The sequence below is a fragment of the uncultured Winogradskyella sp. genome (genome assembly GCF_947495255.1).
Lineage (GTDB): Bacteria > Bacteroidota > Bacteroidia > Flavobacteriales > Flavobacteriaceae > Winogradskyella.
Genome location: NZ_CANLYI010000001.1, coordinates 519,042 through 576,712, shown reverse-complemented (window position 1 = coordinate 576,712; position 57,671 = coordinate 519,042). Strand labels below are relative to the sequence as shown.

Annotated in this window: 48 protein-coding genes (2 of these 48 cut by a window edge); 24 read left to right on the top strand and 24 right to left on the bottom strand. The window is 32.9% G+C overall.

Annotation, left to right across the window (positions count from 1 at the left end):
- A protein-coding gene (locus Q0807_RS02490) for a choice-of-anchor D domain-containing protein (RefSeq protein ID WP_299105971.1) crosses the window boundary here: on the bottom strand, positions 1 to 638 show its start. The gene continues 4,408 nt to the left of window position 1, outside the view; the window shows 638 of its 5,046 coding nt (coding positions 1-638); its start codon is at positions 636 to 638; its stop codon lies off the left edge, out of view.
- Positions 639 to 918: 280 nt separating this feature from the next.
- Between Q0807_RS02490 and Q0807_RS02485 the strand changes: the two genes are divergently transcribed.
- The gene (locus Q0807_RS02485) at positions 919 to 1,392 is read left to right on the top strand and encodes a regulatory protein RecX (protein ID WP_299105969.1); all 474 of its coding nucleotides are present in this window, start codon (positions 919 to 921) and stop codon (positions 1,390 to 1,392) included.
- Between the two features lie 55 nt (positions 1,393 to 1,447).
- On the opposite strand, the gene Q0807_RS02480 is transcribed toward Q0807_RS02485, so the two are convergent.
- From Q0807_RS02480 to Q0807_RS02455, 6 genes are all read right to left on the bottom strand, one after another.
- Positions 1,448 to 1,930 carry a DUF6646 family protein gene (locus tag Q0807_RS02480; protein WP_299105967.1) on the bottom strand — a complete coding sequence of 161 codons (483 nt, stop codon included), beginning with the start codon at positions 1,928 to 1,930 and terminating at the stop codon, positions 1,448 to 1,450.
- Between the two features lie 223 nt (positions 1,931 to 2,153).
- Positions 2,154 to 2,462: a DUF3784 domain-containing protein gene (locus tag Q0807_RS02475; protein WP_299105964.1), complete on the bottom strand. Its 309-nt coding sequence runs from the start codon at positions 2,460 to 2,462 to the stop codon at positions 2,154 to 2,156.
- A gap of 15 nt (positions 2,463 to 2,477) precedes the next feature.
- Entirely contained in the window at positions 2,478 to 2,951 is a 474-nt protein-coding gene (locus tag Q0807_RS02470; protein WP_299105962.1) for a hypothetical protein, read from the bottom strand.
- A 90-nt stretch (positions 2,952 to 3,041) separates the two neighbouring features.
- A complete protein-coding gene (locus Q0807_RS02465; protein ID WP_299105959.1) occupies positions 3,042 to 4,655 on the bottom strand; it encodes a flotillin family protein in 1,614 nt (537 codons plus the stop codon).
- Between the two features lie 25 nt (positions 4,656 to 4,680).
- On the bottom strand, positions 4,681 to 5,301 hold the full coding sequence (locus tag Q0807_RS02460) for a hypothetical protein (protein WP_299105958.1): 621 nt from the start codon (positions 5,299 to 5,301) through the stop codon (positions 4,681 to 4,683).
- Between the two features lie 546 nt (positions 5,302 to 5,847).
- Positions 5,848 to 7,677 (bottom strand): TonB-dependent siderophore receptor, encoded by a 1,830-nt coding sequence (locus Q0807_RS02455; protein WP_299105956.1) that lies wholly within the window; start codon positions 7,675 to 7,677, stop codon positions 5,848 to 5,850.
- A gap of 97 nt (positions 7,678 to 7,774) precedes the next feature.
- On the opposite strand from Q0807_RS02455, the gene Q0807_RS02450 reads away from it, so the two are divergent.
- Entirely contained in the window at positions 7,775 to 9,271 is a 1,497-nt protein-coding gene (locus Q0807_RS02450; protein ID WP_299105954.1) for a PLP-dependent aminotransferase family protein, read from the top strand.
- Here the strand turns inward: Q0807_RS02450 and Q0807_RS02445 are convergent.
- The 4 genes from Q0807_RS02445 to Q0807_RS02430 all read right to left on the bottom strand — a co-directional run bounded on the left by Q0807_RS02445 (position 9,261) and on the right by Q0807_RS02430 (position 14,796).
- Positions 9,261 to 9,677, bottom strand: a complete 417-nt coding sequence (locus Q0807_RS02445) for a DUF2007 domain-containing protein (protein ID WP_299105953.1) — start codon at positions 9,675 to 9,677, stop codon at positions 9,261 to 9,263. The genes Q0807_RS02450 and Q0807_RS02445 overlap by 11 nt on opposite strands.
- A gap of 57 nt (positions 9,678 to 9,734) precedes the next feature.
- Complete coding sequence (locus Q0807_RS02440) at positions 9,735 to 10,280, bottom strand: hypothetical protein (protein WP_299105952.1); 546 nt, start codon at positions 10,278 to 10,280, stop codon at positions 9,735 to 9,737.
- A 53-nt stretch (positions 10,281 to 10,333) separates the two neighbouring features.
- Positions 10,334 to 11,551 carry a DNA polymerase IV gene (gene dinB, locus Q0807_RS02435; RefSeq protein ID WP_299105951.1) on the bottom strand — a complete coding sequence of 406 codons (1,218 nt, stop codon included), beginning with the start codon at positions 11,549 to 11,551 and terminating at the stop codon, positions 10,334 to 10,336.
- Positions 11,552 to 11,775: 224 nt separating this feature from the next.
- Positions 11,776 to 14,796: a DNA polymerase III subunit alpha gene (locus Q0807_RS02430; protein WP_299105949.1), complete on the bottom strand. Its 3,021-nt coding sequence runs from the start codon at positions 14,794 to 14,796 to the stop codon at positions 11,776 to 11,778.
- 98 nt (positions 14,797 to 14,894) lie between these two features.
- Here Q0807_RS02430 and Q0807_RS02425 point away from each other — a divergent pair, with 98 nt between their 5' ends.
- Positions 14,895 to 15,662: a LexA family transcriptional regulator gene (locus Q0807_RS02425; protein ID WP_299105947.1), complete on the top strand. Its 768-nt coding sequence runs from the start codon at positions 14,895 to 14,897 to the stop codon at positions 15,660 to 15,662.
- Between the two features lie 75 nt (positions 15,663 to 15,737).
- Here the strand turns inward: Q0807_RS02425 and Q0807_RS02420 are convergent, their stop codons facing one another.
- The 7 genes from Q0807_RS02420 to Q0807_RS02390 form a co-directional block, all read right to left on the bottom strand.
- Positions 15,738 to 16,013: a F0F1 ATP synthase subunit epsilon gene (locus Q0807_RS02420; protein ID WP_115815700.1), complete on the bottom strand. Its 276-nt coding sequence runs from the start codon at positions 16,011 to 16,013 to the stop codon at positions 15,738 to 15,740.
- A 23-nt stretch (positions 16,014 to 16,036) separates the two neighbouring features.
- Positions 16,037 to 17,545, bottom strand: coding sequence for a F0F1 ATP synthase subunit beta (gene atpD, locus Q0807_RS02415; RefSeq protein WP_299105941.1), 1,509 nt, complete (start codon positions 17,543 to 17,545; stop codon positions 16,037 to 16,039).
- A gap of 169 nt (positions 17,546 to 17,714) precedes the next feature.
- Positions 17,715 to 19,208 (bottom strand): G-D-S-L family lipolytic protein, encoded by a 1,494-nt coding sequence (locus Q0807_RS02410; RefSeq protein ID WP_299105939.1) that lies wholly within the window; start codon positions 19,206 to 19,208, stop codon positions 17,715 to 17,717.
- A gap of 11 nt (positions 19,209 to 19,219) precedes the next feature.
- A complete protein-coding gene (locus Q0807_RS02405; RefSeq protein WP_299105937.1) occupies positions 19,220 to 21,952 on the bottom strand; it encodes a TonB-dependent receptor in 2,733 nt (910 codons plus the stop codon).
- Between the two features lie 173 nt (positions 21,953 to 22,125).
- Entirely contained in the window at positions 22,126 to 23,973 is a 1,848-nt protein-coding gene (gene glmS, locus Q0807_RS02400) for a glutamine--fructose-6-phosphate transaminase (isomerizing) (RefSeq protein ID WP_299105932.1), read from the bottom strand.
- A gap of 14 nt (positions 23,974 to 23,987) precedes the next feature.
- Positions 23,988 to 25,682, bottom strand: a complete 1,695-nt coding sequence (locus Q0807_RS02395) for a DUF4270 domain-containing protein (protein WP_299105931.1) — start codon at positions 25,680 to 25,682, stop codon at positions 23,988 to 23,990.
- A gap of 8 nt (positions 25,683 to 25,690) precedes the next feature.
- Positions 25,691 to 26,503, bottom strand: coding sequence for a glycogen/starch synthase (locus Q0807_RS02390; protein ID WP_299105930.1), 813 nt, complete (start codon positions 26,501 to 26,503; stop codon positions 25,691 to 25,693).
- A 110-nt stretch (positions 26,504 to 26,613) separates the two neighbouring features.
- Here Q0807_RS02390 and panC point away from each other — a divergent pair, with 110 nt between their 5' ends.
- The 11 genes from panC to Q0807_RS02335 all read left to right on the top strand — a co-directional run bounded on the left by panC (position 26,614) and on the right by Q0807_RS02335 (position 38,462).
- Positions 26,614 to 27,465 (top strand): pantoate--beta-alanine ligase, encoded by an 852-nt coding sequence (gene panC, locus Q0807_RS02385; protein WP_299105929.1) that lies wholly within the window; start codon positions 26,614 to 26,616, stop codon positions 27,463 to 27,465.
- Between the two features lie 13 nt (positions 27,466 to 27,478).
- The gene (gene panD, locus Q0807_RS02380; protein WP_299105928.1) at positions 27,479 to 27,829 is read left to right on the top strand and encodes an aspartate 1-decarboxylase; all 351 of its coding nucleotides are present in this window, start codon (positions 27,479 to 27,481) and stop codon (positions 27,827 to 27,829) included.
- Positions 27,830 to 27,833: 4 nt separating this feature from the next.
- Positions 27,834 to 28,793 carry a lysylphosphatidylglycerol synthase transmembrane domain-containing protein gene (locus Q0807_RS02375; protein WP_299105927.1) on the top strand — a complete coding sequence of 320 codons (960 nt, stop codon included), beginning with the start codon at positions 27,834 to 27,836 and terminating at the stop codon, positions 28,791 to 28,793.
- 38 nt (positions 28,794 to 28,831) lie between these two features.
- Positions 28,832 to 29,980, top strand: a complete 1,149-nt coding sequence (locus Q0807_RS02370; protein ID WP_299105926.1) for an alpha/beta hydrolase-fold protein — start codon at positions 28,832 to 28,834, stop codon at positions 29,978 to 29,980.
- Between the two features lie 78 nt (positions 29,981 to 30,058).
- Entirely contained in the window at positions 30,059 to 31,255 is a 1,197-nt protein-coding gene (locus Q0807_RS02365; protein ID WP_299105925.1) for an alpha/beta hydrolase-fold protein, read from the top strand.
- Between the two features lie 201 nt (positions 31,256 to 31,456).
- Positions 31,457 to 32,815, top strand: coding sequence for a DNA repair protein RadA (gene radA, locus Q0807_RS02360; protein WP_299105924.1), 1,359 nt, complete (start codon positions 31,457 to 31,459; stop codon positions 32,813 to 32,815).
- 43 nt (positions 32,816 to 32,858) lie between these two features.
- Complete coding sequence (locus Q0807_RS02355; RefSeq protein WP_299105923.1) at positions 32,859 to 33,239, top strand: hypothetical protein; 381 nt, start codon at positions 32,859 to 32,861, stop codon at positions 33,237 to 33,239.
- A gap of 88 nt (positions 33,240 to 33,327) precedes the next feature.
- Entirely contained in the window at positions 33,328 to 36,729 is a 3,402-nt protein-coding gene (ileS, locus tag Q0807_RS02350; RefSeq protein WP_299105922.1) for an isoleucine--tRNA ligase, read from the top strand.
- 6 nt (positions 36,730 to 36,735) lie between these two features.
- Positions 36,736 to 37,116 carry a TraR/DksA C4-type zinc finger protein gene (locus tag Q0807_RS02345; RefSeq protein WP_299105920.1) on the top strand — a complete coding sequence of 127 codons (381 nt, stop codon included), beginning with the start codon at positions 36,736 to 36,738 and terminating at the stop codon, positions 37,114 to 37,116.
- A 44-nt stretch (positions 37,117 to 37,160) separates the two neighbouring features.
- Positions 37,161 to 37,817 carry a hypothetical protein gene (locus Q0807_RS02340; protein ID WP_299105918.1) on the top strand — a complete coding sequence of 219 codons (657 nt, stop codon included), beginning with the start codon at positions 37,161 to 37,163 and terminating at the stop codon, positions 37,815 to 37,817.
- 30 nt (positions 37,818 to 37,847) lie between these two features.
- Positions 37,848 to 38,462: a lipoprotein signal peptidase gene (locus Q0807_RS02335; RefSeq protein WP_299105915.1), complete on the top strand. Its 615-nt coding sequence runs from the start codon at positions 37,848 to 37,850 to the stop codon at positions 38,460 to 38,462.
- A gap of 3 nt (positions 38,463 to 38,465) precedes the next feature.
- On the opposite strand, the gene Q0807_RS02330 is transcribed toward Q0807_RS02335, so the two are convergent.
- The 6 genes from Q0807_RS02330 to Q0807_RS02305 form a co-directional block, all read right to left on the bottom strand.
- On the bottom strand, positions 38,466 to 38,876 hold the full coding sequence (locus tag Q0807_RS02330) for a response regulator (protein WP_299105914.1): 411 nt from the start codon (positions 38,874 to 38,876) through the stop codon (positions 38,466 to 38,468).
- A gap of 5 nt (positions 38,877 to 38,881) precedes the next feature.
- Positions 38,882 to 40,009: a PAS domain-containing sensor histidine kinase gene (locus tag Q0807_RS02325; protein ID WP_299105912.1), complete on the bottom strand. Its 1,128-nt coding sequence runs from the start codon at positions 40,007 to 40,009 to the stop codon at positions 38,882 to 38,884.
- A 115-nt stretch (positions 40,010 to 40,124) separates the two neighbouring features.
- Entirely contained in the window at positions 40,125 to 40,688 is a 564-nt protein-coding gene (locus tag Q0807_RS02320; protein WP_299105910.1) for a 5-formyltetrahydrofolate cyclo-ligase, read from the bottom strand.
- A complete protein-coding gene (locus tag Q0807_RS02315; protein WP_299106110.1) occupies positions 40,688 to 41,653 on the bottom strand; it encodes a succinylglutamate desuccinylase/aspartoacylase family protein in 966 nt (321 codons plus the stop codon). Before Q0807_RS02315 ends, Q0807_RS02320 begins: the two co-directional genes overlap by 1 nt.
- A 25-nt stretch (positions 41,654 to 41,678) precedes the next feature.
- Complete coding sequence (rimK, locus tag Q0807_RS02310; protein ID WP_299105908.1) at positions 41,679 to 42,554, bottom strand: 30S ribosomal protein S6--L-glutamate ligase; 876 nt, start codon at positions 42,552 to 42,554, stop codon at positions 41,679 to 41,681.
- Entirely contained in the window at positions 42,551 to 42,979 is a 429-nt protein-coding gene (locus Q0807_RS02305) for a RimK/LysX family protein (RefSeq protein WP_299105906.1), read from the bottom strand. Before Q0807_RS02305 ends, rimK begins: the two co-directional genes overlap by 4 nt.
- Before the next feature lie 88 nt (positions 42,980 to 43,067).
- On the opposite strand from Q0807_RS02305, the gene uvrC reads away from it, so the two are divergent.
- The 10 genes from uvrC to Q0807_RS02255 form a co-directional block, all read left to right on the top strand.
- Positions 43,068 to 44,861, top strand: coding sequence for an excinuclease ABC subunit UvrC (uvrC, locus tag Q0807_RS02300; RefSeq protein ID WP_299105903.1), 1,794 nt, complete (start codon positions 43,068 to 43,070; stop codon positions 44,859 to 44,861).
- Positions 44,862 to 44,915: 54 nt separating this feature from the next.
- On the top strand, positions 44,916 to 47,153 hold the full coding sequence (locus tag Q0807_RS02295) for a patatin-like phospholipase family protein (RefSeq protein WP_299105901.1): 2,238 nt from the start codon (positions 44,916 to 44,918) through the stop codon (positions 47,151 to 47,153).
- 203 nt (positions 47,154 to 47,356) lie between these two features.
- Positions 47,357 to 48,517 (top strand): homogentisate 1,2-dioxygenase, encoded by a 1,161-nt coding sequence (locus tag Q0807_RS02290; RefSeq protein ID WP_299105899.1) that lies wholly within the window; start codon positions 47,357 to 47,359, stop codon positions 48,515 to 48,517.
- A gap of 78 nt (positions 48,518 to 48,595) precedes the next feature.
- On the top strand, positions 48,596 to 49,753 hold the full coding sequence (gene hppD / locus Q0807_RS02285) for a 4-hydroxyphenylpyruvate dioxygenase (protein ID WP_299105897.1): 1,158 nt from the start codon (positions 48,596 to 48,598) through the stop codon (positions 49,751 to 49,753).
- A gap of 102 nt (positions 49,754 to 49,855) precedes the next feature.
- Positions 49,856 to 50,632 (top strand): DUF3108 domain-containing protein, encoded by a 777-nt coding sequence (locus Q0807_RS02280; RefSeq protein ID WP_299105895.1) that lies wholly within the window; start codon positions 49,856 to 49,858, stop codon positions 50,630 to 50,632.
- Positions 50,633 to 50,645: 13 nt separating this feature from the next.
- Positions 50,646 to 51,578 (top strand): tryptophan 2,3-dioxygenase family protein, encoded by a 933-nt coding sequence (locus Q0807_RS02275; protein WP_299105892.1) that lies wholly within the window; start codon positions 50,646 to 50,648, stop codon positions 51,576 to 51,578.
- Positions 51,579 to 51,590: 12 nt separating this feature from the next.
- Complete coding sequence (locus tag Q0807_RS02270; RefSeq protein ID WP_299105890.1) at positions 51,591 to 52,898, top strand: peptidoglycan DD-metalloendopeptidase family protein; 1,308 nt, start codon at positions 51,591 to 51,593, stop codon at positions 52,896 to 52,898.
- An 8-nt stretch (positions 52,899 to 52,906) separates the two neighbouring features.
- Complete coding sequence (gene pgi / locus Q0807_RS02265; protein WP_299105889.1) at positions 52,907 to 54,553, top strand: glucose-6-phosphate isomerase; 1,647 nt, start codon at positions 52,907 to 52,909, stop codon at positions 54,551 to 54,553.
- 161 nt (positions 54,554 to 54,714) lie between these two features.
- The gene (locus tag Q0807_RS02260) at positions 54,715 to 57,249 is read left to right on the top strand and encodes a carboxypeptidase-like regulatory domain-containing protein (protein ID WP_299105887.1); all 2,535 of its coding nucleotides are present in this window, start codon (positions 54,715 to 54,717) and stop codon (positions 57,247 to 57,249) included.
- 12 nt (positions 57,250 to 57,261) lie between these two features.
- A protein-coding gene (locus Q0807_RS02255) for a choice-of-anchor J domain-containing protein (RefSeq protein ID WP_299105884.1) crosses the window boundary here: on the top strand, positions 57,262 to 57,671 show its 5' end (the start). 1,234 nt of this gene lie beyond the right edge of the window; the window shows 410 of its 1,644 coding nt (coding positions 1-410); its start codon is at positions 57,262 to 57,264; its stop codon lies off the right edge, out of view.

The following is a 57,671-nucleotide window of genomic DNA, read 5'->3' as shown; positions in this document are numbered from 1 at the left end:
GGTGTTCCTAAAATTTCTGCATCATCAACAATCCAGTATTCGTTACCGGAATTATTATTCATAATCAACCTCACTCTTAGATTTGAAGAATTAGGTAAATCATTGATAGTTATTGTACTATAACCGTCAGATGTCCTATTGCCACCTCCTGATGGAGTGAATATTGTAGCAGAATTATCACCGTCAAAAGTTGTAGATGCGGTTCCTGTACCTGAATCAAATGACCACCTAGCGTTTGAATTACCTTCTATTTCTAATTCATCAGACCAAGTTGCTCCACCATCTGTGCTTACACCAACAAAAACTTCATCAGAACCATCAGCTCCATTTCCGGAAGTTCCGGAGAAAGAAGCTAAACGAAATGTGAAATAAATTGATGTATATCCTGAGGCGTCTACACTAGAAAATAAAACTGTAGAAGTTCCGTCGCTTTCTTCAATGGCCTGAGAGCCACTAACAAAATTATCATCTCCAGTAGGAAAAGGTCCATTACCTGTAGCAATAGAGCCACCTGTATAAGTCATTGTTGGCGTAGCAGGTACGGATTCAAAATCTTGAATTCCTATGGTTGTTTGCCCAAAACTGAAGTTTAAAGCAAGACAAATAAATATAAATGGTAAAAAGTAGTTTTTAATCATAAGGGATAATAAAAATGAATTAATAGCCTTCAAAGTTACTTCAAATACCTTGCAGGTCAGTGTCTTGTAAGATACATTTTTATTAACAAATGGTTAATAATTCGGGTCGATTATCCGTGAAAAACAAGTTTATTCGACCAAGTGCAATGTTCAGTAATTTAGAGTTTATTACATCCCTAACGTTTTACGTATTGGCTTGGTTTGTTAAGGCTTTTTCGCATCAGGTTGACAAGCGTAATAAATCCGTTAATTATAAATAATCTATTGTATTTTTGATCTAATGGATACACACAAAACTTATACTGTTGAAGAAGCTAAAAGAAGGCTAGAAAGTTATTGTGCTTATCAAGAGCGTTGCCATAAAGAAGTACGAAATAAGCTTTGGGAAATGCGTATGATTCCGGAAGCTATAGATGTTGTTTTGGTGCATTTAATTGAGCATAATTTCCTTAACGAAGAGCGTTTTGCAAAGACGTTTGTGAGTGGTAAATTCAGAATTAAAAAATGGGGAAAAATCCGTTTGGTAAGAGAATTAAAATCTAGAGATATTTCTAAATATAGTATTGATGTGGCTTTAAAAGAAATTGACTTAGATGATTATTACCAGACTTTAGATGCGTTAACGTTAAAGCGAATTGATCAGGTTAAAGAAAAGGACAAATACAAAAAGAAAAAGAAAGTAGCCGATTACCTGTTTTATCGTGGATGGGAATCGCATTTGGTTTACGAGAAACTGAATGAGTATATTAAATAAAAAAGCCTTTCTGTTATATTACAAAAAGGCTTTTTTATATGAGTTTATTAGGTTCTTACAAATTGAAGGTCATACCAAGATTTAAAGTAAATTGGTTATGAATATCAATTGAGTCTTTATCATATTTAGCTAAAGGAAAGTTAGCTTCTGTAAAAACACCAAAACCTGGCGAAAAGAAATAACGTGCACCAACATGTCCACCAAAGTTTTTAAGGCTTAGGTTTAAACCTGGATAAAAGTCAAAGTTTTCGTCAAGGTTAATAACGTTACCTAGGTTAGCGTTAAAACGCGCTTTTAAATCGAAACGATCACCAAAATCTAAATCTTCAATCCAACTAGAACCACCTAAAGCATAAGAAGACGATACACCAACAGAGATATTTTCACCTAAACCGTGATCGAAACTTACATTAATCCCAGTAGCATAATCTTGAATATTAGCACCAACTTGAAATTTCTGGTCTCCTTTACCTTCAAAGGCTTGTGCGTTACCAAAACTAAAAGCTAATAAAGCGACAATTAATACAATATTTTTCATTTTTTTCATTTTAAAAATCTGGGCAAATATACAAAGAGAATTCAATATAGGTTAGAACTTTAGGTAAAACGATTGGTATTGGTAATGGCTTTTTGTTTTTCCAGTCAATCCACTTTTGCCCTCTAAAGCGTCGCATTATGAAATCCAGATTGCGAAATGATAAAATCATAACAAATGAAATTTACGAGCTGTTAAAATTAACTGTATCTCATATGTTAATATACTATTTGTCTAATTTAAATTTATCAGAGTTTGAAGCCATAAGTATATACGGAACACCAATTGTTAAAGCACCAAAGAAGACATAGTCTTCTAATTTGGGTATCTCTAACCAATGGCTTAAGCCTAAACCTATAAGCATTATTAAAGCCATACCAAACATGGCATTTCTAAATACAGCAGCAATACCTTCTATATCGTAGTTTTTTTGTTTTTCTTTAGACATGGTGTTGTAACCTGCAATTAAAAAATACATTTTTCCGTATTTAATAAGTGTGCCTAAAACAATAAAAAGAATACTGATAAATAACATGAGTTCTGGTTTTAATTATAACCATTTGGTATCTCTAGATGTTGCATCTAAAACATCAACTTCTAAAGCTGAAGCAATTTGTTTGGCAACCTCAAAAGCGTCTTTTGTATTATCTGCGACAAATGCTTCAATTTTCTGATTGGTATTATAGAATAAATTGACTTTTATAACTGTATTAGTAACCTTTGTACTAGCGGAAGATACCCAAACTCTAGAAGACGTTGTTGTTTTAAAAACGGAAACATATTCTATATCTGGTAAATCTAGCCATTTGCCAAAGCTTAAACTTAATATGTTGATGGTTTTACGATAGGTTTTTGTGGTTAGATTAATTTCAATACCATTTGTTTGAAAAAAATAAAGACTCGCAGCAATAAAGATAAATCCTATTCCGCTTGTAAAAATGCTAAAAGCACCAATAATAAAAAGTCCAGAACCATACACTTTTTGTAGTGTAGATACTGGACTTATGTAGTTTATTTTATTCAATTTAAAGATGTTTCATTTTGTCAGTTCGAGCATTTAGAATACGCTCAACCAAACATTTCTAAAGTGTACTAATTTTTATAAATATTAGTCTTAAGACTTTTCAATATTAGGTTCTTTAACTTCAACTATAACATCTTCAATAGCAGTTGCATCAGTTTCAATTTTAGCTTCTTCTGCTTCAATTTCTTTTTTGTCTTTTCCTTTTAAATACTCTGGTAAATCCATACCAGCCATATTAAACATTTCTTGTAAAGGTGGTACTGATTTGTACATACCAGATAAGAAATTAGCAGTAGAAGATTTTCCATCTTCACCACTACTGCCATTATCCCAAACCGTTACTTTATCAATTTTAATATTCTTAATTGCTTCTGATTGAATTCTTACCAATTCTGGTAATTTGTCTGCAATTAATAATAATACAGCGTCTCTACTGTTGTTACCAGCCGCTTTTACAATTTGTTCCATACCAGCAGCTTGTTTGGTTAAGATTTCAAACTGTCCTTGTGCTTCTGCTTGTGCTTTAAACAAAATAGCATCTGCTTCACCTTTAGCTTGTCTTCTTGTGCGTTCTGCTTCGGCCTCTGCATCAATTTCAGCTTTTTGTTTATCAATTTCGGCTGGTACAACTATATCTGCTAATTGTGTTGAGCGTACACGTTCTGCTCTGGCAACTTCTGCTTCTCTTTCTGCAGCATAAGCTTCTTCTAAAGCTTTAGCGGCTTGTACTTTTTCAGAGGTAATAGCTCGTTTTTCTGCTTCTGCTTCTTTTTCTCTTCTTAACGCATCTGATTCTGCAATCGATATTTTTGCTGTATTCTCTCCATCAATAGCACGTGCATTTGCTTCAGAGGTTTTAATTCTTTCGTCTTTTAAAGATTCTGCTTCACCAATTTTTGCCAATGCTATAGCACTTGCAGTTTGTACTCTTTCATTTTGGTTTGCATTTGCTTCACCAATTTTTGCTTTAGCATGTAATTCTGCAACTTGGGTTCTTTCATCTTGTTCTGCATTAGCTTCACCAATTGAACCATCTCTAGTTTTCTCTGCAACCGATTTACGTGCTGCGTTAATAGCATGTGCTGCAGCTTCCTTACCAAGGGCTTCAATATAACCAGACTCATCAACGATATCTGTAATGTTTACGTTAATTAGTTTTAAACCTACTTTCTTTAATTCGGTTTCTACAGACTGCGAAATGTTAGTTAAAAATTTATCTCTATCGTTGTTAATTTCCTCAATATCCATTGAAGCAACTACCAAACGTAATTGGCCAAAAATAATTTCTTGGGCTAATTCTTGGATTTCATTTTGTCCTAATCCTAATAAACGTTCGGCAGCATTTTGCATAATACCTGGTTCTGTAGATACACCAATTGTAAAACGCGATGGTACGTTAACACGAATATTTTGTTTAGATAAGGCGTTTACCAAATTTACTTCGATAGAAATAGGTGTTAATTCTAAGAATTCATAATCTTGAATCACAGGAATAATAAAAGCAGCGCCACCATGGATACATTTAGCAGATTGTCCGCCTCCAACTTTTCCGTAGACCACTAAAATTCTATCTGATGGACAACGTTTGTAGCGTTTTATTAAAATAATTAAAGTCAGTACAATAAATAAGACCACAAAAATGGCGACCATAGGAAGCCCTAGGCTCTCGACATTAAAATTTTCTTGGATGGTTAGTAAATTCATAGTTTTTAAATTTGAAGGTTTGTTTTTAGTTAGATATTTTCTTTTGAGTGTTGTTACTCAATAGTTCGGTTTGTGCTTTTGAAGGCTCAATAGGTTTACGTGTTTGGTCTACAATGAGGATTCCGTTAGAAGTGACATCAACGACTTTTATAATGGTCCCAGTTTTTAATGGTGTTAAGGAATCGGTTAAAGCATCTAATTCTCTCATAGAACCTTGCACACTAACACTTACTTTTCCCATTTTAGAGCGGTCTTCTCCGATTGTTAAATACACTTCACCAACAGCATCTAGCGCATTTTTGTAATTTAAAGTACCACTATCTGAGAGCTTACTAATAAAAAAGAAGAGTGCTGCCATAATCACCATCATTAGTAAACCGCAAATCACGGAAACTAGAATGGTCGCTGGTGTTGAAAGTCCAGAATCTATACATGCAATGCCACTCCAACCAAAAATGGTAAAAAAGCCAACAAGGTTTTTAAAGGAAATAAACTGAAATCCTGCTTCAACGTCACCATCAATATCATCAGCATCGCCTCCTGTAAAAGCCATAATCATAACCACAGAAAAAACAAGAGAACCAATAATAGCCGTTAACCAATATATTTGGGATAGCAATTCTAAATTTGAAAACCAATTTGCCATAATTTCTAGGGTTTTATTTGAGTTAATAAATATACAACCATAATAAGTTTTAAAGCTTATTATTTTGAAAGTAAATTAGACACAAAATTGCCACCAAGTTAGACGTAATTAGTCATGGTTTCTTTGAAATCTTTTTTTGGATTTTAATTTATCCAAATTAGTAATGTCAATGGTATGTGATGGTTATTTGTAGAATGGTTATTTAAAATCTTTGAAGCTTTAAAAAAGATTCGAGAATTAAACCACTTTCAATATATCAGTAGCAAATGAAAGAATTTTGTTACAATTTTTTTGAAAAATAATTTTTCACACTCGATTTGTCATTCTTGCGAAAGACACGAATCTATGCTTATTAGATTTCTACAAGAACAAAAAAGACTTTCAGAATTTTTGTATAGAAATCCAAATTTGTTAACACCTCTAAAGTCCCCTTGAGGGGATTTTAGAGGTGTTTTTTTATATTATAGGCTATTCTACAAGGTCTAAAAAAGACCTTGCAGGATTATGACGATGAGAATTTAGTTTCAATTTATGAGATTCCTGTTTTTACAGGAATTTGTAACGCATACCAAACAACACATTACTTGGAGGCATTGGAGTAAAGCCAGATTCAATATAATCAGCATCAAAAATATTACTTGCTGTGATTGATAATTCAACTTGTTTTAAGCTCATTACTATAGAGGCATCCCAGACGTTGTACGTTTGTCCTGTGGTACGTTCAGCGTATTTGTAAACGATATTCTGGCTCACATTTTCGAATAGTTTAGTACTCAATCTTGTTGTGTAATGATGTTTTAAGGTGTTTAGAGAATAACGCGATAATTCTTCGTTTTGGTCTAAAATATTATCATCTAAATACGAATAGCCTATCGCTAAGGTTTGGTTAAAATTGTTGAGCTTAAAATTATAAGCAGCATCAAATTCAAACCCTTTGGTGTTCACTTCTGTAATGTTGGTCGCAGTAAAATTTTCGGTTGTATTTGGTCTAATGTAATCTATTAGATTATCTGCATCTCTATTAAAAACAGCTAAAGTGGCTCTAAATTTCGGTGTGATGTATTTAATTCCGAGTTCTTGTGCAAAAGCTTCTTCTGGTTCTAAATCTGGATTCCCGTTGGTGCTTGGGTCACTGTAATATAAATCTGTGTAGGTCGGAATTCTGTATGTAAAACCAATATTTCCATAGGCTTTTAGGTTATTGGTAATATCAAAACCAACATCTAATCCAGGAAAACCATTAAATTTAAAATCTGAGAAATACGTCATAGCAACACCAGGTGTAATGTCTAATCGGTTATCTATAAACTGAAATCTGTGTTCTAAAAATAGTGTTGTCATAAAACGATTACGATGGCCTAAATTATTACTTCGTAAATAGGTTTTAGACATATCGATTCCGAAACCAGTTTCACCGAACTCTGATTTATAAGACGCATTGGCTTCAGCTCCAATTTTATTAGAAATATGAAAGTTTCTATAAAAGCCAGGTTCATAACGTCTTAAAAGAAACATATCTTGATTACGTTTCCAGTAGATTCTTGGTTGAATTTTGAATCTTTTAGATTGAAATTTAGTAGTGAATGCTAATAAACTGTTTTGAGTTTCTTCGTATTCATTAAAAGTAGCATTGGTGGTGTAGAAATTTTCAGCACCGAATTTTTTATCGAAAAACGTTGCAATCATTTCAATAGGTTGTGTTTTTTTGTTGAAAACACTTTTTAAGAAATAGTTTGAATTTTCATAATCTGAATTATTTCGATAGCCATCAGACGTCATTTTTCCAGCATGAAAAATATGTGTTGAGTTTTCTAATTCTGACCCAACAGTTACAGAACCATTAAGCTGCCCAAAAGAACCAGCTTCTAAATTTGCAGAAACGGAATTACTTAAGTTAGATTTAGTGACTATATTAATGGCACCTGTAAATGCATTTTGTCCAAAAACTCTAGCAGCAGGCCCTTTTATAATTTCTATGCGCTTTATTACTTCTAGTGGTAACGACGCATTCATGGTATGATGTCCTGTTTGGGCATCGTCCATTTTTATACCATCAATTAATAAAAGTGTTTGGTCAAAACCACCACCTCTAATAAATAAATCTGCCTGACTTCCGCCAGTTCCACGTCTTCTAATATCAACACCAGCAACTTGTTGTAATAAATCTGCAATGGTAGTCGCTGAACTATTTTTAATATCTGTCGCAGTAATAATATTTATGGATCTAGAATTTTCTTTGAAGGGTAAATCAATTCGAGATGAAATAATAACGACTTCACTTAATGAATCGGTTTTAATTACAGGTAGTTCTTCTTGAGCGTTTAGAGTAAAAACGCTAAATGATAATAATGTAAAAAGTAAGATTGAATTTTTCATCTATTTGAGTTTTGCAATGGTTGTTATTGCATCATTTAATTTTATTGTGCAAAAGTCGTAACTTTCCGGACGATTAAACTAGTCCAGTTTTAAAACAATGAATAGTCCGGTTAGCGATATATTAAAACAACTTATTACATTCGACAAAACTATTGTGAAACCTGTTTATATACAAGTAGCACAGCAAGTTATAAATGCGATACAACGTGGTTATTTAGAAAAAGGCAGCAAATTGCCAGGAACACGTGTTATAAGTGAGTTGTTAAACATTCACAGAAATACTGCAGTTGCTATTTACGACGAATTGGCATCGCAAGGTTGGGTAGATATTGTGGCTAATAAGGGCACGTTTGTTTTAATACCAGAGGTGTCAGACACAAAAATTAAAGCTTCGACTCAGCAAATTCATCAAGCTTATACGTATCCAAAAGTGGCTGGTTTTCCTTTTGAACAGTCGTTTAATTTAGCTTCAACAACTGAAGAAACATCTGCAACATATGCTATAAGTGATGGTAAACCCGATTTACGATTACATCCTGTTTATCAATTTTCAAGATGGTATAGCGCAGCCATGAAACGGAAACCATTAATTAATAAATGGAATAGAACAAGTGCATTAATACCATCGGTTTTTAGTACACAACTCTGTAATTATTTAAATGCAACTCGCGGATTTCATATAAAACCAAATAATTTAGTCAATACACGAAGTACAGAAATGAGTCTGTATATAGTCTCACGGTTATTAATTAAACAGGATGATTTGGTGTTGGTTGGGCAGTTGAGTAATTATGCAGCTAACATGATTTTTCAACAAGCAGGTGCAACCATTCGAACGATTCCTGTTGATAGTGAAGGTTTAGATATAGACTACATAAAAAAGCATTTTGTAAAAGGAAGTATACGCTGTGTGTATGTTTGTGCTAATAGAGATTATCCTACAACGGTAACGTTGAGTGCAAAACGACGATTGCAATTATTACAATTGGCAAAAATGCATGGATTTGCTATTATAGAAGATGACTACGATTACGATTTTCAGTATGATGGTTCAGCTATGTTACCTATGGCAAGTGCAGACGTTAGTGGTATGGTTATTTATTTAGGCAAATTAGGTCAGTCGTTATTTCCAAGTTTTCACACAGGTTTTGTGGTTGCACCAGAAAATTTAATTTCGGAAGCTAAAAACTACTTGCAATTACTAGATAAACAAGGGGATTTAATACAAGAGCAAATGCTTGCCGAATTGATTTCTGAAGGTGAAATATACCGACTTAAGAAAAAAAACATTGTCACTTACAAACAGCGCCGTGATCGTTTGTGCCATTATTTAGGCTCTTATTTTGAAGATGTCATTACTTGGGAAACACCCTCTGGTGGTTTAGCAATCTGGTTGCGATTTGTTGTGTCTATTTCGTTAGTAAAACTTGCCGAAGAAGCTGAAAAATTAGATTTGTTTCTGCCTAAAACTATTTTATATCAAGATAAAAACACCTGTGCTATTCGTTTTGGTTTTGGACATTTAAACGAAGAAGAACTCGAAATTGTGATTAGGAAGTTGAAAAGTGCTTATACAAAGGTCATTAATCTTTAATAGGAAATTCAGTATTACAATCCTCACATTTGTATTGGTAGCGCGCGCTAAAGGGTAGTGTGAAGAACAAGAGGCCAATTAAAAAAGACATCAAGGATTTAAAACTATTAATGGTGGTGTACATTTCAATATGTTCGCCTTTACAATTGGGACAAACAATAGGATGCCCGTCATTATCTACAGAATAGGCTTTAATTGATTTTAAGATTGCTCGCGCTTTTTCTTCATCTTTAGCAAGTACTTTTAATTTTACGCCTCCAATTGCTTGGCTCACCAAAGGGTCAGTGTCTATGGTAAGATTATCTCTTAAAAAAACGTCGATACCATCTGCTTCTAACCGTCCTTTTGCGATTTGTGCTTCTGTAGAATAGGGGAATCTGGCTATGGTGATGAATGTTTCTTTCATTTGGTAAAGATAGTAAGACTTAGCAGGTTTATAAAACCTGGCAAGTTTAGAATAGAATCATTCAATACTACCTTTTGCCATTTTGGTTTTCCACTTGTCTTTATCAACCCATTTAAAGTTGTTGGGTTCTGTAGCATCTAACAAATCGATGTTTAATTGTTCTGAAAGTTCATAACCTATGAGGAAGGCTTCTTTGTAATTATCTTCTTCATATAACTCAAAATGTTTGTTGTTGTCGTACCACAGATTCACTTCAAAAATATAATCGCCTCCTATTATTGGTTGATGAAATACTGATACGTATTCATAATTTTTAATGGTTTGCCAAGAACCTATTTTTAAAGGACCAATATTATAGGTTGGTCTAAATTTTGAGTTTTCTATATCAATATGAATACTTTTTGTTAAGGTAAATCCAATACCTATTGATACGAAAAAAATACATGGCTTAATTCTATGTAGAAATATTATTAATCCTTTTTCAGTAAACTCTATTTGGTATAATGCAAGTAATATTAATAGTGTGGTTATAGTAAAAAATAATGCAGCAATAGGTATCTGCCAAATAGGTCTGGGACTTTCTGAAATGATATTGGGTTTCATATTTTCAAATATAAAATAAAGATTTTGAGAGTTTTTAAGTCTTATACAATAATTTATCGTCGTCGATTTGGTAACAAAGGAGGCGGTTCGCCATTAAAAGGATTAAAACGACTTATAGTTTTTGCTTCCATACCAGCAGCACTCATTACAGCTCTGTCTCCATAACGTTCGCGCATTTTGTCCATAGCGTTGGTTAGGTTGAGGTGCATTTCATTGTCTTCAAATAGATTTATTTGATGGCCTCCTTCTACCAAATGACTAAATTTTACACCAATCAGTCGTACTAAAAGCCTACGATGATACAGTTTTTTGAATAAACCCAATACCACAGGAATAAGCATATGGTCCATGGCACTGTAAGGAATACGTTGCTGTTGTGTGTACGTTTGAAAATCTGAATACCGAATCTTAAAGGTCACGCAAGCCGTTAATTTATGACCACGACGTAACTGATACGCCAAATTTTCTGCCATAGCAACTACCATACCTTTAAGTTTAGCAACATCTGTAGTGTCTTGATTAAAAGTACGCTCTGTTGAAATAGATTTACGCTCGTGGTATTGCACTACAGGCGAGTTGTCTATGCCATTTGCTTTTTTCCAAATGACAAGGCCATTTTTACCCAATACTTTATGCATTAATTGTATAGGCATTTCTTGTATAGTATGAATGCGTTTTACACCCAAATCGCACAACGCTTTATAAGTGACATTACCAACCATCGGAATCTTTTTAACCGAAAGTGGTGCTAAAAATCGTTTTTCATTACCATAAAGAATCCGAATCTCGTTGTTGGGTTTGGCTTCTCCAGTCGCAATTTTTGAAACCGTTTTGTTAAGTGATAAACCAAAGGAAATAGGTAAACCAGTTTCTCTTATAATTTTATGGCGTAATTCTGAAGCCAATTTATGGCAACCAAAAAACTTATCCATTCCGGTAAGATCCATATAAAACTCGTCAATAGATGTTTTCTCATAAAGAGGAACACTCTCTTTAATAACATCAGTAACAGCATTAGAAAACTTGGTGTAAATACCAGAGTTTCCTCTGAGTACAATAGCTTCTGGGCACAATTGTTTTGCCATACGCATTGGCATCGCAGAATGAACACCAAAAGTACGCGCTTCATAACTACAAGACGCCACAACCCCTCTGTCGCTTGTGCCACCAATAAGAATCGGTTTTCCGTTAAGGCTGCTATCCATATGTCTTTCGCACGATACAAAGAACGTGTCTAAATCCATGTGTACAATGCTGCGGTTTCTGTTCATTTTTAATTTGGGATAATTTGGATTTTCTGCAAGACTTCTAAAGCCTTGTAGGTATTTAAGAGGTTGTTTTTATAATTGTCGTCAGTTCGAGTGGCAATTTTTGTAGCTAAAGCGGAAAAAATGGTTGTATCGAGAACCTTATGATTAATGAAAGCTTCTCGATATAAATTTGCTCATGCTTTGCAAATTCACTCGAAGTGACGAAATACTGTTTTTAAAATTCTTTAACTGATGGCTCTTTTCAAATCTGTAAAACTTCGTTTATTCTGAAATGTTGGATTCAAGGATTTTACTGAATAACGAGGGTCTTCAATAATAGCCAATAGTTCAAATTTTGAAACTTCAATCGTCACACAATCAAATTCTACCATTACACGTCCTATGATGCTATAAATCCCTTTGCCTCTAAATGGATATTTAGCTGCAATAGGAGGGAAGTGAACCGTATCTAAAAAATCACCATCACGATCTAAAAATGTTCCAAAATACATCATCTTTCCGTTGGCAGTTTTTGTGTTTTTTGTAGTAATTAAGTAGCCTTCAATGATAATGAGCTTGCCTTCTAATTGTGTTAAATGTTTAGCTCGTAAATTGCTGGTCGATTTTTTTTCTAATAAATAAAACGGGTTACAAAGCGGAAAGCCTAATAACTCAATAGCATCAAATGCATTTTCTAAATCAGTACTTGGTAACTCTGGTGTACTGTAATTAATGCGCGGGGTTTTAAATAGCGTAATCACCTCTTCTTGAACTACCGTTTTACTAATCTTTAAATGCGCCTCCCAAAGCAATTCTCGTTTATTGATTTTTGTAAATCGAAAGGCGTTGATTTTAATTAAAATTGAAACTTGCTCAATAGAAATTGGCACCCGTTCTATAAAATCGTCTAACGATTGAAATTCACCATGTTCTTCACGCTCATTAAGAATTCTATTTATGGTTTTAGCTTCTAAGGATTGCAAAAACATAAAGCCTAAGTAAATGGTGTTCTCTTTTATAATCGCTTGTGTAAACGAACTATTAATGCATGGTGCTTCAATAATACCATTGTGCATTCTGGCTTCGTGCACATATAATTCTGTGCTGTAAAATCCACCAAAATTATTGATGGTGGCTGTCATATATTCCAAAGGATAATAGGCTTTTAGAAATAGACTTTGATAACTTTCTACAGCATACGATGCGGAATGCCCTTTAGCAAAAGCATAACCTGCAAAACTTTCAATTTGTCGCCAAACATCTGTAACTAAATCTTTAGGCTTCCCATCTTTTATACAATTATCGAAGAATTTTTGTTTCACTTTTAAAAACTCGTCTCGCGATCGGAATTTCCCAGACATGCCACGACGTAACATATCTGATTCGCCCAAATCTAAACCACCAAAGAGGTGTGCTACTTTAATCACATCTTCTTGGTACACCATAATACCATACGTTTCTGGCATAATTTGCTGTAAAACAGGATGTGCTTCTTTTCGTTTTTCGGGATAACGATAGCGCAAAATATATTGTCGCATCATACCACTTTTGGCAACACCAGGTCTAATGATAGAACTTGCAGCGACTAAGCCCAAATAATTATCGACCTGTAATTTTTTTAATAGCATACGCATAGCAGGCGATTCTACATAAAAGCAACCAATAGCTTTGGCGTGTCTTAGTAAGTCTTTTATGCGTTCATCTTTTTTAAAACCTTTAATATCATGAATGTCAATTGGTGGTTGGTTCTTATAATTTTCGTCAATAATTTCTACAGCTTCCTTTATTTTTCCTAAACCACGTTGGCTTAGAATATCGAATTTATACAACCCAATATCTTCTGCAACAACCATATCAAATTGTGTGGTAGCAAAACCTTTTGGTGGCATGAATGTGGAGCAATACGTATGAATGGGTTCTTCTGAAATTAAAATTCCACCAGCATGGATGCCTAAATAATTAGGAAACCCTTCAATGTATGTGCTGTATTTAATAACGAGTTGCGATAAATTATCGAGCTGATTAATATGATATTTTCCTCTGGTGAGTTTATCCATTTCGGACTTAGGCAAACCAAATACTTTTCCTAATTCGCGTACAGACGCCTTAAATTTAAAGGTATTATAAACTGCAATAAGCGCTGTGTGTTTAAAGGTCTTGAAAATATAATTAGTAATGTCATCTCTATCTTTCCATGAAAAATCGAGGTCGAAATCTGGCGGGTTTTGACGAAAGAGATTAATGAAACGTTCAAAATATAAATCGAGTTCAATTGGGTCCACATCTGTAATCCGCAATAAATAGGCAATAATACTATTGGCACCACTACCACGACCAACGTAGTAATAATCTTTGCTTCGCGCGTATTCTAAGATTTTCCAATTGATAAGAAAATAGGAAACGAAGCCTTTTTGTTTAATAATAGTGAGTTCCTTTTCAATACGATCATAAACCTTCTGTTCAACGTTTATTTCGTAACGATAATTAATGCCATCGTAAGTCAATTGTTTCAGTAATTTATAATCTAAAGTTTCATTTTCTGTTAAGCATTTTTGGTTTTTAGGTTCGGCATTTTCAAAATCAAAATTGGTAGTACACTTTTCTAGAAGTTGTTTTGTATTGTTAATGAGTTTTGGAAATTCGGAATACGTTTCGCAGAGTTCATTATACGGTAACATCATATCGCATTCATTACCTTCTTCAGACTTTGGAAGTTTACTTAACAAGGTATTATTATCAATAGCACGCAATAAGCGATGTGTGTTAAATCCTTTTTTATTCTGAAAGGAAACCGTTTTTAAAACCACGAGTTTGTGTTTGAATTGATTCCATTTTGAAAACTTTAAGCGATTAAGGTCTTGAGGTGTAATACCTAAAAACTCATTTGGTTTTAATTGAAAATCTATGCCGTTTTGATACGGATAAATCACGAAGCAATCGTCTAAATCTTCATCTGGTCGTTCCGGAATTTTTAAATCGTGATTATGAAGAAATTGAGACAAGTAGTCGTTTATGTTTTGAAACCCTTGATTGTTTTTCGCTATAAGAATGAATTGTTGTTGTGCACCATTTCTAAAATCGACACCAAGTACTGATTTGATTTTATATTTTTTAGACAAACGCAACACATCTAAGCATGCAGACGTGCTATTAATATCAGTTAATGCAAGCGTTTGAACGCCATTTTCTGAAGCAATAGCAAGGAGTTGCTCTGGTTTTATGGTTCCATAACGAAGGCTGTAATACGTGTGACAATTTAAATACATAATTAGTTTAATAAAAAAAGCTAGATTGTAAAATTAGCTACTATGTGTAGTTTTTATTGCTTACATTTGTAGTAATCTTAAATAAATTTCAAATTTAAATGAAACCAATTCAGGCTAACATAAAACATTTACGCACGCTAAAGAAGCTGTCTCAAGAGCGTTTTGCGGACGAACTTAACTGGACACGCTCTGTTGTGGGTTCTTATGAAGAAGGACGTTCTGAGCCACCAATAGACCGGTTAATAGACTTGTCTAACTTCTTTGATATTCCTATTGATATTTTGGTTAAAAACGATTTACGTAAAGCCAAAGACACGTCGTTTATAGAGGTAGGGAATAAGCGTGTATTATTTCCTGTAACGGTAAATGAAGATAATGAGGATTTAATTGAAATTATACCAGCAAAAGCATCTGCAGGTTATTTGTCTGGTTATGATGATCCAGAATATATAGAGCAACTTCAAAAGATTAAATTACCATTTTTACCAACAGGTACACATAGAGCGTTTCCTATTAAAGGTGATTCTATGTTACCAGTGAAAGATGGCGCTTTTATAGTGGCAAAGTTTGTAGATGATATTGGAGATATTAAAAATGGACGCACGTATATTATATTAACTAAGGATGATGGTTTGGTTTATAAACGTGTTTATATTCCAGAAGGAGATACTTCAAGCTTATTATTAAGCTCAGATAATAAAACGTATCAACCTTATTTGATTCCTCGTGAAAATATTTTAGAGATTTGGGAATTTACATGTTGTATTAATACCCAAGAATACGATGAAAAGGAATTGAAATTAAGCAGTATTATGATGTTGTTTCAAGAATTGAAAGTAGAATTAGAAGCTGTAAAAAGAATGTAATATTTTACTATAAGGCATAAAAAAAAAGCGCGAAATGAAACATTTCGCGCTTTTATATTTTATATAATGATTGAATTAATCTGCTAAAATAATTAGCTTATTATCTTTCATTTCTAGTGTTCCAGAATTGATTGCTAGCCAAACGCCTTTATCAGATTTAGTGAATTTTGCTTCAACTTCCTCTTCTAATTGAACGTTACCAGCAACTTTTACATGTCCTTCTTTAAGAATAGAGACAATAGGTGCGTGATTGGTTAACATTTCAAACTCACCATTTACTCCAGGAACAGTTACTGAAGTAACTTCTCCGCTAAATAATGTGGCTTCTGGTGATACAATTTCTAAGTACATAGTTTTAATGCTTTATGCAGTTATTAAGCTTCAGCTAACATTTTCTCTCCTGCTTCAATAGCTTCTTCAATAGAACCTTTAAGGTTAAACGCAGCTTCTGGTAAGTGATCTAATTCACCATCCATAATTTGGTTAAAACCTTTAATAGTTTCTTTAATGTCTACTAATACACCAGGAATACCTGTAAATTGCTCAGCTACGTGGAAAGGTTGAGATAAGAAACGTTGTACACGTCTTGCTCTACCTACAGCCATTTTATCTTCTTCAGATAATTCTTCCATACCAAGGATAGCAATAATATCTTGTAATTCTTTATAACGTTGTAATAACTCTTTTACACGTTGTGCACAAGCATAGTGCTCATCACCTAAAATATCAGCAGTTAAAATTCTTGAAGTAGAATCTAATGGATCTACCGCAGGATAAATACCTAACTCTGCAATTTTACGAGATAATACTGTTGTTGCATCTAAGTGAGCAAACGTTGTTGCTGGAGCTGGATCCGTTAAATCATCTGCAGGTACGTAAACCGCTTGTACAGATGTAATAGATCCTCTTTTTGTTGAAGTAATACGTTCTTGCATTGCACCCATTTCGGTTGCTAATGTTGGTTGGTAACCTACTGCAGAAGGCATACGACCTAATAATGCAGATACTTCAGAACCAGCTTGTGTAAAACGGAAGATATTATCTACGAAAAATAATACATCTTTTCCTTGTCCTTCACCAGCCCCATCACGGAAATATTCTGCTATAGTTAATCCTGAAAGTGCTACACGAGCACGAGCTCCAGGAGGCTCATTCATTTGTCCGAATACGAAAGTTGCTTTAGATTCTTTCATTCCAGATTTATCAACTTTAGATAAATCCCATCCTCCTTCTTCCATAGAATGCATAAAGTCATCACCATACTTGATAATTCCTGACTCTAACATCTCACGAAGTAAATCGTTTCCTTCACGTGTTCTTTCACCAACACCTGCAAATACAGAAAGACCACCATGACCTTTTGCAATATTGTTAATCAACTCTTGGATTAATACTGTTTTACCTACACCAGCACCACCAAATAAACCAATTTTACCACCTTTTGCATAAGGCTCAATTAAATCGATTACTTTAATACCAGTAAATAAAACTTCTGTAGAAGTTGATAAATCTTCAAATTTAGGCGCTTGTCTGTGAATAGGTAAACCAGCATCACCAGCCTTAGGTAAATCTCCTAATCCATCAATAGCATCACCAATAACGTTAAAAAGACGTCCGTAAACATCTTCACCAATTGGCATTTGAATTGGAGCACCAGTAGCATGAACTTCTGTTCCTCTACTTAAACCATCAGAAGAATCCATAGCAATAGTACGTACTGTATCTTCACCAATGTGAGATTGTACTTCTAATACTAATTTAGAACCATCTTGGTTGTTAATTTCTAACGAATCATAAATCTTTGGAAGCTCTGAACCAGCAGCGAATTCTACATCGATAACTGGACCTACGATTTGTGCAACTTTACCTGTAACTTTTGACATTACTTATATGTTTTTGTTTTGCAATAGTTTAAATATGAAAAAACAGTTCGTTTTTCGCGCTGCAAAGATAGGAGTTTTAATTTAAATACCACATCAAAATTTCGGCTTTTTTAAGCATAGAAAACGCTCCCAATTTGAGAGCGTTTTTATAAATATATTTATTCTGAATTTACTGTAATGTTGGAGGGTAATTTGTTGGATACTCTCCAGCATCAATTAAATTACCTGAAGCTTCAAAATTAGAACCATAAGTTAAGTCGATTGCTTTCATCATTTCGTTAGCCATTAAAGCATAACCTCTAGATGTTAAATGAACACCATCTAAACTAACTAATCCTCCTGTTACTAAATCTGTAGTAAGAATAAAGTTTCCGGATTGGAAGCCAGTAGTTGATGCTTGTTGTAAAATAGATTTAAAATCTACTAAAGCAAGACCTTTACTTGCAGCTACAGCTTCAATAGTTGCATTGTAAGCATCAGTAGCCGTTTGTAATGCTAATTGTTCGCTAGGAATTAAAGCCCATTTATCTTCTAATGGGATTTGAGTTCCATAGCCTTGAGGTATTAATGAACTCAGGGGAAGTACAAATAAATCATCAGCAGTTGCCTGTCTGTATTGAGGAATTCCAGCAAAAGCAGGATTTATAGCTCCTAAATCAGTCAAGGTTTCATCTATAATTACTAAAGCATTAGTTGCACTTTCAGAAAAACTGATAGTTCTTTGTGCAAGTTCTTCTGCAGTAAATAAACCAGTACCATCTAAAGCAGCGAAAGCTTGTTGTAGTCCTCCGTTGTAAGCTGCATAACCTTGGTTTAGTGCAGCTGCTGTTGCAGCATCTAAGGGAACTGGGTTATAAGGTACAGTTGTAAAATGTGCTAGTGATGTAATATAAGGAAGGTTGGCAACAACGCCTTTTGCTCCATTTGCTGTTAAGGCATCTACACTTGCATTAAATGATGCAGCAAATACATTAGGATCTGTAATATCGTTTGTACCATAAGTGGTTGGGTCAAAGTTTCCTGTTTGATCAACACCTACACCACCAGAAGTAGCATATGATAAAACATCATTTCCACCTATTTCAGATAATGTAAAGAATGTTGGATTTTGAGCCACAGCATCTCCTAAAATGGTTGCACCAGGAGAGGAAGCCATCCTTCCAAAATAAGGATTTAAAGTTCCGTAACCAGCAATACCTAGATGAAAACTTTTTGCACCAGGAATACCATAATTATTAAAATCTCCTGTTAATACATCTGTTATTTGAGTTGTAGGCGTTGCAGGTAAAACTGCTGGCCCACTACCATTGAAGTATAATCTAGGATTTGAAACCACTGTTGTTCCTAATACAAAACCGCCAATATTATCATTCATTAATGGTTGTGTAAAATCACCACCACCTAATAAAGCAAATTTTTGAGATAATAAATTTGGAAAAGAATTTTCTTGACCTGAAATAAATAATGCATTATCCGTAAATCCTCCTGAGAAGGATGCACCTACAGCAATATACTTTGAAAAATCAGCGTCACCTGCAGTTAATTCTGGTAATACAACCTCTACTGTGGGATTATCTAATTGGTCTTCAAAATCTGCTTCATCATTACATGCTGTAAAACCTACTAGGACAGCTGATAGTAATATATATTTTATATTTTTCATTGTGCTATTTTTTATAAGTTATTAATTGTCCAAGAAGCGTAATACATTGAGCCGATATAACCAGAACCAAAAATTGTAAAGTATTCTTTACCTCCAATGTTTGTTCCACCTATTTTAATAATAGATTTTAAACTTGGAATTTTGTAATTAATCTGTGCATCAAACGTATGGAATTCTGGCACAATACCATCTCCAAAGGTTGCTTCCCAGAAATAATCATCGCTAAACTTGTAGGCAACATTAAAACCAAAGTTTTTAAATAACTCAGTGTTTCCAAAGTGTGCTTTGAATTTGTGCTCTGGTGTATTAAAATAAGTTTCGAAATTAGGGTTTGCTGCCTGATCAAAATCTTGTTTTGTAAACGTGTAACTTCCTCCTAAATCGAAATCACTTAATATTTTCGTAGATAAACCAATTGAGGCACCGTATGAATTTACGTCTACATCAGAATTAGTGTAAGTACTATAAGTTGTGAAATCACTGTTTGCAATTGCAGCAATTGCTGAACCGTCTGCTACAGAACCATATAAAGGTGCAATAACTACTTCTGAAGAAATGAAATCTTGGTATTTGTTATAGTATGTACTAAAATCTACAGTAAGTTTATTAAACTTACCTCTATATCCAACTTCAAAAGAAGTTACCTTTTCAGGTGATACAAGATTTGGGTTAGCAATTTCTAAAACAGTAGGGTCACCTGTTGCAGCTAATTGTTGCACAGAAGATGCTGTATAAGAATTGTTGTAGGCAGCAGCACCAGTTTGAGTATATACCATTCCGTTATTGGCAGTATAGTCTCTTGAGTATCTGTCTAAATTATCTGGAGCAGAACCTACTAATATTGCTCTACCAGCATCTAATCCTATAAATAAATCTTGTGTTGTAGGGTTTCTAAATCCTGTTTGAGCTGAAGCTCTAATATTATGGTTTTCATTTAGAGTTAAACCTAAAGAAAGTCTTGGTGATACAAAACCATCAAAAAATTCTGATTTATCATAACGAGCAGAAGCTGTAACTTTTAACGCCATCATGTCGCTTAATTCTACATTTTTCTGAAGTTGTGTATAAAATCCATATTCACTGTATTTTATTGGGCCATCGATATCTGTATAAATTGACCCTAAAGAATTTAAATCATATTGTCTGAAAGATCCACCAACTTGAATATCTACAAAATCTATTAAGTGGCTAAAGTTATAGTTACCATCTGCATGATAATATTTAGACTGATCTTGAAATCTAGATCCAGTTGCTAAGTCAGGATCCTTAATAATTCTGTCAAAAGCACTATTAAACTCTTCAGAACCTGGCTCAAATCTTCCACTTTCTGCAGCAGCTCTTGCAGCAGCATGTGCTTGTTCATCTGTAGCACCACCACCAAGAGTTGCAGCTACGTATGTATTGATATAGTCCCCAAACCAAGCTTCATCACTTTTCCAAGATCTGTTAATGTTAATTCCTGTAAATACCATATCGTAAGAATCACCAGCATTATCTGCAACGACATAACCTCTTAAAAAGTAATTATCATTTTTGATTTCTAATTTATGTTGTTGTTGGAAAAAACCATCAATATTATACCTGTTAGTACCTTGGTAGATTGTTGTACCTGTACCTACTTTACCAACATACTGTATTTCGAAATTACTGTCAGTTATTGGACGGTAGTATAATCCCCAATCAGCTTTAACACTTTCAGCTTTATGTTCTGTTAAATCACGTTCGTTATAACCTGTTCTACTTACAAAAACGTCTGGTACAATACCAGTGCCACCTGCTAAATCATTTAAGTTAGCAGAAACTTCATCACCGTAGACATTGATACCATTATAGTTTAAGTTAGACGCTCTTGTACCTCCAAATACATCACTGTCTACTTCACTAGTTGCTGCCCAATCTGTTCCATGTAAATAGCCAAAGTTTACTTTTGCTGCGAATTTATCACTGAATTTGTAAGCCATTCTTATACCCAAATCAGTATAGTCATTATCTCCTGCAGCCTTTTGAGAAGTAATACCTCTTTTTACAAAAGCGCTTATACCTTGGTGGTCAAATGGACTTTTACTTTGCATAAATAATATACCGTTAAATGCATTTGCACCATAAAGAGCAGATGATGCTCCTGGTAGTAATTCTACACTTTGTACATCTGTTTCAATCATACCAACCAAGTTTCCTATAGGGAAATTTAAGGCAGGAGTTGAATTGTCCATTCCATCAACGAGTTGCATAAAACGCGTATTAGCTGTAGTAGCGAATCCTCTTGTGTTAACAGATTTAAACGTTAAACTACTAGTGTTAACGTCAACACCTTTTAGGTTTTCTAAACCACCATAAAAGTCTGCTGATGCTGTGTTTTTTATTTCTTTTAGACCAAAACGCTCTACTGTAACCGGAGATTCAAAGATTCGCTCTGGTGTACGTGATGCAGAAATAATAACCTCATCAAGAGAATTCCCTTCTGCTAAGGTTACATCTACAGTTTGATTATTAGTGGTTACTTCAATTGTTTGTGTTTCAAATCCGGCATAACTTATTTGGATTGAAAATGGCGGTTCTTGGGTTACCGTTAAGGTAAAGTTTCCGTCAAAATCTGTTATGGTTCCAGAACTGGTACCAACTACTACAATATTTGCTCCAGGTAAAGGAAGTCCTGTATTGTCAATAATTTTACCTTTTACTGTGGTTTGTGCAAAAGATACCACGCAAAAAAGCATTGTGAAAAGCTTTAAAATTGTCTTCATTTTAGATTATTAGTTAATTTATTAGATTGGCAATTTAATTAAATATATGAGAATTTGGTAAGAAATGTGTAAAAAAGTATGCGTGCATAATAAAATTTACAAAAATAAACGCCTTAAAATTGATAAATTCTCAATCTTAAGGCGTTATAATATTCTGTAAATAATGGATTTTGTTATTCCACAGTTACGGATTTTGCTAAATTTCTAGGTTGATCTACATTTTTATCTAACATCACAGCAATGTGATAAGATAATAATTGTAATGGAATAGTAGTTAATAAAGGAGTAAGAGACTCTAAAGTTTCTGGAACCTCAATAACGTGGTCAGCTAATTCTTTAACACTAACATCACCTTTTGTAACAATACCAATAATTTTACCTTTTCTAGATTTAATTTCTTGGATGTTACTAACTACTTTTTCGTAATGGCCTTTTTTAGTTGCAATAACAACAATTGGCATTTGCTCATCGATTAAAGCTATAGGACCATGCTTCATTTCTGCAGCTGGATAACCTTCTGCATGAATATAAGAAATCTCCTTTAATTTTAAAGCGCCTTCTAAAGCCACAGGGAAATTGAATCCACGACCTAAATACAAAAAGTTTGTTGCGTCTTTATATATATCAGCCACAGTTTTTACATAAGCATCAGATTGTAAAGCTTCTTCAACTTTACCTGGAATAGTTTCTAACTCAATTAGATGATGTCTAAATTCTGAGCTAGACATTGTTCCTTTAGCTCTTGCTAAACGTAATGCCATTAAGGTTAAAACAGTAATTTGTGTTGTAAATGCTTTGGTTGAAGCTACTCCAATTTCTGGACCAGCATGTGTATATGCTCCTGCATTTGATTCTCTTGCAATTGAAGATCCCACTACATTACAAACACCAAAAACAAATGCGCCTTTAGATTTTGCTAATTTTATTGCTGCTAATGTATCTGCCGTTTCCCCAGATTGCGAAATTGCGATAACAATATCTTTTTCAGTGATGACAGGATTTCTGTATCTAAATTCTGAAGCATATTCTACTTCTACAGGAATTCTAGCTAAATCTTCAAAAATATATTCAGCAACTAATCCTGCATGCCATGAAGTTCCGCAAGCAACAATAATTATTCTATCGGCTGCTAAGAATCTTTTCATGTTATCTTCAATACCAGCCATTTTAATTATAGCTTCATTGCTTAATAAACGACCTCTAAAAGTGTCTAAAATAGCACTAGGTTGCTCATAAATCTCTTTTAACATAAAGTGATCATAGCCACCTTTTTCTATTTGTTCTAAGTTAAGTTGAAGCTCCTGCACATATGGATCTACCAAAGCATCATTCTTAATTTTTCTAATTTTTATATCTTTTCCTCTTCTAAGGATAGCCATTTCTTCATCTTCAAGATAAATAGCATTTTTTGTGTATTCAATAAATGGAGAAGCGTCACTTGCAATGAAGTATTCATCGTCACCAATACCTATAGCTAAAGGGCTACCAAGTTTAGCGACTACAATTTCATTTGGTTTGTTCTTGTCAAAAACAGCAATTGCATATGCTCCTACCACTTGGTTTAAAGCTATTTGAACAGCTTTTCCAAGTTTAATATTTTCGTTCTTTTTTACATCCTCAATTAGATTGATTAATACTTCAGTATCAGTATCAGATTTGAAGGTGTATCCACGATTTATTAATTCTTTTTTTAATGAATCATAATTTTCAATAATTCCATTATGAATAATTACTAAATCACCAGAATTAGAGTAATGTGGATGTGAGTTAACATCATTAGGAACACCATGTGTAGCCCAACGTGTGTGCCCTATACCTAAAGTTCCAGTAGTAGAAATTTCGTTTTCTAATTTTTCTTTTAAGTCTGCAACTTTTCCTTTAGTTTTAGAAAGCTTAATGGACTCACCATCATATAGAGCAATACCAGCACTGTCATAGCCACGGTATTCTAATCTTTGAAGTCCTTTAATAATAATAGGATAAGCCTCTCGATGGCCAATATATCCGACAATTCCACACATAGGTTATTTTTTAATTAATTTGGTTCTGTATAATATATTTCTAAATATACTTTTTTACTTTGGTCATTGGTATTATTACCATGTAAAATAACACCTCTTGGTGAAACAGTTGAACTTGCAGGTACTTTAAAATCAATATCCGTATTGGTTTGCACTTTACGTTGTGTGCTTGTTTCTTCTATGTTAACGTTTAAAGAAACAGCTAAACCAAGTTCTATATTGGTAGAATCCCTTATTAATAAATTATTAATATGTTCTGTAATTTTAAATTTGTATTTAACACCAGTACTTGTTGGGTCGTCTTCATCTACACGTTCTAATGGTCCAAGATGGTTTATTATTGAAAACGAAGGTAAACTATTATTGGTACCGTCTAAATAATAATCTACCAACGGTAGGTTATTATCTATGTCATACAAAAAGAGGCGATTAGGCTCGTTATCTTGCATGGAATTTTGGTCTACGTAAAAAACAAGGTTAGCCTCATTAACTAAACGTCTAGAACTTTCAAACTCACCATCTACTAGATTAACAAATTGACTTCTGAAATGTTCAAAATTAGTAATACCTGCATCTTCATCGTAGAAACCATCAAATAACTTGATTGCTGCTACTGAACCTTCACCTCCTTTTAAGTAAATCTTACTGTCTCCTGTCTCTGAGTTCCCTTCATCAATAGGTAGTGTGAACTCATTGTCAAAAAAGTTTACTTTATTTGGGCCAAAATTAAGGGCGTAAGTACCTGTGGTTGTGCTTTCTACTTCATCTACTTCAGTAGTGTTTTTGTAATAAATGGTAATATTTGCATTTGTGTTACCTGTATTTAGAAGAAGAAAACTACCATCATCATCATCATTAGGTTCTGCCTTAAAATATAGCCCTCTAAAGTATTCTGCAAAATTATTTTGGCTACTTAAAACGGCATCACCTTCTTTATCAATTATCTTATTTTGCCAAAATGTAGGGTCTAATTGAATTCTGATACCAGGAGATTGTGATTCTAATAATGTTTTGTTTCCATCATCATCTAGGTTGTTAACATCTTTTAATTGATAACCGTTGTTATTAATATCAATAATGTTGCTTATAGGAGTTGCAATTAATCCGGTTTCATCATCATAATCTATAAAAGTAAGTTCTTCACCTTCTAAATTTGTAATATCTTCAGAAGTAGAAGCTGTTTTATTTGAGTAGTAATCTTGACTTTCATTAAAATCACCATCTGGATTAAAGTCTCTAATGAAATACTTGTTTTCAAAGATTCTTAATTTTAAACTTTTGTAATCATCTGACTTTGGTAAAATTGAATCCACATCATAAATGATATTGCCATCTTCATCAAACTCAGATGCTGTACTAAAAAAAGGAATAGTAACTACAACGGAATCTATTGTCACGTTATCACCAAAAACTGGATTAATGGTACTAGGCGCTAATTGTGTAACAAAACCAGCTGTGGTTCTTCCATAAACATCATCATAAATTCCTAAAGTACTTAAATTTAATCCAAATTCATTAGACTGTACAGGTCCTACAGGCTTTGTATATGTGATAATATCTTCAGGGTTAGACTCAATTCTAAAACTTGTAGCGTTATTAGAATTTACAACATCCGATTCAATTGTAGAAAAATCATTGCTGCATGCAATAAAACTCGTTATAACTAGTCCAAATCCTAAGATTTGAAGGGCAAATTTATTTTTTTTCATAAAATTTATTAACTGTTAAGTACAGTATTGGTATAAAACTCGGTATATGGATCTGCAAATTCTTCAATTGAATAGTAGTCTAATACAGGTTTAGTTAAATCGTTTAAATAAGTATCTAGTTCTGCTGGTAATTCTTCAGATCCTCTAATTATAGCGTCAGAATTATCAATTGCAATCTTCATTAAATTGTTATAATCTGGCTGCTCTAAAAGTTTTGTTGCTTCAGTATCAATTCCGTCAAAGCTAACTTTGGCAAGCATACTATTATCTAACGCGCCATCAAAACTTTGATTGTATACAGAGGTTACAATTTTACTTTCAGTGAATAAAGGCTCTGTTTTATAAAATTCTTTTAAGTATAATGGCAGTAGAGAAGCTAACCATCCGTTAACATGAATGATATCAGGAGCCCAATTCAATTTTTTAACCGTTTCAATTACGCCTTTAGCAAAGAAAATTGCACGTTCATCGTTATCTGAAAATAATTTACCATCCTCATCTGTTAAGGTTGCTTTTCTTTTAAAATAATCTTCATTATCAATAAAGTAAACCTGAATACGTTCTTTTGGTATTGATGCCACTTTAATTATTAGCGGCATATCTAAGTCATTAATTACTAGGTTGATACCAGAAAGTCTAATAACCTCATGTAATTGGTGTCTCCTTTCGTTAATGTTACCAAAGCGAGGCATAAATATTCTTATCTGACCTCCTTGTTTGTTCACCATTCGAGGTGCTTCAAAAGACATTGAAGAAATCTCTGTTTCAGGTAAATATGGAACTACTTCCGAGGACACATATAATATTCGTTTATCTTTCATAAATCTGCTGCTTTTGAAAATTAAGAGTAAAAAACATGCAAAATTACAAAATTTTGGGCAGATTGCGAGTATTATATTATGTTTGCACGCGTTAATTTTTTGTTATAGCTGTGAAAAAATTTCAAAATAAATCTGAATTATCACTATATCTAGGTACTCTAAGAGCTAATGGAAGTTCTATTGGGTTCGTTCCGACCATGGGAGCACTGCATCATGGGCATTTGTCCCTTGTAAATAAGGGACTTAGTGAAAATGACTTTGTAGTTGTGAGTGTTTTTGTAAATCCAACTCAGTTTGATAATCAAGAGGATTTAGTTAAGTATCCAAGAACACTAGATGAGGATATTATATTATTAAAAACTGTAAGTGATCATAAAATTATAGTTTATGCACCAACGGTCGAGGATATTTATGCAAATAGTGTAACGTCTCAGTCTTTTACTTTTGATGGATTAGAGTACGAAATGGAAGGCGCTTTTAGAGATGGTCATTTTGATGGAGTTGGGACAATTGTAAAGCGTTTGTTTGAAATAGTTAAGCCAGATAATGCTTATTTTGGAGAAAAAGATTTTCAACAATTACAAATTATTAGAAAGCTTGTAGAATTGCATCATTTGCCTTTAAATGTGGTTGGTTGTCCTATTCATAGAGCTAGTGATGGTTTGGCTATGAGCTCTAGAAATACTAGGCTAACAAAGGAGCATAGAGAAATTGCACCATTTATTTATAAAACTTTAAATACTGCCAAAACTATGTTTGGCACAAAAAGTGCACAAAAAGTAACGGAATGGGTTAATAATCAATTTAAAAAACAACTACTTTTAGAAGTAGAGTATTTTATAATTGCTGATATAAAGACCTTAAAACCGGTAAAAAGAAAATCAACAAGAAAGTCATATAGAGCATTTATAGCTGTATATGCAGGCGATATAAGACTTATTGATAATATCGCTTTAAATTAATTATCTTTGTAGTATGCAAATACAAGTTGTAAAATCAAAAATTCATCGTGTAAAGGTTACAGGTGCAGCACTAAACTATATTGGTAGTATTACTATTGATGAAGATTTAATGGATGCAGCAAACATTATTCAAGGTGAAAAAGTTCAGATTGTAAATAATGACAATGGTGAACGTTTAGAAACCTATTGTATTCCTGGTCCTAGAAAAAGTGGAGAAATAACACTTAATGGAGCTGCAGCAAGAAAAGTTTCTATTGGTGACACATTAATCCTTATTACTTACGCGTTTATGGATATTGAAGAGGCTAAAGTATTTAAGCCTTCTTTAGTGTTTCCAGATGAAGCCACAAACCTTCTAAATTAAGAAGTTGGGTAAGTCAAAGTCTATCCTAAAAGTAGTTTTACCTCTTCTCTTAGGAATTGGTTTAGTGTGGTATTCTTTGTCTAAAATTTCAGTTTCATTATTAGTTCAGTATTTTACTGATGCTAATTATAGCTGGATAATTCTCGGAGTTATTTTAGGTTTATTAAGTCATGCATCTAGAGCATATCGTTGGCTGTTTATGGCAGAACCTTTGGGTTTTAAACCTAAGTTTTTAAATAGTTTTATGGCTGTTTATTCAGCATATCTTATAAATTTCACAATTCCTAGAGCTGGAGAAATCGCGAGAGCTTCTATAATTACAAATTACGAGGATATTCCTTTTGATATAGGTTTTGGGACCATTGTGGCAGAGCGAATAGCAGATACAATAATGCTCCTTTTAATCATTGCAATTGCTTTCTTTTTAGAATTTGAATTCATTTATGATTTCTTTTCATCTAAATTTAATCCATCAGCTTTAATATTAGGAGGTATTGTGTTCTTTGCTGGAGCATTGGGTTTATTTCTATTTATTAGAAAAAGTAGTTCAAAGTTTGCATTAAAGGTTAAATCCTTTTTGTCTGGCTTAATTGAAGGTGCACTTAGCATTTTTAAAATGAAAAAGAAATGGGCATTTATTGGACATACCATTTTTATATGGCTTATGTACGTGCTTATGTTTTATGTTACAACATTTGCATTACCTGAATTGCAGAAGATTTCTATAGCTGCCATTCTTATCGGCTTCATTTTAGCGAGTTTTAGTATTGCGGCCACCAATGGCGGAATTGGTTCTTTTCCAGAAGCTGTAGTTATTGCTTTTTCGTTATTTGGGATGGCAGAAGACCCAAGTAGAGCATTCGGATGGATTATGTGGTCAACCCAAACATTGGTAATAATTGTGTTAGGTGGTTTATCGTTATTATATTTGCCCATATACAATAGAAAGAAAACATCCGTATAGAAATATTTATTAAATTGCTTTAATCATTTATAATAAACATGAAGAACTTTTATTTACTTCTTATAAGTCTTTTTTTTGCACTAAACATACAAGCACAAGCGATTTATAAAACTATAAACTCTTATAAGTTAGAAGGTGATCGCGAATTAAAAATTCAGTTACCAAGAAATTATAATCCAGAAGAAAAGCGAACATATCCATTAATTATTGTTTTAGATGGTGATTATTTGTTTGAGCCAATTGCTGGTAATATTGATTATCAATCGTATTGGGAAGATATTCCAGATTGTATAGTTGTTGGTATAAAACAAGCAAATACAAGAAGTGATGACTTCTTTTATGATGATGAATCTTTTTTTCCTGCGCACGAAGGTGCAGCGTTCTATGAATTTATGGCTGCGGAATTACTGCCTTATATAGAAGAGAATTATAAAGCATCAAATTTTAGAATCATTGTTGGGCACGATTTAAGTGCAAATTTTATTAATTACTATTTATTTAAAGACCAACCAATTTTTAGAGCTTTTGTAGCCTTAAGCCCTGACCTTGCACCAGAGATGAATTATAGGTTGAGTGAAAGACTAAAAATTTTACAGCAAGAAACATTTTATTACTTGGCAACTGGCGATGCAGACATTAAGACGTTGAGATCTTCTATATTAGAAAGTGATTCTATAATATCATCTATTAAAAATGATAAACTACTTTATAAATTCGATGATTTTGAAGATGCCAATCATTATGGTTTGGTCGGAAGAGGAATTCCTAAAGCTTTAAATCAAATATTTGGACTTTTTAAGCCTATTAATGCCAAAGAATACAAGGAAAAAGTTTTAACTTATGAAGGCTCACCATATGAATACCTCATTAAAAAGTACGAAGACATAGAATATTTTTACGGTTTTGAAAAAAAGCTAATTGAAAATGATATTAGAGCTATTGCTGCGGCAAGTAACAAAAAGGATGATTTAGAATCTTTAGAAAAGCTCACCAAATTAGTGAAGAAAAATTTCCCTAAATCCATGCTAAGTGCTTATTACTCAGGTATGTTATATGAAAAAGAAGGGAGTTTAAGAAAAGCTTTAATTCAATATAAATCGGGCTTGTTATTGCTTCCGTCTCAATTTATAGACAAAGAAATTATGCTCGAAAAAATGTATGATACGCAAGAGGCTTTAAATGATTAAGTGCATTTCATCGAAAAAAATTGACTATTAAACGATAATTGACTATGTTTGGTGTCCCAAAACTAAACCTACTTAATTATGAGAAAAGCTATTTTAATAGTTCTTGCTTGTTTTTTTTGCGCATCTACTTATGCTCAAATATCTTATGAAGAAATTTCTTCTTCTCGATTAAATTCTACTCGTAAACTAAAAATTAAGTTACCAGCAGACTACGATTCTAAAGCGGATAAAAAATATCCTTTAATTATTGTTTTTGATGGTGATTATTTATTTGAGCCCGTTACAGGTCAAGTAGACTTTCAAACCCATTTTGATGATATGCCTAGCTCAATTGTGGTTGGCGTAATGCAAGGCGATGATCGTGTTTATGATAGCTATTATGAGCCACAAACTGGTTTGCCTACAGAATCTGGTATAAGGTTTCACGATTTTATTTCAGAGGAGTTATTACCTTATTTAGACGGCAACTACAATACAAGTAAATTTAGAGTTGCTGTTGGTCATGATATTATGGGCAATTTTATAAACTCGTATTTGTTTAAGGAAGAATTAGAGTTTCAAGCTTATGTATGTATTAGTCCAGATTTTGTTGGTTCATTAAGGAATTTTGTATCAAAACGTTTAGCTCTTTACAAAACAGATGTGTTTTACTATATGGCAACAGCAGAAAAAGATATTCCACAAATTCGTGAAAATATATTAGCAACAAATGAGTTAATTAAAGCAGTTGACAATAAGAATTTAACTTATTATTTCGATGATTTTGATGGGGAAACACATTATACTTTAGTTACTGGTGCAATCTCAAGATCATTCGATAAGATTTTTTCTATTTACAATCCATTAAGAGAAAAAGAATTAGAAGAGAAAGTATTGACATATGAAGGTACGCTAGATGAATACTTAGTGGATAGATATAAGAGAATTGAAAAACTATTTGGTATTACTAAAGACATTAGCGAAGAAGAATTGGAAAAAGTTGCTAAAGTTGCTGAAGAACGCGAAGATTTTAAATCATTATTTAAACTAGGCCTTTTAGCAAATAAACTTCATCCAGAAACTTTATTGGGTACATTCTATTTAGCGCAATCTGCTGAAAAGTTAGGTAAAACAAAAAAGGCTAAAAAACTTTATGAAGAAGCATTAACTTTAAATGATGTGAGCCATATAAATAGAGATTTTATCTTTTCAAAAATAGATGAACTTACATTGTCATTAGTAGATACTGATGATGAAGAAACAGAAGAAGAGGAGGTTGATGATGAGAAAAAGTAAAAAACATAAAATTTCGACCGATTACTTTTTTGTGTCAGTGTTCAGAAAATCAAAACAATTATTATTTTCTAATTTACCTTCAAAATTGGCAACCCTTAAAGTTTTGGCAATCGTAACTTGGTTTAAAGACATCAACTAAATTTGTATTAATTTAGCTGTTCGAATTTTAAAATTATATTTCCGATTTTTCGGAATGTGAACATGGCTAAAGTAAAAACAACTTTTTTTTGTCAGAATTGTGGTAGTCAGTATGCCAAATGGCAAGGACAATGTACCTCTTGTAAAGAATGGAATACCATTGCTGAAGAGGTCATTCAAAAACCAGAAAAGAGCGATTGGAAAACACCAACGTCAGCGTCAAAGCGTACATCAAAACCATTACTTATAAATGAGATTGATACATCGCAAGAAGCACGTTTAGATATGCAAGATGGCGAGTTTAATCGCGTTCTTGGTGGCGGAATGGTACATGGTTCCTTAACACTTTTGGGTGGTGAACCAGGAATTGGAAAAAGTACACTTTTACTTCAAATTGCTTTAAAATTACAATACAAAACGCTTTATGTTTCTGGTGAAGAAAGCCAGAAGCAAATAAAAATGCGTGCAGAACGTATTAATCCTATTAGCAGTAATTGCTATATTTTAACAGAAACCAAAACTCAAAATATCTTTAAGCAAATTGAAGCTTTAGAACCAGATATTGTGGTAATTGATTCTATTCAAACTCTACATAGTGATTATATAGAATCTTCAGCAGGTAGCATTTCTCAAATAAAAGAATGTACAACTGAACTGATAAAATTTGCCAAAGAAACCGCAACACCAGTTTTATTAATTGGCCATATTACTAAAGATGGAAACATTGCTGGTCCAAAAATTTTAGAACATATGGTAGATACGGTTCTTCAATTTGAAGGCGACCGAAATCATGTATTTAGAATATTAAGAGCGAACAAAAACCGATTTGGTTCTACTAATGAACTTGGTATTTACGAAATGCAAGGCTCAGGACTGCGAGAAGTCTCTAATCCATCAGAAATATTAATTTCAGAAAAAGACGAAGAATTATCTGGTAATGCTATCGCAGCAACTTTAGAAGGTTTGCGACCATTAATGATAGAAGTTCAGGCCTTAGTAAGCACAGCAGTTTACGGAACACCACAACGTTCTGCTACAGGTTTCAATGCCAAACGACTCAACATGTTATTGGCTGTTTTAGAGAAACGAGCCGGTTTTAGGTTAGGCGCAAAAGATGTATTTTTAAATATTACAGGAGGCATCACAGTTGATGATCCTGCTATAGATTTAGCCGTTGTTGCATCCATATTATCTTCTAATGAAGATGTGGCATTGCCAAGTACATATTGCTTTGCTGCAGAAGTAGGACTTTCTGGAGAAATAAGACCTGTACAACGTGTAGAACAAAGAATTTTAGAAGCCGAAAAGTTAGGGTTTTCAACCATTTTTGTATCTAAGTACAATAAAATAGCCTTAAAAAATACGGTAATTAAAATTCAACTGATTTCTAAGATTGAGGATTTGGTTGGGTTTTTGGTTTAAAATTCCTTTGAAAAAAGGAATCTTATGTTTTGAAAAATAAATAATGAACAGAAAACCATTATCGTCATTTTTAGGACAAGCATTTGCTTTTATGAGTTATTACTTTATGGTCTTTGCATTTGGTATTATAATATATTCAATCTTGGTAAAAGATTGGTCAGGACTAATTGCTGGAATTGTTTTTGGAGTATTCAACTATATCATCTTTGGAAGAAAATTATTAAGAACGAAATCTATAACTTTTGATGAAAACTTTTTCTATTTTAAAGACGATTCTAAAATTGAATTATCTCAAATTCAAAATATAGAAAATGGAAAAATAGAATATTTCTATAATGGAAGTGAGAAAGTAATATTCGTAAATCCCTTTTTTCCATCAACAAACCATAAATTATTCAACAAATATTTCAAGCTAAAAAAGTGAAAAATTAGCTTTAGATACATAGCCTATAAAAGGTTTAACTATTTCCCCAAAATTCTGTAAATTCGCACCTCGAAAAGAAAACTGAAAAATGAGTACAAAGTTCCCTGAATATAAAGGACTTAACTTGCCAAACGTTGCTGACGAAATCGGTAACTATTGGGAAGCTAACGACATCTTCGATAAAAGTGTAACCACAAGAGAAGGAAAACCACCTTTTGTGTTTTTTGAAGGACCACCTTCTGCAAACGGTTTGCCTGGTGTACACCACGTTTTAGCGCGTGCGATTAAAGATATTTTTCCGCGTTACAAAACCATGAAAGGTTTTCAGGTAAAACGTAAAGCAGGTTGGGATACGCACGGTTTACCAGTGGAGCTTGGTGTAGAAAAAGAACTTGGTATTACCAAAGAAGATATTGGTAAAAAAATTACGGTTGAAGAGTACAACGAAGCGTGTAAAAAAACCGTAATGCGTTATACGGATACATGGAATGACCTCACAAAAAAGATGGGCTATTGGGTAGATATGGACGATCCATACATTACCTACAAATCCAAATACATGGAAACGGTTTGGTGGTTGTTAAAGCAGATTTACGAAAAAGACTTAATATACAAAGGTTATACTATTCAGCCTTATTCACCAAAAGCAGGTACAGGTTTAAGTTCTCATGAGCTTAATCAACCAGGAACCTATCAAGATGTAACGGATACAACGGTTGTAGCTCAGTTTAAAGCGAATGAAGATTCGTTACCAGATTTTCTTAAAAATGAAGGTGACATTTACTTTTTAGCTTGGACGACGACACCTTGGACATTACCTAGTAATACAGCATTAACCGTTGGACCAAAGATTGAATACGTTTTGGTTGAAACGTATAACCAATATACATTTAAACCCATGAATGTGATTTTGGCTAAGAATTTAGTCAACAAACAATTTGATGGTAAATTTAAACGCGTTGAAGCAAAACAAGAATTAATAGACTACAAAGAAGGCGATAAAAAGATTCCTTATTATGTAGTTAAAGATTTCATCGGAAAAGATTTAGTAGGAATAACATACGAGCAACTTTTACCATATGCGTTGCCAAACGATAACCCTGAAAATGCATTTAGAGTTATTTCTGGAGACTTCGTAACGGTTGAAGATGGAACAGGTATTGTGCATACAGCACCAACATTTGGTGCAGATGATGCCTTAGTTGCAAAACAAGCATCGCCAGAAATCCCACCACTTTTAGTAAAAGATGAGAATGGTAATTTAGTGCCTTTGGTAGATTTGCAAGGAAAATTTAGACCAGAAATGGGAGAATTTGCTGGTAAATATGTGAAGAACGAATATTACGATGATGGTGAAGCACCAGAACGTTCTATTGATGTGGAGCTTGCCATTAAATTAAAAACAGAAAATAAAGCCTTTAAGGTTGAAAAATATAAACACAGTTACCCAAATTGCTGGAGAACTGATAAGCCAATTTTATACTATCCATTAGATTCGTGGTTTATTAAAATCACAGATGTAAAAGGGAGAATGCATGAGTTAAACACCGGAATTAACTGGAAACCAAAATCAACTGGAGAAGGTCGTTTTGGCAATTGGTTAGCAAATGCAAACGACTGGAATTTATCAAGATCTCGTTTTTGGGGAATTCCATTACCAATTTGGAGAACCGAAGATGGTAAAGAAGTCATCTGTATTGGTTCTGTAAAAGAATTAAAAGAAGAAATGGCAAAGTCGGTTAAAGCTGGCTTTATGACAGAAGATATTTTTGCAGCTTTTGAAGTGGATAATATGTCTGAAGAAAATTACGATACTATCGATTTACATAAAAATGTGGTTGATAAAATTGTATTAGTTTCAAAATCAGGTCAACCGATGAATCGCGAAAGTGATTTAATAGATGTTTGGTTCGATTCTGGTTCTATGCCTTATGCGCAATGGCATTATCCATTTGAAAACAAAGCAAAAGTTGACGATACTTGGAGAAAAGCAGATTTCATTGCTGAAGGTGTTGACCAAACGAGAGGTTGGTTCTATACACTTCATGCTATTGCTACCATGATTTTTGATGATGTTGCGTATAAAAATGTCGTTTCAAACGGATTAGTGTTAGATAAAAACGGACAGAAAATGTCTAAGCGTTTAGGAAATGCTGTAGATCCTTTTGAAACCTTATCTAAATATGGAGCTGATGCTACGCGTTGGTACATGATAAGTAATGCAAATCCTTGGGATAACTTAAAATTTGATAGTGAAGGTATTGCTGAGGTAAGCAGAAAATTTTTCGGAACACTTTATAATACCTATTCATTCTTCACGCTTTATACCAATATTGATGGTTTTGATTATAGTGAAGCTGATATTCCATTAGAAGAACGACCAGAAATTGACCGTTGGGTTTTGTCTGAATTAAATACATTAATTCAGAAAGTAGATAAATTCTACGAAGAGTATGAGCCAACGAGAGCTGCGCGAGCAATTTCAGACTTTACACAAGATTATTTAAGTAACTGGTACGTGCGTTTAAGTAGAAGACGTTTTTGGAAAGGTGATTACCAAACCGATAAAATTTCGGCATATCAAACGCTTTATACATGTATGGAAACCATTGCAAAGTTAGGCGCACCAATTGCACCTTTCTTTATGGATCGTTTGTATTTAGATTTGAATTCGGTAACCAAGAAAGAAACGTTTGAAAGTGTACATTTAGCAGATTTCCCTATTGCAGATACAAATGTCATTGACAAAGTATTAGAACGTAAAATGGAAAGTGCTCAAACCATATGTTCGTTAGTTTTATCGTTGAGAGCTAAGGAGAAGATTAAAGTACGTCAGCCACTTCAGAAAATAATGATTCCTGTTGATAATCAACAACAAAAGGAAGAAATAGAAGCAGTTGCAGATTTAATTAAACACGAAGTAAATATTAAAGAAATTGAACTTTTAGAGGACGCTTCAGACATATTGGTAAAACAAATTAAACCAAATTTTAAGGCCTTAGGACCTAAATTTGGTAAAGATATGAAGTTGATTGCCAGTGCTATAAGTTCGTTTAGTGCAGATGATATTAAAAACATTGAGCAAAACGGTACTATTGATGTTGAAATTAACGGAAAAAAGATTATTTTAGGCCTTGAAGATGTGGAGATTACATCTCAAGATATTGAAGGATGGCTTGTTGCTAACGAAGGTGCATTAACTGTGGCTTTAGATGTTACAATCAATGAGGAATTGCGTAAGGAAGGTATTGCAAGAGAACTTGTAAATCGTATACAGAACTTACGTAAAGATTCAGGATTTGAGGTTACGGACAGAATTGACGTACAACTTCAGAATGACCCACAAGTAGCAGCAGCAATTGCTTCAAATAAGGAATATATTAAATCAGAAACATTAACAGAAGATTTAAAAATTATGGACACTGTAGACAATGGTATAGAAATTGCTTTTGATGAAGTAAATACCAAATTGTTTATTAAAAAACATTAAAATTATATGGCAACAGATACTACAAGCAGATATTCTGATAAAGATTTAGAAGAATTTAAAATTATTGTTCAAGAAAAAATTAAGAAAGCAGAGCACGATTTACAATTGATAAAAAGTGCTTACATGAATGATTTTGATAATGGTACAGATGATACATCGCCAACTTTTAAAGCTTTTGAGGAAGGAAGTGCAACAATGAGTAAGGAAGCAAACTCAGCATTGGCTATACGTCAAGAAAAGTTTATTAGAGACTTAAAGAATGCACTAATCCGTATTGAAAATAAAACATACGGAGTTTGCCGTGTAACAGGTAAATTAATCAAAAAAGAGCGTTTAAAATTAGTACCTCATGCGACCTTAAGCATCGAAGCTAAGAATATGCAGTAACCAATTCTTGCGAAGGCAGGAATCTCTATAATTGAGGACTTATTTTGAATAATAAAGAAACTATAAAGCCATGGAATATTAATTTCATGGCTTTTTTTGTGCTTTTTGTTTTGAGTCCATTGACTGGCAAAGCTCAGAATGTTATAGAAAAGACAATTCAAGCAAATGGCATTAATTCTATTGTAATTAACGGAAATCAAATTTTCAATATTTCTGTTTCAACTTCAGAAACGGATAAAATTACTGTCACCTCAATTTTAGATGGTGAGTATCAAAATGATTTTCAGATAGTCATTAAGGAAGAGAGCAATACACTTCAATTAAGTTTAGAGTTTTTATCTCTAGAGGAAATACCAGACGATAAACGTAATGCTCATAAAGTCATTGCTGCGACCTTGCATATTGAAATCCCAGAGCAACTCATTTTAAATATCTCTAGCGATATAGGTTCTGTAGATTTAAAGGGCAATTTTAAGACGCTTTACATAGAGTTGTTGCGTGGACAATGCAATATTGAAGGAGAAGTTAAAACAGCGACTATAAATACTTTAGATGGAAATATAAACGTTGTAACCAATAGTGCAACAATTGAAGCGAATTCTAACCATGGAGAAATTACTCTAGATGAATTTTCTAATAATAGTTCTATTTGGGAATTGACGACTATAAATGGTGATATTAGGGTTGTTAAACAAGATTAATCCGTTATTTTTGTTTTTCAAATTTTTTAGATGTCTCTTAAAAAAGCCTCAATACTCATTCTCATAATTCTCCTGATTGATCAAATCAGTAAAATTTACATTAAAACTCATTTTCAGTTGGGCGAAGATGTTACCGTATTTTCATGGTTTCACATAGCTTTTATTGAGAATGATGGTATGGCTTGGGGAACAAAACTGAGTGATTTCACAACATTAATTTCTGATCGTTCTGCAAAATTAATTTTAACCTTATTTAGAATTGTGGCTGTAACAGGTATTGCATTTTGGTTAGTTGATGTTACAAAAAAGCAGAAATCTAAAACCTTAATCTTTGCTATTTCTATAATATTTGCAGGTGCTTTAGGTAATATTATAGATTCTGTGGTTTATGGTGTGTTGTTTAGTGATAGTATAATGCAGGTGGCTACATTTTTACCAGAAGGTGGAGGTTATGAAAGTGTGTTTCATGGTAATGTTGTAGATATGCTTCATTTTCCTATTTGGAGTGGTGTTTTACCAGAATGGCTGCCATTAATAGGAGGAAAGGTGTTTTCGTTCTTTGATCCTGTTTTTAATGTAGCTGATGTCGCTATTAGCACAGGTATTGGAATTTTAATAGTCTTTAATAAGAAGGCTTTTAAATAACTCTTAAGCTGTTTTATTAAATACAGCTTCTAACTCATCAATTTTAACGGGTTTAATAAGGTAGTTTTGTACAGAAGATAATGATTTAGCCTTTTCAATATCTATAGAGTTTATAGAAGAGCTTACCACGTAAAGCGTTATTGGGTTATTAAATTTATTCTTAATTTTTGTAAAACGCTCTAGAAACTCCCAACCATCCATTACAGGCATATTAAGATCTAGTAGAATTACTTCTGGAAGATGTTCTTTCTCAAAGTTTTGTAATAGTGTTTCAAAATAATCTATACCTTCTTTACCGTCTTTAAATATGAGAAGATGATCACAGAGTTTTTTAGTTTCTATAATTTTTCTCACCAAGTTAACATATATTTTATCATCATCTATGATACAGGCAAGCTTTATTTTGTTCTTCATTTCTATTAGAATTTTATCGTAAAAGTTGTCCCACTGCTAAGATCACTTTTTACTTGTATTTCGCCATTTAAAGATTCAATTTGATTTTTGGTAATAAACAAACCAATACCTCTTGCGTCTGCATTATAGTGAAATGTTTTGTACATACCAAAAACTTTATCTCCAAATTTATCCATATCAATTCCAGAACCATTATCAGAGATTTTTAAAACAATCCGATCTTTGTTGGTATAGTCTAGTGAGGTGCTGATATTAATTACAGGATCTCTGTCCTTGTGCTTATATTTAATAGCATTAGTAAGTAAATTTAAAAAAATACTATCTAAATATGCAGGAATATACTCAATAAATTCAGCTCTGCTAAAATCTGAATTTATAGTAACGTTATTATTTAAAATTATTTGGTTTATAGAGGTGGTAACTTGGTCTAAAGTGTTATTAAAGCTTACTTGCTCCTTAAGTTGGTTAGAGCTAGTTTGTATTGAAACCACCTCATTTAAATGCTCTATGGTTGTATTTAGGCTTTCTGATACATGGGTAATGTTATCTAGTAATTCTAATTTTTCTTCTACAGTATCCAAATCGTTTATAAGCTGAACAATTAAAGTTAAATTGCTAGAATGAGATCTTAAGTTATGTGAAACAATATGTGCAAAATTGAATAATCTATTGTTTTGAGAGGCTACAATACCCGAAGCTTTTTCTAAATTAATTTCCTTTTGTATATTATCATCTATATCTTGAAAAATACCACGTACACCAATGATTTTTTTAGCATCATTATAAATGGGTTTACCAATGGCTCTTGCCCAAAACTTGCGTTTATTGGCTGTAAGCATTAGTATTTCTGTGTCAAAAGGGATACCAGATAAGGCACACTCAAAAAATGTATTTGCAATAAATGCATGGTGTTCTTCTGCATATAAAGACATGCCCATCTTTAATGATGGAACAAAATCTAAAGGATATTCTAAAATCGTTCTAGTGATATCGTCCCAGTAACTCTTTTTGTTTTCAAAATCGATATACCAGCTTCCTGTTGAAGTCATAAGGGCTGATTCGCGGTAATAAAAATTGTCTTCCTCTAATTTTTCATTGGGAAGAATATGAGGTTTAGGGTTCGTTTCCGTCATGCTATTGTAAGTTACAACTCAGATTTTGGGGTAAATATGAATACTTGAGGTTGCAAGATATAAAAAAATTACACTTTATCTAAATATTGAGCACTTCAACGGTAGTTAAATTTCTTTAAAAATGATAAATTTTATCAGGAATAACACAATAGTCTAGTTTTATATCATTTTCTGAAAAGTCAGAAATTTCGACTTCAGCTTCAAAAAGGGATAATCCTATTTTTACTGTTTCAGTTTTACAATGCTCTAAAAAGCGATCGTAGAATCCTTTTCCATAACCAATTCGATTGCCTTTGCTGTCAAAAGCTAAGAGTGGAATAAAAACGACTTCTAATTGAGAAGATTGAATTTCTATACCATCAACAGGTTCTGGTATGTTGTAGTTGTTCTTTTTAATTGTTGTGCTATCAGTAAGAAGAAAGTGTGACATGCTGTAATCTTCAAAGTTACTTTTAGAAATAACGATGTGTTTATCTTTTCCTGCTAATATGTTGAGGATAAAATCGGTATTGATTTCTTTTTGTTCTTCAATCGTTAAGAAAATATGATAAAAGTTTTTGTTCCAAATATCAAGTGATAACAACTGGTTGGCAATTGCTATACTGTAATCATTAACTTGAGTTTCAGTAAGCGATTGTCTTAAGGCTTTGTACTTCTTTCTTAGTTCTGCTTTTGTCACTATTTTTCTTTTGTAGAGATATGAAAAATGGCATCACCTTGGTAAATTATTGGTGATTCATTAATATTAATAATATAACCGTCATTTGGTGCTTTTACAAAATGATTAAAACTACCATATGGATCTGTAATGTTTCCTAAATCATCACCTTTTTTAACTTTAGAGTTTATGCTAATTGTAGCTTTAAACATGCCAGAATATTTAGCTCTAACCCATTTACTATCTAGTAAATGAATACAATCTTGTTTGGGTTGCGAGACTTTAAATTTTCTATTAAGCATTTCGAGATGGTTCAAAACGCGTTTAATACCGTTGACAGCTGTGTTGGTAATGGTATTATCTATATTAAATGATTTTCCACCTTCAAATAATAGAATAGGAATCCCTAGTTTATGGCAGGTATTTCTAAAAGATTTATTCAGGTTTTTAGAGTAGAATACAAATGGAGCTCCAAAAACATTTGCTAACTTATCTAATGTTTTTTCATTTTTAATAATTCGTATTTGTGCTGCATTAAAGCGATCCGCACCACCTGTGTGAAAATCTAAAACCAAGTCTGCATGAGGCAAAATTTCAGTAACCAATTTAAAAGCAACTCTACTAGCTAATGAACCACCTTTTATACCCGGAAACACACGATTTAAATCGCGACCATCAGGAAACTCACGATTCATGTTTAAAAAACCAAACACATTAATAACCGGAACACAGATAATAGTTCCTCTTTTTGGTTTATTTATTCCTTTTGAGATTATTTGTCTTACAATCTCAACACCATTAACTTCATCACCATGAATACCAGCTGTTATTAATACTGTTGGTCCAGGTTTTTTAGAGCGTTCTATTATAACCGGAACATCAATAGTGTTCTGTGTATGTAGTTTTGCGACATTAAAATTTACTTGGGCACTTTCTCCTAACGCTACTTCCTTACCTAATATATGCAGTATGTCTTTTTCACTCATGGTAAATACTGGTGTAAAATTGATTTTATTTTTTACTACGCTCAATAAAAGTAATTATTGCTTTTGCAATATTTTTGTGCGTTGCACCTTCAATACCTTCAAGTCCTGGTGTAGAATTAACTTCTAATAATAATGGACCACGTGCAGATTGTAGCATGTCTACTCCACAAACGGGTAGTTTTAATACTTTAGCCGCATTCATAGCAAGCTTTAGCTCATCTGCATCTAATTTTATAATATTAGCAGAACCACCTCTGTGTAAATTAGATCTAAATTCACCTTCTTTACCTTGGCGTTTCATGGCACCAACCACTTGGCCATCTACCACTAATGCTCTTAAATCCGCACCTTTGGCTTCTTTTATAAATTCTTGCACAATTACTCTAGCTTGCAAACCATTAAAGGCTTCTAAAACGGATTCTGCTGCGTTTTTACTTTCAGCCAAAACTACACCAAGACCTTGTGTGCCTTCTAGTAATTTTATTATTACAGGTGTACCACCAACGTGCTCAATAACTTCTTCTACATCGCGAGAGTAGTTGGTGAATACTGTTTTTGGCATTCCAATTCCTGCTTTGCTTAAACGTTGTAAACTCTTTAGTTTATCTCTTGATCTTAAAATGGCTTCAGAAGAAGCGATAGTAAAAACACCCATTTCTTCAAATTGACGCACAACTGCACAGCCATAAAAAGTAACCGAAGAACCAATTCTAGGAATAATTGCATCTACATAATCTAAATAACGGTCTCTATAATAAATAGAAGGTTTTTCTTTTTCTATTATTATATCGCATTTTAGCGGATCAATAATTTCTACAGAATGATTTCTGCTTTCTGCTTCTTCAACGAGTCGTCTTGTTGAATAAAGGTCTGGGTTTCTCGAAAGAATTACTATGTTCATTTAACTATGGGTTGTTTAAAGGATTGGTTATCTAAATCCACATCAACCAAAAATTTGTTTTTCAAAAATTGGCGACCTATTAATACTGGGAATCTCATGTCTTCTCTAGTGCTTAAAGTTAAGTTAATCTTATAACTTTTTCCAAAGAATACAACGGTTGTTTTAATTTTATAACGGTTTTCTTTATGTCCATTACTACTTTTTACATCTGTATAAGTGTATGTATTAAAAACCACTTCTTCACTTTTAAAGTTAGGATGCCCTTTGCTTTCAAAAATACAATAGAGTTTACCGTCTTGTTCTCTAATTTTAGAGCAATGAATAGCAGAAGTGTAAGCTCCTGTGTCTATTTTAACATCGATGTTGTTTAGTTTTAATTCGGGAAAATCGACTTTATCTACACGTCCCAAAACTTTTTTTGTCATAAGCTGAATATATAAAAAGAGGCGCAATATATGATAACTTTAAGTACTTGTAACTTTAAATTTATAACTTTTATTTACCTTTGGTTATATGCCAGAATCGACCTTAGATATCCAAATAAAAACCTTACCACATCATCCTGGTGTGTATCAATATTTTGATGTAGATGAGCGTTTAATCTATGTTGGTAAAGCTAAAGATATAAAAAAGCGTGTAAGCAGTTACTTTAACAAGCATCACGATTATGGTAAAACACGTGTTTTAGTTAAAAATATTGCTTCAGTAAAACACATCGTTGTAGAAACTGAAAACGATGCTTTATTACTAGAGAACAACCTAATTAAAAAGTATAAGCCTAAGTATAATGTTTTATTAAAAGATGATAAATCTTATCCTTGGATATGTATTAAAAAGGAACGTTTTCCTAGAGTATTCCCAACAAGACGCGTTATTAAAGACGGTTCAGAATATTTTGGACCTTATACAAGTATGAAAACCGTAAAAACGCTTTTGGGTTTAATAAAAGGCTTATACCAATTAAGAACTTGTAATTATGATTTATCGGAATCTAAAATTGAATCCGGAAAGTATAAAGTCTGCTTAGAATATCACTTAGGTAATTGTTTGGGTGCTTGTGAAGGTTATGAAACTGAAGAAGAATATCAAGCAAATATTATTGCGATTAGAGAAATTTTAAAAGGTAATTTTAAAGATTCTTTACAGCAATTTAAAATTCAGATGCGTCAACATGCAGAAGCTATGCAGTTTGAAGATGCTCAGAAAATAAAAGAAAAACTTGAGGTTTTAGAAAACTACCAAGCTAAGTCAACCATTGTAAATCCTAAGATTAGTAATGTAGATGTGTTTTCTATTGTCAGTGATGAGACTTATGCTTATGTAAATTTTTTGCAATTAAGTTATGGTTCAATTATTAGGTCACATACTTTAGAATTAAAAAAGAAATTACAAGAATCAGATTCAGATTTATTAGAATTAGCAATTACAGAGATTAGGCAACGTTTTAATTCAAACTCAAAAGAAATTTACGTGCCTTTTAAAGTCAATTTAGGAAATGATTTAAAAATCACAGTACCCAAACTTGGTGATAAAAAAAGTATTCTAGATTTATCAATCAGAAATGCTAAGTATTTCAGAATGGATAAATTTAAACAGGTAAAACTTGTAGATCCAGACAGACATGCTAATAGAATTATGGCACAAATGAAAGCCGATTTACGTTTATCTGAAGAGCCAAGACATATTGAGTGTTTTGATAATTCTAATATTCAAGGAACAAATCCGGTTGCTGCATGTGTGGTTTTTAAAAATGGAAAGCCAAGTAAAAAGGATTATAGAAATTTCAATATAAAAACTGTTGTAGGTCCAGATGATTTTGCATCGATGGAAGAAGTGGTTTACAGACGTTACAAACGTTTGGTTGAAGAAGAGCAACCATTGCCTCAACTTATTATCATTGATGGTGGAAAAGGGCAATTATCTTCAGCGTTAAAAAGCTTAGATGTCTTAGGATTACGCCAAAAAATCGCTATCATTGGTATAGCAAAACGATTAGAAGAGTTGTTTTATCCAGATGATCCAATTCCGTTGTATTTAGACAAGAAAAGTGAAACCTTAAAAATAATACAACAATTAAGAAATGAAGCGCATCGTTTTGGAATAGAGCATCATAGAAATAGAAGAAGCAAAGGTGCATTAACAACAGAGTTAGAAAATATTTCTGGTGTTGGAGAGCAAACCATTGTAGATTTAATGAAACAATTTAAAACCGTAAAACGAATTGCTAATGCTAAGTTAGATGAGCTTGAAGCAGTAGTAGGAGTTTCTAGAGCGAGTAAAGTTTATAATTATTATCACAAAGAATAAATTGTAGTTAGTTAATACGCTGCAATTAAAAATACAACCCATCGGTTATAACTAATGAACATAAAACATCTCATAATATTCTTATTTTTTATAGCTTTTTTGCCCTTAAAGGCTCAAGATACTATAGTGAAAAAAGAACCTAAAGTAGGTTTGGTACTAAGTGGAGGAGGCGCTAAAGGCTTTGCTCATATTGGTGTTTTAAAAGTAATTGACAGCTTAGGTATAAAAGTAGATTACATTGCTGGTACAAGTATGGGAGCGATAATTGGGTCGCTATATGCTTCAGGGTATTCTGGTAAGGAACTAGAAATAATGTTTGAGGCTCAGAATTTTGACGAGTTAATTAATGATGCATTTCCCAGAGGTTCTAAATCCTTTTACGAACGTGAAAATGCGGAAAAGTATGCCGTAACATTACCTTTTGATAATTTTAGAGTCACTTTGCCTTCTGCATTATCGCGTGGGCAGAATGTTTATAATTTATTATATCATCTTATGCTTCCTGTAGATGATATAGAAGATTTTAGCAAATTACCGATTCCTTTTTTTTGTATAGCGACAGATATAGAGACAGGAGAATCATTACTTCTTGAAAAAGGTAAATTAGCAGAGGCAGTTTCTGCAAGTGCAGCTTTGCCATCCTTGTTTCAGCCTGTAGTGATTGGAGATAAAATACTTGTAGATGGTGGTGTTACAAATAATTTTCCGGTTGAAGAATTGCGTGCTAAAGGCATGGATTTAATTATTGGTGTTGATGTTCAAGATGGTTTAAAAGACCGAAAATTACTAAAATCAGCACCAGATATTCTTTTTCAAATTAGTAATTTCAGGACTATTAACGCCATGAAAACTAAAACAAAATTAGCAGATGTTTACGTTAAACCAGACATTACTAATTACTCTGTAATTTCATTCGATGAAGGTGAGGATATTATTAGTAATGGAGAAGCCGCAGCAAGAGTACAATTGTTAAAGTTGCAACAGGTAAAAAAACAGCAATTAAAAACTAAAGAGCATGTACAGGTTAAAGTTTTAGATAGTTTAACTATAAATCATGTTAGTTTAGAGGGAAATGAGCGCTACACGCGATCTTATTTAATAGGGAAACTAAAATTAAAAGGAAGTGAGAGGATAAGTTATGCAGACTTTAAGCAAGGCATAAACAGCCTTATTGCTACAAATAATTTTGATACGTTTAGATACCATTTAACACCTACAGAAAATGAGTCTGAATTTAATCTTACAGGAAAAGTGACTGAGTCCGAAACGTCAACCTTCTTAAGATTAGGGATTCATTTTGATGAACTCTATAAAAGTGCGATACTCGCTAATTTAACAAAAAAGAAGTTGTTGTTTAATAATGATATTGCTTCTTTAGATATCATTTTAGGAGATAATTCAAGGTATAATTTCGATTATTTTATTGATAAAGGGTACTATATAAGTTTAGGAGCCAAATCACGATATAATCAATTTAATAAAAGCATAAGTCCATTTCTGGCTTTAGACGAGAGTTCATCATTATTAGTGGATGTAAACAAGCTAGAAGCAGAAGTTTCAGATTTTACAAACCAACTGTATCTGCAAACCATATTTCAGAAAGATTTTGCTCTAAGACTTGGAGGTGAGTATAGGCGATTTAAAATTACTTCTGAAACTATTGTAGAGAACGAACAATCTAATGAGACAACTTTTGAAAACACAGATTATTTTAGTGTTTACGGTAATTTAATATACGATGATTATGATAATGCCCATTTTCCCAAAAGTGGTTTTTATGTAAATGGTGACTTTCATTTGTATTTAAAAGGGTCTGGTTTTAATACTAATTTTAATGAATTTTCTATTGCTAAGGCCGATTTAGGTTATGCGTTTAGCTTTAATGATAAGTTAGCTTTAAAAACGGAAATAAATGGAGGATTTAAAATAGGAAGTAAATCTACAACCACCTTAGATTTTGCATTTGGAGGCTATGGTGCCAATTTTATAAATAATTTTTATTCGTTTTATGGCTATGATTTTATCTCCATTATTGGAGATAGTTTTGTGAAGTCTACTTTTACTTTAGATTATGAGTTTCATAAAGGTCATCATATTCTTGGTGCTGCAAATTTCGCCAATATTGATGATGGTCTGTTTGAAACAGGTGAGTTTATCTCATCACCAAATTATACCGGTTATGCCTTAGGTTATTCTTTAGAAACATTTATTGGACCTTTAGAAGGTAAATATTCTTACTCGCCAGAAACAGGCACGAGTTATTGGTATTTTAATCTTGGATTTTGGTTTTAAAACGTCCTTTTTATTTTATTTCAAGAATTCACTTAATTTTTCGATATTTGTAGAACATGAAAGTATTCTGGCAAGACATAAAACTTCACTTACACTTCCTTATCAAAAGGAATCCAGAATAGCTTGCATTTTTTGTACCTTTAAAGCAAATAGGGTTTATACAATTAGTATATAAACGTTTCAACTTTTAAACCATTCAATAAATGCCATTTTATCATAAATTAGGGAAAATTCCACCAAAACGTCACACGCAGTTTAAAAAACCAAACGGTGACTTCTATTACGAGCAATTGTTTGGTACTATTGGTTTTGACGGTATGTCTACCAACAGTTACCACGAACAACGACCAACACAAGTAAAAGAAATAAAAAAACAATATAGTGTTGCACCTAAAATTGCGAAAGCAAACAATATGCAATCGTATCGTTTGCATGGTTTTAAAGTAAAGCCAAAAAACGATTATTTAGACAGTCGTAAAATTGTTTTGACCAACAGCGATTGTAATATCATTTTAGCTGCGCCAAAAGAATCAACTAGAGATTATTTTTATAAAAATACAGATGCAGATGAGTTGATTTTTATTCATAAAGGCACAGGCAAATTAAGAACCATGTTGGGTAATCTCGATTTTAAATACGGAGATTATTTACTAGTGCCAAGAGGTGTTATTTACAAGATGGATTTTGATACAGAGGATAATCGACTATTTATAGTAGAATCTTACCGACCAATTTACACGCCAAAACGTTATCGAAATTATTTTGGACAACTATTAGAACATTCACCATTTTGTGAGCGCGATTTGCGTCAGCCACAAGAATTAGAAACGTATAATGAATCTGGTGACTTTTTAATAAAAATAAAAAAGCAAGGTGATATTTTTGAAATGGTCTATGCATCGCATCCTTTTGATGTTGTAGGTTATGATGGCTATAATTATCCTTATGCCTTTTCAATCCACGATTTTGAACCCATAACAGGACGTGTGCATCAGCCACCACCTGTGCACCAAACTTTTGAAACCGATGCCTTTGTAATTTGCAGTTTTGTGCCGCGATTATACGATTATCATCCACTTGCTGTGCCAGCACCTTACAATCATAGTAATATAGATAGTGATGAGGTCTTGTATTATGTAGATGGTGATTTTATGAGCAGAAACGATATTGCTGCAGGTCATATTTCTCTGCATCCAGCTGGTATTCCTCATGGTCCACATCCAGGTGCTATGGAACGCAGTATTGGTAAAGTGAAAACAGACGAATTGGCTGTTATGGTAGATACCTTTAAACCATTACAGGTTACGGATGAGGCTATGAAAATAGCAGATGAAGATTATTACAAATCTTGGTTAGAGCATTAAAAAAACTAAATTAAATAAAAACTCAACACTCCCAAATTTGAGTTCCTTTCTCTGTGAAGGTTAATATGGGCTTTTAACATGAAAGATATTAAAAATGTAAACTACGGTTTAGAAAAAATATTCGAAGGCGCACAAGATTTTTTGCCGCTTTTAGGTACAGATTATGTAGAATTTTATGTTGGTAACGCAAAACAAGCTGCTCACTTTTATAAAACAGCATTTGGTTTTCAATCGTATGCATATAAAGGTTTAGAAACGGGTTCTAAAGATTCTGTGAGCTATGTTTTAAAACAAGATAAAATCCGATTAGTACTCACAACACCTCTAAATAGTAAATCTGAAATCAACAAACACATCGTTCAACATGGTGATGGTGTTAAAGTTGTAGCCCTTTGGGTAGAAGATGCACGTAAATCTTATGAAGAGACTACAAAGCGAGGAGCAAAATCATATATGGAACCAACGGTTGAAAAAGATGAGTTTGGTGAGGTTGTAAGAGCTGGTATCTATACTTACGGAGAAACTGTGCACATGTTTGTAGAGCGTAAAAATTACACAGGCACATTTATGCCTGGTTTTGTTGGATGGAAAAGTGATTATAATCCAGAGTCAGCAGGTTTAAAATATATAGATCACATGGTTGGTAATGTAGGTTGGGGAGAAATGAATACTTGGGTAAAATGGTATGAAGACGTTATGGGCTTTGTTAACTTTTTATCTTTTGATGATAACCAAATTCACACAGAATATTCAGCATTAATGAGTAAGGTGATGAGTAATGGTAATGGTCGTATTAAATTTCCAATTAATGAGCCAGCAGAAGGAAAAAAACGTTCTCAGATTGAAGAGTATTTAGACTTTTACGAAGGGTCTGGAGTGCAACATATCGCTGTTGCAACGGATGATATTATTACAACAGTATCAAAATTAAAATCAAGAGGTGTTGAGTTTTTATCTACACCACCAGAAGAATATTATAGAGCAGTTCCTGGTCGCTTAGAGGAGCATAGCCATGCACTAAGAGAAGATATTGAAACTTTAAAAAGTTTGGGTATTATGATAGATGCTGACGAGGAAGGTTATTTGCTGCAAATATTTACAAAGCCAGTAGAAGATAGACCAACACTTTTCTTTGAAATTATTCAAAGAATGGGAGCACGAGGATTTGGTGCAGGTAACTTTAAAGCGTTATTTGAGTCTATTGAGCGAGAACAAGCCAAAAGAGGTACGCTTTAACCTGATTTTTATTGTTTTGTTATATTTGGAATAGTAATTGTATTTAAGATAATTGTAACACTAAAAATGCGTTACATTAATTATATTTACAAACTAGGAGTTATGAAATATTTATTTACCATAATATTATTTTTTATAGGAATCGAAGCCACAAGCGTTGATGAGCAATCGGCTTTTCAGGATGGTGAATGGTTTAAATTTGAAATGAGCTATAGTGGTTTTTTAAAAGCCGGAAACGCTACAATGACCGTCAAAGAATCTAATTTAGATGGCAAAGAAGTGTATCATGTAGTAGGTAAAGGTTGGACAACAGGAGCAATAAAATGGTTTTTTAAAGTAAAGGATCGCTATGAAAGTTATTTTGATAAGGAGACTGGTGTGCCTTATAAGTTTATTAGAAAAATAGACGAAGGTGGGCATACTAAAGATATCGAAATTAAATTTGATCACAAAAACAGAAAAGCTGAGGTACATAATAAAAAGAAGAAAAAGGTTACCACGGTAGCTACCGAAAAAGATGTGCAAGACATGGTTTCTATGTATTACCATCTGCGTAATAAAATCGATATGGCATCTTTAAAGAAAGGTGATGAAATAAAAACAAATATGTTTTTCGATGAAGAAAATTACGGCTTTAAACTGAAATATTTAGGAGAAGAGACTATTAAAACCGAATTTGGTAAGGTAAAGACTTTAAAGTTTAGGCCTTACGTTATGGCTGGTCGGGTTTTTAAAGAAGAGGAGAGTTTAACATTATGGGTAAGTGCAGATAAGAACAAAATTCCTTTAAAGATACAAGCAGATTTAGCTGTAGGTTCTTTACGTGCAGAACTGGTTTCTTTTAAAGGTTTAAAGCACTCCTTTCAAATAGAATATTAAGATTATTTAGTATATGGCAGAACAAGCTAATTACGATGAAATTATAAAAGAACTTCAAGAGAAGTATACAAAAATTGATCAAGATACAGACGACCATTTATACGGCTTGCTATATAGCAAGCCGATTACATATTGGGATTATATACAGACAGATGCGTTATTGAATTTACAGATACAACGCACAACGCTACCAGATGAAATGGTATTTATTGCTTATCATCAAATTAATGAGTTGATTTTTAAAATGATACTTTGGGAAATTTCTCAAGTAGCAGAAAAAGAAGATTTAGATGTTACCTTCTTTGAAAACAAGCTTATGCGAATTAGTCGATATTTCGATATGCTGTCTACATCTTTCAATATTATGAGAGAAGGTATGGAAGTTGAACAGTATATGAAATTTAGATATACATTAACGCCTGCAAGTGGTTTTCAAAGTGCGCAATATAGATTTATTGAATTTTCATCTACCGAATTGATTAATCTTATCGATTATAGATTTAGGAAAGATATAGATAGAGATACACCTTTTACGCATGCTTTTGAGCACTTATATTGGCAAGCCGCAGGAAAAGATCATAAAACAGGAAAAAAATCGACGCTTTTAGTTAATTTTGAAAAACGTTATAAGGATGAATTTTTAAGGTTTATGAAAACCTATAACACTAAGAATCTTTGGACACGTTTTAAAGAACTTCCTGTAAAAGACCAGAAAAATGAAGAGCTTATAAAAGCTATGAAACATTACGATTATACTGTAAATGTTTCTTGGGTAATGGCTCATTACAATGCTGCTAAACATTATATAGATAGTGGTATTGGTGATGGTGAAGCTACTGGTGGAAGTGATTGGAAAAAATATATGCATCCAAAATACCAGAAACGCATTTTCTTTCCGGAATTGTGGAGTGCAGACGAAATTGAAAATTGGGGAAATAATTTATAATTAGCTTAATTAATGCAGTTAAAACCATTAACCGTAATAGTAGTAATTGCTATAAGTATTTTTGCTTGCAAGGAAGATAATTCAGTGGAAATAGAATACAACAAAGAACTTGCTGAAATAGTTGAAGAAGAAAAAATTCTTGAATTTGGGTTTGATCGTAAAAACTATGAATTTAAACGTGACACCATTAAAAGTGGTGATACGTTTGGTGTAATCTTAGAACGTAATAATATTGGGTATCCTGATATTTTTCAAATTGCTGAAAAAGCAAAAGATACGTTTGATATCAGAAAACTTCAAGTAGGTAAACCATATACCTTACTTTATGCTAAGAAAAATTTAAAAGATAGCATTCAGAAGCCTACAACATTTATTTATCAAAACAACTTAGAAGATTATGTTGTTATTGATTTTAGAGATTCCATTCAAGCTTATAGAAGTAAAAAACCCGTCACTTATGTTGAAAAAACAGCAACAGGTATTATAGAAAGTAGTATTTCTTCAACTTTGGAAGATAAAGGTTTAAGTCAGAAGTTGGCTTACAAAATGGCAGATGAAATTTATGCTTGGACTATTGATTTTAGACGACTGCAAAAAGGTGATAGATTTAAAGTTATATACACAGATAAGTTTATTGATGATTCTATTTATGCAGGTGTTCATAATGTAAAAGCAGCATATTTTGAGCATAATGGTGATTCTTTATATGCTTTTGAATTTGAAACAGATTCTATAAAAGGAATAGTGGATTATTTTAATGAAGACGCTAAGAATTTAAGACGTGCATTTTTAAAAGCGCCTGTTCAGTTTAGTAGAATATCATCGCGTTATAATCTAAAAAGACGAATCGCTGTTTATGGCTATAAAGTTCGTCCACATAAAGGAACTGATTTTGCTGCACCTATTGGTACGCCAATTATGGCAACAGCAAACGGAACTGTTGTAGAATCTACAAGACGTGGTGGAAACGGAAAATTTGTTAAAATAAGGCATAATGATACGTACAGTACTCAGTATTTGCACATGAGCAGACAAGCCGTAAAAAAAGGAGAGTTTGTAAAACAAGGAGATGTTATTGGGTATGTTGGTATGACAGGTAATACGGGTGGTCCACATGTGTGCTATCGTTTCTGGAAAAATGGAAAACAAGTAGATCCATTTAAACAGAAATTGCCAGAAGCAAAACCTATTTCAGATAGCTTAAAAATTAAATACCTCGAATACGTTAAGCCTATAAAACAACGATTAGATGATATCTTTTTCTTGGAGGCGGAACCAAAAATAAAAGAAAACACAATAACTGAAGATCCAATTTTATAACTAAAATAATGGCATTAAAATCAACGAACCCAACCACAACAGAAGCTTGGAAAAAATTGCAAGCACATTTTGAAACTATTAAATCTCAGCATTTAAAAGATATGTTTAGTTCTGATGCTAATAGGGCAGATGAATTAACCTTAACGTGGGAAGATTTTTATGTCGATTTTTCTAAAAATAGGGTCACAAAAGAAACTGTTGATTTGTTAATTGAATTAGCAAATGAGCTTGATTTAAAAGATGCAATTTCAAAATATTTTGATGGTGATATTATTAATGCCACAGAAGGCAGAGCCGTTTTGCATACAGCTTTAAGAGCGCCAAAGGATGCAACTGTTTTAGTTGATGGTGAAAACGTAATTCCTGAAGTACATGAAGTAAAGAAAAAAATAGAAGGTTTTACAAATTCTGTAGTCAGTGGAGAACATAAAGGACATACTGGTAAAGCTATAACTGATATTGTTAATATAGGTATTGGTGGTTCTGATCTTGGACCAGCTATGGTTGTAGATGCACTTCAGTTTTATAAAAATCATTTAAGCACACATTTTGTTAGTAATGTCGATGGTGACCATTACCAAGAGGTTATTAAGAACTTAAACCCTGAGACAACCCTATTTGTTATTGTATCAAAAACTTTTACAACTCAAGAAACATTGTCTAATGCAAATTCAATTAGAGCTTGGTTTTTAGAATCTCAACCAAAAGAAGCTGTTGCAAGCCATTTTGTTGCTGTTTCTACAAATATTGAAAGCGTTAAAAACTTCGGAATTGATGAAGCTAATATTTTCCCAATGAAGGATTGGGTTGGTGGTCGTTTTTCACTGTGGAGTGCTGTAGGTTTGTCTATAAGTTTAGCTGTAGGTTATAAGCATTTTGAAAGTCTTTTAGAAGGTGCGCACAAAATGGATGAACATTTTAAGACTACTGATTTTAATGATAATATTCCTGTAATTTCAGCATTATTAACGGTTTGGTACAATAACTTTTTTGAATCTGAAAGTGAAGCTATAATTCCATATACACAATACTTAAATCAGTTTGCAACCTACCTTCAACAAGGTATAATGGAGAGTAATGGTAAAAGTGTTGATAGAGATGGAAAGAAAGTCAACTATCAAACGGGAACTTTAATTTGGGGAGAACCAGGTACTAACTCTCAACATGCATTCTTTCAGTTAATTCACCAAGGAACAAAATTGATTCCAACGGATTTTATAGGTTATGTTGAGTCTTTATATGGTAATAAAGACCATCATAATAAATTGATGTCTAATTATTTTGCGCAAACAGAAGCATTAATGAATGGTAAAACGGAATCTGAAGTTTTATCAGAATTAAAAGAACAATCTGCATCAGACGAAGAGATAAAGCAACTTTTAGCCTTTAAAGTATTTGAAGGTAATAAACCTACGACATCTTTATTAATTCAAAAGTTATCTCCAGAAAGTTTAGGAAAACTAATTGCTATGTATGAACATAAGATTTTTGTACAAGGAATTATTTGGAATATTTATAGCTATGATCAATTTGGTGTTGAGTTAGGTAAACAACTAGCAAAATCTATCTTAAAAGAACTTACTGTAGACGGTATTGTTGGCAATCACGATACATCTACTCAAAATTTAATTTCTTTTTTTAAGGACAATTGTTAAAAATTGTTAAAAAGTTTTAATAAAAGTTATTATGCATGCATAAAATTTGAGGATTTTATAATTATTTTCGTTTTGCTTAATTGTTAACGTTTTCATAATGTTATAGAAGTTGGAATGTTTAATTTTGCGCTAATTATAAAACCAATTAACTTAAATTTTATATGAAAAAATTTAGTCATTTTTTATGTTTTGTTGTTTTAACATGTTTAACAACATTTGCATATGCCCAAACCACTATAACGGGTAAAATAATTGATAGTGACATGAGCTCACCACTTCCTGGTGCTAATATTGTAGTAAAAGGAACAACAAATGGTGCAACTACAAATTTTGATGGTGAATTTACTTTGAAAACTGATTTAAAATCTGGAGAAGTAATAATCTCTTACGTAGGTTTTGTGTCTCAAACTATTGCATTTAGTGGAGATACAGATTTAGGAACAATTAAATTAATGTCTAGCAATGTAGGTTTAGACGAAATTATGATTGTGGCTTCTGTTGCTGTAGACAGAAAAACTCCTGTTGCCGTTTCAACTATAAAAGCAGAAGAAATTGCTATTAAGTTAGGTACACAAGAATTCCCTGAAATTTTAAAATCAACTCCTGGTGTTTATGCAACAAGACAAGGTGGTGGTTATGGAGACAGTAGAATTAATCTTAGAGGATTTAGTTCTGAAAATGTAGCTGTAATGATTAACGGTGTTCCTGTCAATGATATGGAAAACGGTGCTGTTTACTGGAGTAACTGGGCTGGTTTAGGTGATGTAACTTCTACATTACAAGTACAAAGAGGTTTAGGTGCATCAAAAGTAGCTGTAGCTTCTGTAGGTGGTACAATTAATATTATTACAAAAACAACTGACGCAGAGCAAGGTGGTAGCTTTGGAACTAGTATTGCAAACGATGGTTATTTAAAATATGGAATGACCTATTCTACAGGTTTATCTGATAAGGGTTTTGGTGCAACAGTTAGCGCATCTAAAATTGCAGGTGACGGTTATGTTGATGGAACTGAGTTTTCAGGATACAACTACTTTTTAAGTTTAACGCAACAAATAAATGATGCACATAGGGTTTCATTTACTGCGTTTGGAGCACAACAAGAACATGGTCAACGTTATAACCGTTCTACAATTGCGGAATTACAAGATACAGATTCTGGTCCTCAAAAAGCGAACAGAGATTGGGGTTATAAAAATGGTGAAGTATATCATCAATCATATAACTTTTATCACAAACCTCAAATGTCTATAAATCATTTGTGGAATATTAATGATAACTCTGCATTATCAACAGCAGTATACGCTTCTTTTGGTTCAGGTGGTGGACGTAGAGATGAAGGTTCTAAAATTGGATCTGATGATTATAGAATTGGATCTTCTGGATTAACACCAATTGATTTTGATAAAGTAATTGAGGAAAACCGTGCAAATGGAGTAAATGGTTCTTCTGATATTATTTCTTCTTCTAGAAACTCTCATGAGTGGTACGGTATATTATCTACGTATAAAAATAAAATCAATGATAACTTAACAATTTCTGGTGGTCTTGATGGTCGTTCTTATGTTGGTTCTCACTGGTACCAAGTAGATGATTTATTAGGAGGACAGTTTTTCTTAGATAATGAAACTGATACTTTTGCTTTTGGTAAGCCTCTTAAAGTTGGTGATAGATACAACAAAGATTACGATGGTGTTGTGTTAAGATATGGTCTTTTTGGACAAGCAGAATACCAAGTTAATGAGTCTGTAAACTTGTTTGTAGCAGCAGATGTTTCTAACAGTAACTACAAGCAGAAAGAATATATGAATAATACTATTACAGGAAGTAGATCTTCTGAAGCAGTAAACTTTACTGGTTATGGTATTAAAGGTGGTGGTAACTATAACTTAGACGGAAACAATAATGTTTTTGTTAATGTAGGTTACTTTTCTAAAGCACCATTTTTAGATGATGTATTTTTAGATGAAGACGGAATTGTACCGAATGCAGATGCAGTAAACGAAAAAGTATTTAGTGCAGAATTAGGTTACGGTTTCCGAGGTGAAAAACTTAGTGCTAATGTAAATGTTTATTACACAAATTGGTTAGATAAATCACTTGGTGGCTCAATTGGTACAGGTGAAGATTTATTTTTCTATAACTTACAAGGAATTGATGCATTACACCAAGGTCTTGAAATCGATTTTAGATATAGAGCAACTGATAAAATTACAGTAACTGGTATGGCTTCTTTAGGAGACTGGCAATGGAAAAGTAATGTTTCTGCAGATATTAGAGATCAAGCAGGTGATGTTATTGATGTAGTTGAGGTATATGCTGAGGATTTAAAAGTAGGTGATGTTGCTCAAACAACATTTGCTTTAGGTGTCAATTATAAATTAGCATCTAAGTCTAACATTTATGTTGATTATAACTTTGCAGGAGATAACTACTCTTCTTATGATGTAACAAATAGAGGTAGTTTAGATTTACCAGATGTATGGAAACTTCCTGATTTTGGATTATTTGATATCGGTTTAAGACATAGTTTTGAAATGGGTTCATTTGATGCTACTTTAATAGGTAAAGTAAATAATGCTTTCAATACAGAGTACGTTTCTGATGCTAATGACTTAGATGGAACTTCTAATACGGCTCAAGTTTATTTTGGTCCTGGTAGAACTTATAGTGTTGGGTTAAAAGTTAATTTTTAAAAAATTATGAAAATGAAAAGAATAATTTATTGTTTAGCAATTTTAGGTATAACCTTGATCGGTTGTAATCCTATGGAAGATATTTATGACGGATTAGATTCATCAGCCGAGCCTATTGTAGGTTCTGAATCTTACACTCTTGTAAGTGATGATTATGACGAATTAGAATTAAGCTATGGTAGCTTTAATTCAATTGATGAAGCAAAGACATTATTGCCAGGTTTCTTGGCTGATAAATATCCATTTTGGGGAGAAGGTTCTTCTGTTGTAGTTGGTTATGAGTTATATATTGGTAATGCAGAAGGTGTTAGTGATTTTACATCATCAGATATTTATGAATTTACAAACTCTGATTATGCAACTACAGGCAGTGATGCTTTCGGATTTTATCCAGATGTAAATGCAACTAATGAGATTCCTGC

Bases quoted from the DNA above. Each gene is read 5' to 3' on its own strand.
- glmS (WP_299105932.1), bottom strand. From the start codon at position 23,973: ATGTGTGGAATTGTCGGATATATTGGCCATCGAGAGGCTTATCCTATT.
- rimK (WP_299105908.1), bottom strand. From the start codon at position 42,554: ATGAACATAGTAATTCTTTCGAGAAACCCAGACCTTTATTCAACAAGA.
- Q0807_RS02475 (WP_299105964.1), bottom strand. From the start codon at position 2,462: ATGTTATTTATCAGTATTCTTTTTATTGTTTTAGGCACACTTATTAAA.
- radA (WP_299105924.1), top strand. From the start codon at position 31,457: ATGGCTAAAGTAAAAACAACTTTTTTTTGTCAGAATTGTGGTAGTCAG.
- Q0807_RS02295 (WP_299105901.1), top strand. From the start codon at position 44,916: ATGAACATAAAACATCTCATAATATTCTTATTTTTTATAGCTTTTTTG.
- Q0807_RS02405 (WP_299105937.1), bottom strand. From the start codon at position 21,952: ATGAAGACAATTTTAAAGCTTTTCACAATGCTTTTTTGCGTGGTATCT.
- Q0807_RS02335 (WP_299105915.1), top strand. From the start codon at position 37,848: ATGTCTCTTAAAAAAGCCTCAATACTCATTCTCATAATTCTCCTGATT.
- Q0807_RS02325 (WP_299105912.1), bottom strand. From the start codon at position 40,009: ATGACGGAAACGAACCCTAAACCTCATATTCTTCCCAATGAAAAATTA.
- Q0807_RS02390 (WP_299105930.1), bottom strand. From the start codon at position 26,503: ATGAAAGATAAACGAATATTATATGTGTCCTCGGAAGTAGTTCCATAT.
- Q0807_RS02455 (WP_299105956.1), bottom strand. From the start codon at position 7,677: ATGAAAAATTCAATCTTACTTTTTACATTATTATCATTTAGCGTTTTT.
- Q0807_RS02420 (WP_115815700.1), bottom strand. From the start codon at position 16,013: ATGTACTTAGAAATTGTATCACCAGAAGCCACATTATTTAGCGGAGAA.
- Q0807_RS02485 (WP_299105969.1), top strand. From the start codon at position 919: ATGGATACACACAAAACTTATACTGTTGAAGAAGCTAAAAGAAGGCTA.
- Q0807_RS02425 (WP_299105947.1), top strand. From the start codon at position 14,895: ATGAAACCAATTCAGGCTAACATAAAACATTTACGCACGCTAAAGAAG.
- hppD (WP_299105897.1), top strand. From the start codon at position 48,596: ATGAAAGATATTAAAAATGTAAACTACGGTTTAGAAAAAATATTCGAA.
- Q0807_RS02270 (WP_299105890.1), top strand. From the start codon at position 51,591: ATGCAGTTAAAACCATTAACCGTAATAGTAGTAATTGCTATAAGTATT.
- Q0807_RS02430 (WP_299105949.1), bottom strand. From the start codon at position 14,796: ATGTATTTAAATTGTCACACGTATTACAGCCTTCGTTATGGAACCATA.
- Q0807_RS02365 (WP_299105925.1), top strand. From the start codon at position 30,059: ATGAGAAAAGCTATTTTAATAGTTCTTGCTTGTTTTTTTTGCGCATCT.
- Q0807_RS02290 (WP_299105899.1), top strand. From the start codon at position 47,357: ATGCCATTTTATCATAAATTAGGGAAAATTCCACCAAAACGTCACACG.
- Q0807_RS02460 (WP_299105958.1), bottom strand. From the start codon at position 5,301: ATGGCAAATTGGTTTTCAAATTTAGAATTGCTATCCCAAATATATTGG.
- dinB (WP_299105951.1), bottom strand. From the start codon at position 11,551: ATGAACAGAAACCGCAGCATTGTACACATGGATTTAGACACGTTCTTT.
- Q0807_RS02305 (WP_299105906.1), bottom strand. From the start codon at position 42,979: ATGACAAAAAAAGTTTTGGGACGTGTAGATAAAGTCGATTTTCCCGAA.
- Q0807_RS02275 (WP_299105892.1), top strand. From the start codon at position 50,646: ATGGCAGAACAAGCTAATTACGATGAAATTATAAAAGAACTTCAAGAG.
- Q0807_RS02480 (WP_299105967.1), bottom strand. From the start codon at position 1,930: ATGAAAAATATTGTATTAATTGTCGCTTTATTAGCTTTTAGTTTTGGT.
- Q0807_RS02370 (WP_299105926.1), top strand. From the start codon at position 28,832: ATGAAGAACTTTTATTTACTTCTTATAAGTCTTTTTTTTGCACTAAAC.
- Q0807_RS02450 (WP_299105954.1), top strand. From the start codon at position 7,775: ATGAATAGTCCGGTTAGCGATATATTAAAACAACTTATTACATTCGAC.
- Q0807_RS02355 (WP_299105923.1), top strand. From the start codon at position 32,859: ATGAACAGAAAACCATTATCGTCATTTTTAGGACAAGCATTTGCTTTT.
- panD (WP_299105928.1), top strand. From the start codon at position 27,479: ATGCAAATACAAGTTGTAAAATCAAAAATTCATCGTGTAAAGGTTACA.
- Q0807_RS02440 (WP_299105952.1), bottom strand. From the start codon at position 10,280: ATGAAACCCAATATCATTTCAGAAAGTCCCAGACCTATTTGGCAGATA.
- Q0807_RS02410 (WP_299105939.1), bottom strand. From the start codon at position 19,208: ATGAAAAATATAAAATATATATTACTATCAGCTGTCCTAGTAGGTTTT.
- Q0807_RS02330 (WP_299105914.1), bottom strand. From the start codon at position 38,876: ATGAAGAACAAAATAAAGCTTGCCTGTATCATAGATGATGATAAAATA.
- Q0807_RS02280 (WP_299105895.1), top strand. From the start codon at position 49,856: ATGAAATATTTATTTACCATAATATTATTTTTTATAGGAATCGAAGCC.
- Q0807_RS02445 (WP_299105953.1), bottom strand. From the start codon at position 9,677: ATGAAAGAAACATTCATCACCATAGCCAGATTCCCCTATTCTACAGAA.
- Q0807_RS02315 (WP_299106110.1), bottom strand. From the start codon at position 41,653: ATGAGTGAAAAAGACATACTGCATATATTAGGTAAGGAAGTAGCGTTA.
- Q0807_RS02395 (WP_299105931.1), bottom strand. From the start codon at position 25,682: ATGAAAAAAAATAAATTTGCCCTTCAAATCTTAGGATTTGGACTAGTT.
- uvrC (WP_299105903.1), top strand. From the start codon at position 43,068: ATGCCAGAATCGACCTTAGATATCCAAATAAAAACCTTACCACATCAT.
- atpD (WP_299105941.1), bottom strand. From the start codon at position 17,545: ATGTCAAAAGTTACAGGTAAAGTTGCACAAATCGTAGGTCCAGTTATC.
- ileS (WP_299105922.1), top strand. From the start codon at position 33,328: ATGAGTACAAAGTTCCCTGAATATAAAGGACTTAACTTGCCAAACGTT.
- Q0807_RS02465 (WP_299105959.1), bottom strand. From the start codon at position 4,655: ATGAATTTACTAACCATCCAAGAAAATTTTAATGTCGAGAGCCTAGGG.
- Q0807_RS02260 (WP_299105887.1), top strand. From the start codon at position 54,715: ATGAAAAAATTTAGTCATTTTTTATGTTTTGTTGTTTTAACATGTTTA.
- Q0807_RS02345 (WP_299105920.1), top strand. From the start codon at position 36,736: ATGGCAACAGATACTACAAGCAGATATTCTGATAAAGATTTAGAAGAA.
- pgi (WP_299105889.1), top strand. From the start codon at position 52,907: ATGGCATTAAAATCAACGAACCCAACCACAACAGAAGCTTGGAAAAAA.